Annotated in this window: 56 protein-coding genes, 5 tRNA genes and 3 rRNA genes (2 of these 64 running past the window's edge); 22 read left to right on the top strand and 42 right to left on the bottom strand. The window is 65.1% G+C overall.

All coding sequences use genetic code 11. The features are described from left to right. Both trmD and rplS read left to right on the top strand, forming a co-directional pair. A protein-coding gene (gene trmD, locus ASF81_RS13495; RefSeq protein ID WP_017505018.1) for a tRNA (guanosine(37)-N1)-methyltransferase TrmD crosses the window boundary here: on the top strand, window positions 1-395 show its 3' portion. 331 nt of this gene lie to the left of the window's left edge; 395 of the gene's 726 nt are visible here — the last part of the coding sequence; its start codon lies beyond the left edge, outside the window; its stop codon occupies window positions 393-395. A gap of 1 nt (window position 396) precedes the next feature. Further along, window positions 397-819 (top strand): 50S ribosomal protein L19, encoded by a 423-nt coding sequence (rplS, locus tag ASF81_RS13500; RefSeq protein WP_017505017.1) that lies wholly within the window; start codon window positions 397-399, stop codon window positions 817-819. 75 nt (window positions 820-894) lie between these two features. Here the strand turns inward: rplS and ASF81_RS13505 are convergent, their stop codons facing one another. From ASF81_RS13505 to trmB, 12 genes are all read right to left on the bottom strand, one after another. Next, window positions 895-1,380, bottom strand: coding sequence for a PA2169 family four-helix-bundle protein (locus ASF81_RS13505; protein ID WP_039247171.1), 486 nt, complete (start codon window positions 1,378-1,380; stop codon window positions 895-897). 73 nt (window positions 1,381-1,453) lie between these two features. Beyond that, the gene (locus ASF81_RS13510) at window positions 1,454-2,251 is read right to left on the bottom strand and encodes a tryptophan 2,3-dioxygenase (RefSeq protein ID WP_055809435.1); all 798 of its coding nucleotides are present in this window, start codon (window positions 2,249-2,251) and stop codon (window positions 1,454-1,456) included. Window positions 2,252-2,287: 36 nt separating this feature from the next. Beyond that, window positions 2,288-2,818, bottom strand: a complete 531-nt coding sequence (locus ASF81_RS13515) for a CHAP domain-containing protein (protein ID WP_055809437.1) — start codon at window positions 2,816-2,818, stop codon at window positions 2,288-2,290. 36 nt (window positions 2,819-2,854) lie between these two features. Continuing rightward, on the bottom strand, window positions 2,855-4,009 hold the full coding sequence (locus ASF81_RS13520; protein ID WP_055809440.1) for an acyltransferase: 1,155 nt from the start codon (window positions 4,007-4,009) through the stop codon (window positions 2,855-2,857). Between the two features lie 66 nt (window positions 4,010-4,075). Continuing rightward, window positions 4,076-5,554, bottom strand: a complete 1,479-nt coding sequence (locus tag ASF81_RS13525; protein WP_055809443.1) for a carotenoid oxygenase family protein — start codon at window positions 5,552-5,554, stop codon at window positions 4,076-4,078. Window positions 5,555-5,577: 23 nt separating this feature from the next. Next, window positions 5,578-6,015 carry a DUF2141 domain-containing protein gene (locus tag ASF81_RS13530; RefSeq protein ID WP_055809448.1) on the bottom strand — a complete coding sequence of 146 codons (438 nt, stop codon included), beginning with the start codon at window positions 6,013-6,015 and terminating at the stop codon, window positions 5,578-5,580. A 242-nt stretch (window positions 6,016-6,257) separates the two neighbouring features. Continuing rightward, window positions 6,258-9,290, bottom strand: a complete 3,033-nt coding sequence (gene infB, locus ASF81_RS13535; protein WP_055809451.1) for a translation initiation factor IF-2 — start codon at window positions 9,288-9,290, stop codon at window positions 6,258-6,260. A gap of 108 nt (window positions 9,291-9,398) precedes the next feature. After that, window positions 9,399-10,058: an RNA-binding protein gene (locus ASF81_RS13540; protein WP_039247141.1), complete on the bottom strand. Its 660-nt coding sequence runs from the start codon at window positions 10,056-10,058 to the stop codon at window positions 9,399-9,401. Window positions 10,059-10,076: 18 nt separating this feature from the next. Continuing rightward, window positions 10,077-11,810 carry a transcription termination factor NusA gene (nusA, locus tag ASF81_RS13545; RefSeq protein WP_055809455.1) on the bottom strand — a complete coding sequence of 578 codons (1,734 nt, stop codon included), beginning with the start codon at window positions 11,808-11,810 and terminating at the stop codon, window positions 10,077-10,079. Continuing rightward, complete coding sequence (gene rimP / locus ASF81_RS13550; RefSeq protein ID WP_055809459.1) at window positions 11,810-12,409, bottom strand: ribosome maturation factor RimP; 600 nt, start codon at window positions 12,407-12,409, stop codon at window positions 11,810-11,812. Before rimP ends, nusA begins: the two co-directional genes overlap by 1 nt. A 139-nt stretch (window positions 12,410-12,548) precedes the next feature. Beyond that, the gene (locus ASF81_RS13555) at window positions 12,549-13,043 is read right to left on the bottom strand and encodes a DUF1993 family protein (RefSeq protein WP_055809461.1); all 495 of its coding nucleotides are present in this window, start codon (window positions 13,041-13,043) and stop codon (window positions 12,549-12,551) included. A 35-nt stretch (window positions 13,044-13,078) separates the two neighbouring features. Then, complete coding sequence (gene trmB, locus ASF81_RS13560) at window positions 13,079-13,795, bottom strand: tRNA (guanosine(46)-N7)-methyltransferase TrmB (RefSeq protein ID WP_055809464.1); 717 nt, start codon at window positions 13,793-13,795, stop codon at window positions 13,079-13,081. 149 nt (window positions 13,796-13,944) lie between these two features. On the opposite strand from trmB, the gene ASF81_RS13565 reads away from it, so the two are divergent. The 4 genes from ASF81_RS13565 (at window position 13,945) to arfB (ending at window position 17,706) form a co-directional block, all read left to right on the top strand. Beyond that, on the top strand, window positions 13,945-15,423 hold the full coding sequence (locus ASF81_RS13565; protein WP_055809467.1) for an amidohydrolase: 1,479 nt from the start codon (window positions 13,945-13,947) through the stop codon (window positions 15,421-15,423). After that, entirely contained in the window at window positions 15,423-16,763 is a 1,341-nt protein-coding gene (locus ASF81_RS13570) for an amidohydrolase family protein (protein WP_055809470.1), read from the top strand. Before ASF81_RS13565 ends, ASF81_RS13570 begins: the two co-directional genes overlap by 1 nt. A gap of 83 nt (window positions 16,764-16,846) precedes the next feature. After that, on the top strand, window positions 16,847-17,305 hold the full coding sequence (locus ASF81_RS13575; protein ID WP_055809473.1) for a YaiI/YqxD family protein: 459 nt from the start codon (window positions 16,847-16,849) through the stop codon (window positions 17,303-17,305). Further along, on the top strand, window positions 17,302-17,706 hold the full coding sequence (arfB, locus tag ASF81_RS13580; RefSeq protein ID WP_055809476.1) for an alternative ribosome rescue aminoacyl-tRNA hydrolase ArfB: 405 nt from the start codon (window positions 17,302-17,304) through the stop codon (window positions 17,704-17,706). The genes ASF81_RS13575 and arfB overlap by 4 nt, the downstream gene beginning before the upstream one ends. Window positions 17,707-17,709: 3 nt before the next feature. Here the strand turns inward: arfB and ASF81_RS13585 are convergent, their stop codons facing one another. The 4 genes from ASF81_RS13585 to ASF81_RS13600 are packed head-to-tail and all read right to left on the bottom strand — an operon-like array spanning window position 17,710 to window position 21,307. After that, window positions 17,710-18,168, bottom strand: a complete 459-nt coding sequence (locus tag ASF81_RS13585; RefSeq protein WP_235559373.1) for a hypothetical protein — start codon at window positions 18,166-18,168, stop codon at window positions 17,710-17,712. Window positions 18,169-18,197: 29 nt separating this feature from the next. Further along, window positions 18,198-19,778 (bottom strand): 2-polyprenylphenol 6-hydroxylase, encoded by a 1,581-nt coding sequence (gene ubiB / locus ASF81_RS13590; protein ID WP_055809484.1) that lies wholly within the window; start codon window positions 19,776-19,778, stop codon window positions 18,198-18,200. Further along, complete coding sequence (locus ASF81_RS13595) at window positions 19,766-20,554, bottom strand: class I SAM-dependent methyltransferase (protein WP_055809488.1); 789 nt, start codon at window positions 20,552-20,554, stop codon at window positions 19,766-19,768. Before ASF81_RS13595 ends, ubiB begins: the two co-directional genes overlap by 13 nt. Window positions 20,555-20,605: 51 nt before the next feature. Further along, entirely contained in the window at window positions 20,606-21,307 is a 702-nt protein-coding gene (locus tag ASF81_RS13600) for a Crp/Fnr family transcriptional regulator (protein WP_055809492.1), read from the bottom strand. A 155-nt stretch (window positions 21,308-21,462) separates the two neighbouring features. On the opposite strand from ASF81_RS13600, the gene ASF81_RS13605 reads away from it, so the two are divergent. From ASF81_RS13605 to ASF81_RS13625, 6 genes are all read left to right on the top strand, one after another. Further along, a complete protein-coding gene (locus ASF81_RS13605; RefSeq protein WP_082503578.1) occupies window positions 21,463-21,768 on the top strand; it encodes a 4a-hydroxytetrahydrobiopterin dehydratase in 306 nt (101 codons plus the stop codon). Beyond that, window positions 21,765-22,562: an SDR family oxidoreductase gene (locus ASF81_RS13610; RefSeq protein WP_055809495.1), complete on the top strand. Its 798-nt coding sequence runs from the start codon at window positions 21,765-21,767 to the stop codon at window positions 22,560-22,562. Before ASF81_RS13605 ends, ASF81_RS13610 begins: the two co-directional genes overlap by 4 nt. Window positions 22,563-22,737: 175 nt before the next feature. Next, window positions 22,738-22,814, top strand: a tRNA-Arg gene (locus ASF81_RS13615). A 155-nt stretch (window positions 22,815-22,969) separates the two neighbouring features. After that, window positions 22,970-25,003, top strand: coding sequence for a TonB-dependent receptor (locus ASF81_RS13620; RefSeq protein WP_055809499.1), 2,034 nt, complete (start codon window positions 22,970-22,972; stop codon window positions 25,001-25,003). 90 nt (window positions 25,004-25,093) lie between these two features. Beyond that, window positions 25,094-25,255: a hypothetical protein gene (locus tag ASF81_RS15130; protein ID WP_156363283.1), complete on the top strand. Its 162-nt coding sequence runs from the start codon at window positions 25,094-25,096 to the stop codon at window positions 25,253-25,255. A gap of 141 nt (window positions 25,256-25,396) precedes the next feature. After that, entirely contained in the window at window positions 25,397-25,597 is a 201-nt protein-coding gene (locus ASF81_RS13625; RefSeq protein WP_055809504.1) for a helix-hairpin-helix domain-containing protein, read from the top strand. 173 nt (window positions 25,598-25,770) lie between these two features. Here ASF81_RS13625 and ASF81_RS13630 read toward each other — a convergent pair. From ASF81_RS13630 to ASF81_RS13680, 11 genes are all read right to left on the bottom strand, one after another. Continuing rightward, window positions 25,771-25,847 (bottom strand) — tRNA-Met (locus tag ASF81_RS13630). A 35-nt stretch (window positions 25,848-25,882) separates the two neighbouring features. Next, a tRNA-Met gene (locus ASF81_RS13635) sits at window positions 25,883-25,959 on the bottom strand. 88 nt (window positions 25,960-26,047) lie between these two features. Continuing rightward, a 5S ribosomal RNA gene (gene rrf / locus ASF81_RS13640) occupies window positions 26,048-26,162 on the bottom strand. An 87-nt stretch (window positions 26,163-26,249) separates the two neighbouring features. Further along, window positions 26,250-29,030, bottom strand: a 23S ribosomal RNA gene (locus ASF81_RS13645). A 199-nt stretch (window positions 29,031-29,229) separates the two neighbouring features. After that, a tRNA-Ala gene (locus ASF81_RS13650) sits at window positions 29,230-29,305 on the bottom strand. An 84-nt stretch (window positions 29,306-29,389) separates the two neighbouring features. Further along, window positions 29,390-29,466, bottom strand: a tRNA-Ile gene (locus ASF81_RS13655). A gap of 181 nt (window positions 29,467-29,647) precedes the next feature. Further along, window positions 29,648-31,108: ribosomal RNA gene (locus ASF81_RS13660) — 16S ribosomal RNA — on the bottom strand. The 16S, 23S and 5S rRNA genes sit together here with 4 tRNA genes alongside, the layout of an rRNA operon. 770 nt (window positions 31,109-31,878) lie before the next feature. Continuing rightward, window positions 31,879-32,079 (bottom strand): hypothetical protein, encoded by a 201-nt coding sequence (locus ASF81_RS13665; protein WP_055809508.1) that lies wholly within the window; start codon window positions 32,077-32,079, stop codon window positions 31,879-31,881. 54 nt (window positions 32,080-32,133) lie between these two features. Continuing rightward, window positions 32,134-32,424, bottom strand: a complete 291-nt coding sequence (locus ASF81_RS13670; protein WP_055809511.1) for a DUF167 family protein — start codon at window positions 32,422-32,424, stop codon at window positions 32,134-32,136. A gap of 76 nt (window positions 32,425-32,500) precedes the next feature. Next, a complete protein-coding gene (locus tag ASF81_RS13675) occupies window positions 32,501-33,430 on the bottom strand; it encodes an electron transfer flavoprotein subunit alpha/FixB family protein (RefSeq protein ID WP_055809514.1) in 930 nt (309 codons plus the stop codon). Window position 33,431: 1 nt separating this feature from the next. Then, complete coding sequence (locus ASF81_RS13680; protein ID WP_055809517.1) at window positions 33,432-34,196, bottom strand: electron transfer flavoprotein subunit beta/FixA family protein; 765 nt, start codon at window positions 34,194-34,196, stop codon at window positions 33,432-33,434. Between the two features lie 116 nt (window positions 34,197-34,312). Here ASF81_RS13680 and ASF81_RS13685 point away from each other — a divergent pair, with 116 nt between their 5' ends. After that, complete coding sequence (locus ASF81_RS13685) at window positions 34,313-34,657, top strand: hypothetical protein (protein WP_055755047.1); 345 nt, start codon at window positions 34,313-34,315, stop codon at window positions 34,655-34,657. A 10-nt stretch (window positions 34,658-34,667) separates the two neighbouring features. On the opposite strand, the gene ASF81_RS13690 is transcribed toward ASF81_RS13685, so the two are convergent. Both ASF81_RS13690 and ASF81_RS13695 read right to left on the bottom strand, forming a co-directional pair. Beyond that, entirely contained in the window at window positions 34,668-35,240 is a 573-nt protein-coding gene (locus ASF81_RS13690) for a cob(I)yrinic acid a,c-diamide adenosyltransferase (protein WP_039246607.1), read from the bottom strand. A 2-nt stretch (window positions 35,241-35,242) separates the two neighbouring features. Further along, on the bottom strand, window positions 35,243-35,446 hold the full coding sequence (locus ASF81_RS13695) for a twin transmembrane helix small protein (protein WP_055755048.1): 204 nt from the start codon (window positions 35,444-35,446) through the stop codon (window positions 35,243-35,245). Window positions 35,447-35,603: 157 nt separating this feature from the next. On the opposite strand from ASF81_RS13695, the gene ASF81_RS13700 reads away from it, so the two are divergent. After that, on the top strand, window positions 35,604-36,758 hold the full coding sequence (locus tag ASF81_RS13700) for a hypothetical protein (protein WP_055809518.1): 1,155 nt from the start codon (window positions 35,604-35,606) through the stop codon (window positions 36,756-36,758). A gap of 38 nt (window positions 36,759-36,796) precedes the next feature. Here the strand turns inward: ASF81_RS13700 and ASF81_RS15135 are convergent, their stop codons facing one another. The 6 genes from ASF81_RS15135 to ASF81_RS13725 all read right to left on the bottom strand — a co-directional run bounded on the left by ASF81_RS15135 (window position 36,797) and on the right by ASF81_RS13725 (window position 42,508). Then, window positions 36,797-37,747 carry a hypothetical protein gene (locus tag ASF81_RS15135; RefSeq protein ID WP_156363285.1) on the bottom strand — a complete coding sequence of 317 codons (951 nt, stop codon included), beginning with the start codon at window positions 37,745-37,747 and terminating at the stop codon, window positions 36,797-36,799. An 82-nt stretch (window positions 37,748-37,829) separates the two neighbouring features. Then, window positions 37,830-40,742 carry a DNA polymerase I gene (gene polA / locus ASF81_RS13705; RefSeq protein WP_055809521.1) on the bottom strand — a complete coding sequence of 971 codons (2,913 nt, stop codon included), beginning with the start codon at window positions 40,740-40,742 and terminating at the stop codon, window positions 37,830-37,832. A 37-nt stretch (window positions 40,743-40,779) separates the two neighbouring features. Then, the gene (locus ASF81_RS13710; RefSeq protein WP_055809524.1) at window positions 40,780-41,397 is read right to left on the bottom strand and encodes a DUF6655 family protein; all 618 of its coding nucleotides are present in this window, start codon (window positions 41,395-41,397) and stop codon (window positions 40,780-40,782) included. After that, complete coding sequence (locus ASF81_RS13715) at window positions 41,397-41,837, bottom strand: VOC family protein (protein ID WP_055809527.1); 441 nt, start codon at window positions 41,835-41,837, stop codon at window positions 41,397-41,399. Before ASF81_RS13715 ends, ASF81_RS13710 begins: the two co-directional genes overlap by 1 nt. A gap of 81 nt (window positions 41,838-41,918) precedes the next feature. Next, window positions 41,919-42,158: a zinc-finger domain-containing protein gene (locus ASF81_RS13720; RefSeq protein WP_017505425.1), complete on the bottom strand. Its 240-nt coding sequence runs from the start codon at window positions 42,156-42,158 to the stop codon at window positions 41,919-41,921. 56 nt (window positions 42,159-42,214) lie between these two features. After that, window positions 42,215-42,508 (bottom strand): hypothetical protein, encoded by a 294-nt coding sequence (locus ASF81_RS13725; protein WP_235559375.1) that lies wholly within the window; start codon window positions 42,506-42,508, stop codon window positions 42,215-42,217. A gap of 185 nt (window positions 42,509-42,693) precedes the next feature. Between ASF81_RS13725 and ASF81_RS13730 the strand changes: the two genes are divergently transcribed. Beyond that, a complete protein-coding gene (locus ASF81_RS13730; RefSeq protein ID WP_055809533.1) occupies window positions 42,694-43,668 on the top strand; it encodes an ABC transporter ATP-binding protein in 975 nt (324 codons plus the stop codon). Here the strand turns inward: ASF81_RS13730 and ASF81_RS13735 are convergent. The 3 genes from ASF81_RS13735 to ASF81_RS13745 all read right to left on the bottom strand — a co-directional run bounded on the left by ASF81_RS13735 (window position 43,665) and on the right by ASF81_RS13745 (window position 46,192). Continuing rightward, the gene (locus tag ASF81_RS13735; RefSeq protein ID WP_055809535.1) at window positions 43,665-44,546 is read right to left on the bottom strand and encodes an alpha/beta fold hydrolase; all 882 of its coding nucleotides are present in this window, start codon (window positions 44,544-44,546) and stop codon (window positions 43,665-43,667) included. The two genes, ASF81_RS13730 and ASF81_RS13735, sit on opposite strands and share 4 nt — an antisense overlap. A gap of 63 nt (window positions 44,547-44,609) precedes the next feature. Then, entirely contained in the window at window positions 44,610-45,119 is a 510-nt protein-coding gene (locus tag ASF81_RS13740) for an HAD-IIIA family hydrolase (protein WP_055809538.1), read from the bottom strand. After that, complete coding sequence (locus tag ASF81_RS13745) at window positions 45,116-46,192, bottom strand: AGE family epimerase/isomerase (RefSeq protein WP_055809541.1); 1,077 nt, start codon at window positions 46,190-46,192, stop codon at window positions 45,116-45,118. The genes ASF81_RS13740 and ASF81_RS13745 overlap by 4 nt, the downstream gene beginning before the upstream one ends. A gap of 175 nt (window positions 46,193-46,367) precedes the next feature. Here ASF81_RS13745 and ASF81_RS13750 point away from each other — a divergent pair, with 175 nt between their 5' ends. From ASF81_RS13750 to ASF81_RS13765, 4 genes are all read left to right on the top strand, one after another. After that, window positions 46,368-47,531: a DegT/DnrJ/EryC1/StrS aminotransferase family protein gene (locus ASF81_RS13750; RefSeq protein WP_055809545.1), complete on the top strand. Its 1,164-nt coding sequence runs from the start codon at window positions 46,368-46,370 to the stop codon at window positions 47,529-47,531. Window positions 47,532-47,535: 4 nt separating this feature from the next. Continuing rightward, window positions 47,536-48,468 (top strand): Gfo/Idh/MocA family protein, encoded by a 933-nt coding sequence (locus ASF81_RS13755; protein WP_055809548.1) that lies wholly within the window; start codon window positions 47,536-47,538, stop codon window positions 48,466-48,468. A 47-nt stretch (window positions 48,469-48,515) separates the two neighbouring features. Then, on the top strand, window positions 48,516-49,019 hold the full coding sequence (locus tag ASF81_RS13760) for a hypothetical protein (protein WP_055809551.1): 504 nt from the start codon (window positions 48,516-48,518) through the stop codon (window positions 49,017-49,019). Window positions 49,020-49,236: 217 nt separating this feature from the next. After that, window positions 49,237-50,034 carry an exodeoxyribonuclease III gene (locus ASF81_RS13765; RefSeq protein ID WP_055809554.1) on the top strand — a complete coding sequence of 266 codons (798 nt, stop codon included), beginning with the start codon at window positions 49,237-49,239 and terminating at the stop codon, window positions 50,032-50,034. A 3-nt stretch (window positions 50,035-50,037) separates the two neighbouring features. On the opposite strand, the gene ASF81_RS13770 is transcribed toward ASF81_RS13765, so the two are convergent. Further along, a complete protein-coding gene (locus ASF81_RS13770) occupies window positions 50,038-51,537 on the bottom strand; it encodes a PLP-dependent aminotransferase family protein (RefSeq protein ID WP_369814915.1) in 1,500 nt (499 codons plus the stop codon). 11 nt (window positions 51,538-51,548) lie between these two features. Here ASF81_RS13770 and ASF81_RS13775 point away from each other — a divergent pair, with 11 nt between their 5' ends. Next, window positions 51,549-52,148, top strand: coding sequence for a YitT family protein (locus tag ASF81_RS13775; RefSeq protein WP_055809560.1), 600 nt, complete (start codon window positions 51,549-51,551; stop codon window positions 52,146-52,148). A 4-nt stretch (window positions 52,149-52,152) separates the two neighbouring features. On the opposite strand, the gene ASF81_RS13780 is transcribed toward ASF81_RS13775, so the two are convergent. Together ASF81_RS13780 and ASF81_RS13785 are read right to left on the bottom strand one after the other, a co-directional pair. Continuing rightward, a complete protein-coding gene (locus tag ASF81_RS13780; protein WP_055809564.1) occupies window positions 52,153-52,839 on the bottom strand; it encodes a response regulator transcription factor in 687 nt (228 codons plus the stop codon). A 65-nt stretch (window positions 52,840-52,904) separates the two neighbouring features. Further along, complete coding sequence (locus ASF81_RS13785) at window positions 52,905-53,621, bottom strand: YggS family pyridoxal phosphate-dependent enzyme (protein ID WP_055809567.1); 717 nt, start codon at window positions 53,619-53,621, stop codon at window positions 52,905-52,907. On the opposite strand from ASF81_RS13785, the gene ASF81_RS13790 reads away from it, so the two are divergent. Continuing rightward, window positions 53,620-54,264 (top strand): thiamine phosphate synthase, encoded by a 645-nt coding sequence (locus ASF81_RS13790; protein WP_200932976.1) that lies wholly within the window; start codon window positions 53,620-53,622, stop codon window positions 54,262-54,264. The genes ASF81_RS13785 and ASF81_RS13790 overlap by 2 nt on opposite strands. Before the next feature lie 10 nt (window positions 54,265-54,274). Here ASF81_RS13790 and ASF81_RS13795 read toward each other — a convergent pair whose 3' ends face one another. Continuing rightward, complete coding sequence (locus ASF81_RS13795; protein WP_235559377.1) at window positions 54,275-54,694, bottom strand: NtrZ family periplasmic regulatory protein; 420 nt, start codon at window positions 54,692-54,694, stop codon at window positions 54,275-54,277. A gap of 324 nt (window positions 54,695-55,018) precedes the next feature. On the opposite strand from ASF81_RS13795, the gene ASF81_RS13800 reads away from it, so the two are divergent. Continuing rightward, window positions 55,019-55,045: the 5' portion of a DUF3576 domain-containing protein gene (locus ASF81_RS13800; RefSeq protein ID WP_017505409.1), read on the top strand. Its footprint extends 438 nt past the window's final position; the window shows 27 of its 465 coding nt (coding positions 1-27); it begins with the start codon at window positions 55,019-55,021; the stop codon falls past the right edge of the window.

A 55,045-nucleotide genomic window follows, 5' to 3' on the forward strand; every position in this document is an offset into this window, starting at 1 on the left:
TGTGCGGCCGTTTCGAGGGGGTGGATCAGCGGGTGCTGGACGCACGCGGGTTCGAGGAGGTCTCGGTCGGAGACGCGGTTCTCGCCGGCGGCGAGGCGGCGGCGATGGTCGCGATCGAGGCGTGCGTAAGACTGATCCCCGGCGTGCTCGGCTCAGGCGACAGCCTGTCGTCCGAAAGCTTCGAGGATGGGCTTTTGGAACACCCGCAGTACACGCGACCGCGGACGTTCGAGGGGCTTGAGATACCCGAGGTGCTGCTGTCGGGCGATCACAAGAAGATCGCGGGATGGCGTGAGGCGCAGCGGGCGACGACTACGCGGGAGCGGCGGCCGGACCTCTGGCAGGCGCATCTCGCCAACTCACAGCTAAAGGGCGCAAAGCCCGAGGAGAAATGACATGAACATCGTTCAACAGCTGGACGCCGAAGAAAAAGCCCGCGTCCTGGGCGAACGCAAAATCCCGGAATTCCAGCCCGGCGACACCCTGCGCGTCAACGTGAAGATCAAGGAAGGCGAGCGCGAGCGCGTTCAGGCCTTCGAAGGCGTCTGCATCGCCCGTGACGGCGGCGGCATCAGCGAAACCTTCACGGTCCGCAAGATCTCGTTCGGTGAAGGCGTCGAGCGCCGCTTCCCAATCCTGTCGCCGAACATCGAGTCGATCGAAGTGAAGCGCCGCGGCGTCGTGCGTCGCGCCAAGCTCTATTATCTGCGCGATCGTCGCGGCAAGTCAGCCCGTATCGCCGAGCGCCAGACGGTTCGTCCCGCCAAGGGCGTCGTCGTTCCGGAAACCGGTTCGGCCGCCAAGACCGAAGAAGCCTAGTTTCAGGCTAGATGATCAAATGACGAAGGCCCCGGCGGTGACGCCGGGGCCTTTTTCTATTCCGTCAGTCCGGGATTACTGCGGGAACAAGGGGTTGGCCGCGTCGCGCTGGCCTTCAAGGCTGTGTTTCAGAGCCTCCATCTGCTCATGCTCGGTCTTCACCGCCGCATAGGCCCGCCGGATCGTCTCGCGCGTGGTGGCGGAAATGCCCGTGTCTTCCAGCGCCTTTTCATATTTGTTGGCGATGAACCCCTCGCCCGAGTTGATCGAGCCGACGACGGAATCGTCGTTACGCAGCAGGGCGTGTTTCACATCCAGAAACGCGCGGTGCGCCTTGGCCAGAATCGATCCATCGGACTCCGGATCGCCGCCCAGACCGCGCACGGCGGCCGACAGGTCGTCGACGACCTGCTGGCGTTCGCTGCTGCGGCGCTCGAACAGGGTGCGGTAGTGCGGGTCTTGCGTCTGTTCGGCGGCTTCGCGATAGCCGTCTGCGCTGTCCAGCGTCGTTTCGATCAGGCCGTTCAGAACCTTGATGTCGTGGGCGTTGGGGTTACTCATCTCGTCCATTCCTTCCGCTGTTGCGGTCAAACGGCGAAATGGTCCGGCGCGGCGAAGGTTGCCGCCTGCGACATCAAAGTTTGGTGCGAAGCGACCACAGCTCGGGGAAGCAGCGCTTGGTCAGGGTCGAGGCCAGATAGGCGGCGCCTTCCGTTCCGCCCGTGCCGCGACGCCGACCGATGATGCGTTCGACCGTGACGACATGCTTGTGCCGCCAGGTCAGCAGGGCGTCGTCCAGATCGACCAGCTTCTCGGCCAACTGATAAAGGACCCACCACCGTTCCGTGTCGCGATAGACCTCCAGCCAGGCCGCCTCGACGGCTTCGGACGGCGCATAGGGCTGGGTCACGTCGCGGTTCAGCACCTCGGCGGGCACCGGCAGACCGGCCTTGGCCAGTTGAGCCAAGGCGTCATCATAAAGGCTGGGCGCGGCGATGGCGGCCTGAAGCGCGGCCAGGGCCTCGGGGCGGTCTTCGTGGAACTTCAGGAAGCTGGCGTCCTTGAGGCCAAGCATGGCCTCGAAACGTCGGAACTGGTCGCTCTGGAAGCCGGACGATGACCCCAACGACCCTCGGAACCGCAGATAGTCCGACGGCGTCATCGTCGACAGAATGTCCCAGCTGTGGGTCATCACCGCCTGGATGCGGCTAACTCGCGCCAGGCTCTTGTAGGCCGGGACCAAGTCGCCGGCGCGCACCATCGACTGAGCCAAGGCCGTCTCATGCAGGATCTGTTTGAGCCACAGTTCCTTGGTCTGGTGGATGACGACGAACAGCATTTCGTCATGCTGATCCGACAGCGGGTGCTGGGTCGAAAGCAGGTCGTCCAACGCCAGATAGCCGGCGTAGGTGATGTCGCTGGATTGGGTCATGCCCGCCTATCGCCCGCGATGGCGGGCGGTGCAAGCTTAGTGCTGGCCTTGGGCCGAGACGTTGGCGGCGATCTGACGGCCGGCGTCGAAGGCATCGCGGGCGCCCTTGTAGATGAAGCCGTACGTCGGATAGACCGTCGTGCCCAGGTCGTTGATCGGATTGTACCAGACCTTGACCTGCGACCAGTCGTTGGAGGGCGAGACGTCGACGACGGTGACGTTCTCTTCGACCTTGCCGCGGCTGCCGCCCCAGTTGGCGTGAGTCACGCGCACGACGCGGTCAGTCAGGATGTCGGAGACGACGGCGACGTGGCCCCGGCTCATGCGGCCCTCGGGGCGGAAGACCAGAACCGAGCCGGTTTCCGGGGCCTTGCCGGTGCGGAAGTTGGCGGCGGCTTGGCGCCACCAGGTCCAGGCGTCGCCGAAGATGTTGATGCCGGAGAACATGCGCGCAAAAGTCACGCACTGCCAGTAGGGCTCATCAGCCTTTGCGGTGGAGGGGACGGCGCCCAGCGCAAAAAAACCGAGGGTCGCCGCAACCGCGGCGGCTTTGAGCCGTTTTGACATGCTTGGGGTATCCCGACCCGCCTTTGGAAGCGCCCTTTAGGCCACGGGATCACGCCCTGTCGCAAGTTGTTTCGGCATATCGCCGTGCTTCATATTTCCTTCTGAAACCTTGTTGTGACGCTTGGCGCGCTTGTCGGCCATGTCTCTCAGAGCCTTACGCGCTGGGCGTTCAACGAGATGATAGGAGACAGCCGCAACAACAGGCAGAAGGGCCAGGATCGCCAACCACACGAAAATTTGAAGCTGCTTGTCGGGCGCATCGAACAGTTTGGCGGCCAGACCGACCGCCAGAAGCTTCCACGGCACGCAGACCATATAGACCGAATAGCTGATCTCGCCGAGGTAGACGGCGGGTTTGGAGGCCAGCCATCCGGCGCGCGCGTTGGGCAGCGACGCCAGTGACAGGATCAGGGCGCCGGCCAGCAGAACCGTGACGCCGTCCCATAGCCCGAGCGCGGCGCTGAGCACCATCAGGCCGAACGAGACGGCGGCGCACAGCCACGGCGCCTTCAACGGCGCGCGGCGATAAACGAGATAGAGGGCGCAGCCCAAGGCGAAGCACGGCACGATCCTGAGCGCGCCCCAGCGGATCGTCGCCTCGGTCAAGGCGAAGCCGGCCAGTTGCTCGAACGCGAAATAGAGGATGACGAGGAAGGCCGCAGCACCGACTACCGCCGCGATCGGCCGATGACGCAGGCGCCAGAAGACGAAGGCGAACAGCGGGAAGCAAAGATAAGCGAACCACTCCGCAGAAATGGACCAGGACGGATGGTTCCAGCCCGCGACCGGCGCCAGCCCCCAGGCGTGGACCATGAAGAGGTTGGCGGGCAGCGACGCCCAGCTCAGCACATTGGCGTCCACGCTCATGCCGGCGAAAAGGGCGGCGGCCGCCAGCAGTCCCACGCCGATCAGGGTGGCGATATGCAGCGGATAGACGCGCGCGATCCGCGCCCACAGGAAGCCGCGATACGAGAACCGCTTCTCGCCCGCCGCCGCCAGATAGACGTGGCTGAGGATGAAGCCGGACAGGACGAAAAACAGCTCGACCCCCAGATAGCCCTTGGCGACGAGGCCCGACTGACCCGCGCCCGCCAGGTTCTCCCAGAAGCTGTAGACGGCGACCCACATGGCGGCGCCGAAGCGCAGGGCGGTGATGGGGCGAAGATCGGCGGGCGTCTGGACGGGGGTCATGGTCTCACCTTGGCACGTCAGCCTTTTCGAACCGTGAAGGCCCGCAAAGGTTGTGCCCGGGCGGCCCTACCCTGCCCAGATGCCATGGAAGCCAGCCGGCAGGGCCACGTCCGCCTGCCAGGTCGCAACCGGGCCGTCCTCGATCCGCGCCACGTCGAAGACGTGCAGTTCCGTCCGCCCGTCCTTCAGATTGACCGACGGTCCGACCAGCCAGGCGTCCCGTTCCGCCGTCGCGCCGGGCTTGGGCACGAAGACCGCCTCCTCGACCACCTGATGCACGCCGAACTCGAAGGCGTGCGAGCGACCGCTGTCCCAGTCGTGGACCGCCAGTCCCGTCGGCAGGGGACGGCCGCGAGTCTCGCCGGAGGTATGGGCGGTCAGGCCGCGCTTCAGCCCCGCACGACGCGGATCGGCTTTCGGGAATTCACCCACGACAGCGCTGTAGGTCGTGTGGGCGTGTCCATCCGGGCGCAGGGTGATCAGAGCCATTTTCGCCGGATCGCCCGGAACGACCCCATACCCATCCACCAGAACCCGCGCGCCATCTACCGCGAAGCGCGGATCGCCGCTGGCGGCGACATCGAAGCGGATCGTGCCGTCGCGCTCAGCCCAGGCGTCACCCAAGTGGAAATGGAAGAAGCCCGGCAACTCATACAGGCGGCGCTTCGACAGGTCGTCCTTGTCCAGCACCAGGACCTGCGTCCCCATCTCGGGTCTCCAGGCCAGGCCTGCGGTCACCGGCATGGCGTGGGTCGCGAACATCCAGGGCTGGAGCACCAGGATCACGTGCCGGTCCGTGGCGGTGAAGTCGTGCATATAGCTGGCGCGCGGCAGAGGCACGACCTGGGCGTCGCTCAGGCTGCGATCCGGGCGCAGATGCCAGATGACGGCCTGACCGCCCGCCGACCCCACGTTCCAGATCGAGCCGTCGGGGGCGTAGCGCGGATGGGCCTGGAACGGCATGCCTTTCAAGTCATCGCGCAGGGTGACGAAGTTGCGGGTCGACAGGTCCGACGCCGACAGGGCAAGCGGCGATCCCCCTTCCCACAGCGCCCAGACCTGATCGCCGGCGACCATGACGGCGGTGTTGGCGGCATTGGCGTCGTCGTTCGAGCCGATGCGGGCGCGGCCGTCGCCTTTGGTGCCGAAGCCGGGCGTGACCACCGCTCCCAGTTCCGTTTCGGTGCGGCGCTTGGGCGTGTCGGCGAACCGCGCTTCCAGCGTCGCCTGACCGTCCTGGATGCGGAAGGCGCGCATCATGCCGTCGCCGTCGAACCAGTGGGTCGCCGACCCGCCCGGCCGCCGAAACTTGGCCGGTCCGTTGCGATACAGAGCGCCCTGCAACCCCGCCGGCGCCCGGCCGTGGACCAGGCGCATCGTCTGGCGCGCAATGTCGCCTTCGATGTCCTGGGTCGCCAGCGCCCAGTCGGCCTTCGTCGCGGCGACGGCGTCCAGAGCGGCGGCGGCGCGCACCATCTCGGGCGTAGCGACCGCGGCCGAGAGGGCGGCGGCGCCCATCAGGAAAGAACGGCGTGAGGGGGTCATGATCTAACTCCGGCTTTCGTCGCTTACTTCAGGTCGATCGACTGGGTCGTCGCGCCGGCGGCCGCGAACTTGGCCCGTTCCCACGAGGCTGGACCCATATTGCCGACCGCGTTGTTGGAAAAGGCGAAGGGCTCGACCGGCATGCCGAAGGGATTGGTGTTCATCTTGCCGTCGCCGTTCAGGTCGTGGAAGGCGCGCACCGCATAGTCGCCGTCGGGCAGACCGTCGAAGGTAACGCTGGTCTGGCCGGCGGCGGCGTCCAGCATGGCGACCTGGGCCGGCTGGCCCTCGCCGCCATAGTTGGCCTGGCTGTTGAAGACGGCCACCATGATCTGGCCTTGGGGCGCCGCGCCCGGGAAGGCGACGGTCAGGTCGGCGGCGAAGGCGGGCGCGGCCGGCGCCGCAACGGTAAGGGCGGCGGCGAGAGCGAGGACGGGAGCGATGGCGGCGACGGTCTTCATGACGGCGTGTCCTGTGTCGGTGAGAGGACCGACGACCGGCCCTCGATGATCGGACCGTGCCGTGGTCCCCTGCCCTTCACCACCGCGCTTGCGGCGATGAACGGCCGCCGTTCGCGAATGCACAGCCATGGGCGTTGGCGAAGCGCGAACGAACACTTCGAACGCATCGTGTCCGTGCCTCAAAAGAAAAGGCCCGGAACCTGAGTTCCGGGCCTTGGTCTCTTCGTGCTCGCGACGAGGAACTAGTCCAGCGCGCGCTTGATCTCTTCGACCGTGAAGCACTCGATGTAGTCGCCTTCCTTGATGTCCTGGAAGCCCTGGAACTGCATGCCACATTCCTGGCCGGCCGTGACCTCGTTGACCTCGTCCTTGAAACGCTTGAGCGTGTTGAGCGTGCCCAGCTCCAGCACCACGACGTCGTCGCGGATGATGCGGACGCGCGCGCCCTTGCGGACCACGCCTTCCGACACCCGGCAACCGGCGATCTTGCCGATCTTGGAGATGTCGAACACCTGAAGGACAGCAGCGTTGCCCAGGAAGGTTTCGCGTTGCAGCGGCGCCAGCATTCCGGACAGCACGCCTTTGATATCGTCCAGCAGGTCGTAGATGATCGAATAGTAGCGGATCTCGACCCCTTCGCGCTCGGCCAGATCGCGCGCCTGTTTCGAGGCGCGGACGTTGAAGCCGAGGATCGGCGCACCGGCCGACTTGGCTAGGTTGACGTCGCTCTCGGTGATGCCGCCGGCGCCGGAGTAGACCGTGCGGGCGCGCACCTCGTCGGTGCTCATCTTGTCCAGCGAACCCATGATGGCTTCGGCCGAACCCTGCACGTCCGCCTTGATGACGACCGGCAGTTCCGAGGCCTTCTTGGAGCCCAGCTTGGCCATCATGTCGACCAGCGACACCGAGCCGCCCGAGACCTGAGCCTTTTCGCGCTTCACCCGCTGACGGTATTCGGTCAGCTCGCGGGCGCGGGCTTCGGATTCCACCACGGCGAAGACGTCGCCCGGCGAGGGCGCCTCGTCCAGGCCGAGGATCTCGACCGGAACCGACGGACCGGCTTCGGTCAGCTGCTCGTTGCGTTCGTTCAGCAGGGCGCGAACCTTGCCCCACGATCCGCCGGCGACGACGATGTCGCCGCGCTTCAGCGTGCCGCGCTTGACCAGGACGGTGCCGACCGGACCGCGACCCTTGTCCAGCTTGGCCTCGATGACCACGCCCTCGGCCGAACGATCGGCGTTGGCGCGCAGGTCCATGACCTCGGCCTGGATCAGGATGGCTTCCAACAGGCCGTCGAGGTTCATCCGCTCCCTGGCCGAGACCTCGATGATCTGGGTCTCGCCGCCCAGGCTTTCGGCGATGACTTCGTACTGCAGCAGCTCGTTGACGACCTTCTGCGACGTCGCGCCGGGCTTATCCATCTTGTTGACCGCCACGATCAGCGGCGCGTTGGCCGCCTTGGCGTGTTGGATAGCTTCGATCGTCTGCGGCATGACGCCGTCGTCGGCGGCGACGACCAGGACCACGATGTCGGTCACATTGGCGCCGCGCGCCCGCATGGCCGAGAAGGCGGCGTGGCCCGGGGTGTCCAGGAAGGTAACCTTCTGATCGTCCGGCAGGCGAACCTGATAGGCGCCGATGTGCTGGGTGATGCCGCCGGCTTCGCCGCCGGCGACGTCGGTCGTGCGCAGGGCGTCGAGCAGCGAGGTCTTGCCGTGGTCGACGTGGCCCATGATGGCCACGACCGGCGCGCGGGTGTCGGAGGCGTCGGCGTCGTCGGCCTCGCCCAGGAAGCCGGTTTCGATGTCGGATTCCGAGACGCGCTTGACGGCCATGCCGAACTCTTCAGCCACCAGTTCAGCGGTGTCGGAATCGATCACGTCGTTGATCTTCATCATCAGGCCCTGCTTCATCAGGAACTTGATGATGTCGACGCCGCGCACGGCCATCCGGTTGGACAGCTCCTGCACGGTGATGACGTCGGGAATGACGACTTCACGCGGACGGTTGGGCGCATCGGTCGAGCCGCCCTTGCGCTTTTCCTTCTCACGTTCGCGAGCACGGCGGACCGAGGCCAGCGAGCGCATCCGCTCGGCGGCGTCGCCGTCGCCGACCACGGACTGGATGGTCATGCGGCCTTCGCGGCGCTTGGGCTCGCCGCGCGTGCGGCTGACGGCCTTGCCGGCGTCGGAGAAACGCTTCTCGCGATCGTCGTCACGACCGGCCGGACGACCGAAGCCGGCGCCGGGCGCTCGGGCCGGACGCAGAACATTGGCCTCCGCCGGCGGGGCGTTCGGGGTCGGACGACCGCCAGGGCCGGTGCGCGCGCCGCCGGGACGGGCGGCGCCCGGCGCCGGACGCGGATTCAGGGCCGAATAGCGGACGGGCTCGGCCGGCTTGGCGCCTTGCGGACGCTGACCGCCAGGTCCGGGACGGGCGCCCTGCGGACGGTCGCCTTGCGGCCGATCGCTCTGGGGGCGGTCCGAATAGGCGCGATCGCCGCCGCCCATCGCCTGCTCGCGGGCCGAACGGCCGCCGAAGGCCGGACGCTCGGGTGCGGCGCGTTGGGGATTGCCGGGCTTGGGCACACGTTGGCCGAAGTTGACCACCGGGCGGGCCGGAGCGGCCGGACGGGCGGGCGCAGCCGGGGCCGGAGTCGCGGGCGCCGGGGTGGGCGCGACAGGCGCAGGCGCGGCGGCCACGGGCGCGGCCGGCTTGGGGGCGGGCTTGGCCGGCGCGACAGGCGCAGCCGCCGTCAGCTTGGCGGCTTCGGCGCGTGCAGCTTCTGCGGCGGCCTTGGCGGCGGCGGCCTCGTCGCGAGCGGCCTGGGCGGCGCGTTCGGTGGCGGCGGCCTGTTCGCGGGCTGCGGCGTCTGCGGCGGCCTTGGCGGCGGCGGCTGCGTCAGCCTTGGCGGCGTTCGCTTGCGTGGCCAGGGCGATGGCGCGACGGCGGGCTTCCTGCTCCTCGGCCGACAGGGCGCCGCCGGCGGGTTGCGACGGACGCGGACCTTGCGGACGCGGCGCCTGAGCGGCCTGTTGAGGACGCGCGACATCGAAGCCCTGCGGACGTTGCGGTCCGCCGGCGCCGGCGCGGCGCTTGGTCTCGACCACCACCGTCTTGGATCGGCCATGGCTGAAGCTCTGCTTCACGGTGCCGGTCGGCACCGATCCCACAACGCGCGGCTTCAGGCTCAGCGGAGCGCGCGGCCCCGTCTGGGACGGCGTGCCGCCCGTGTTGCCCTGGCCTTGGTTGGTCTTGTCGTTTTCGTCGCTCATCCGGTCGCTTTACTCGGGGCGGAAAGGCCCGCCGTCCTCATCTAATACCCATGAACGACCGTGAGCCCGTCTCCGCCCTTGGAGACAGGCCCTCGGCCGCTAAAATCCTCAACTCGCCCCTGTAGGGGGTGCTCCCGCCGATCCGTCCTCGACACTGGAAACGTCCCAGTGAGGGGGGCGAAGCGGCCGAAATCCAGCCAATCGTTCGACCTCGATGGTCCACCGATCGGCGCGTCCGCCCGCAAGCAGGACGGCGTGTATCGCATTTTCCAGCCCAAGGGCCAAACTCAAATCGTCCGCCGTGAACGCGCCGCAGATCTTGGCGGTCTGATGACGGGCCAGGGCGAGGATCTTTCCGCGCCCGTCGGCCGAGCCGTCGGCGGCTTCCAGCACCCAGGCGGCCTTGCCTGCACGCAGGCTCGCCGCGGTTTTTTCGAAGCCGGATATAAGAACGCCTTCGCGCCGGGCAAGACCCAGCTGGTCGAGACAGCGCCTTGCCAGCAGCCGTTCGACGACATCGGCCAGGTCGGCCGGGGCGGTCAATTTGGTCTTGGCCGCGCGGGTGAAGCCGTTCTTCTTGACCGCCGCCTCGACAGAGGCGCGACTGGCTTCGACCCACAGGCCGCGTCCGGGCAGCTTCCTGCCCAAGTCGGGGACCACCTGGCCATCGGGCCCGGCGACGAAACGGATCAGGCGAGATTCGTCCATGACCTCGTGAGAGACGAGGTCCCGGCGTTCCCTATCGATCGTTGCGTCGCGCAAGCTCATATGTGGCCAGGTCTCCCATCACGCGTTCGACGGTTCGGCGTCGGACTCTTCGCCCTCGGCCGTGTCGTCTTCGGCGGGCGCGTCGCCGAACACCTGATCCGGATCGTATTCGCCCTCGGCGTAATCGCCCTCGTCTTCGTACTCTTCCGGCTCGGGCTGCGGCAGTTCCGAAGCATCGATCCAGCCGGCGGCGACGCGGGCCTGCAGGATCAGCAGCTCAGCGTCTTCTTGCGCCAGGTTGAAGCTTTCCAGCACGCCGGGGACCTTCACCCGCTCGCCGTTCTTGACCTCATAGCCGCCGCGGATTTCGTCGGTGGCCAGGTCGGCCAGATCCTCGACCGTCTTCACGCCGCCTTCGCCCAGGGCGACGGCGATCGGCAGGGTGACGCCCGGCACCTGAAGCACGCCGTCCTCGACGCCCAGTTCGACGCGCTTGGCGTCCAGCTCGGCGGCCTTCTTGTCCAGATATTCGCGGGCGCGGGCCTGAAGCTCTTCAGCGGTCTCTTCGTCGAAGCCTTCGATCTCGGACACTTCGTACGGATCGACGTAGGCCAGATCTTCGACCGTGGCGAAGCCTTCGGTAACCAGCAGCTGGGCGATGACTTCGTCGACGTCCAGGGCTTCCTGGAACAGTCCGGTGCGCTCGGCGAACTCGCGCTGACGACGCTCGGAGTCCTGAGCCTCGGTGATGATGTCGATCTGCCAGCCGGTCAGTTGCGAGGCCAGGCGGACGTTCTGGCCGCGACGGCCGATGGCCAGCGACAGCTGCTCGTCCGGCACGACCACTTCGACGCGACCGGCTTCTTCGTCCAGCACGACCTTGGAGACTTCGGCGGGGGCCAGGGCGTTGACGATGAATGTCGGCTCGTCCGGATTCCACTGGATGATGTCGATCTTCTCGCCCTGCAGTTCGGCGACGACCGCCTGAACGCGCGAGCCGCGCATGCCGACGCAGGCGCCGACGGGGTCGATGGAGCTGTCGTTCGACAGGACGGCCATCTTGGCGCGCGAGCCCGAGTCACGGGCGGCGGCGCGGATCTCGATCACGCCGTCATAGACTTCTGGCACTTCCTGGGCGAACAGCTTGGCCATGAAGCCGGGGTGGGCGCGCGACAGCATGACCTGCGGGCCCTTGGCCTCGGGGCGGACGTCGTAGATGTATGTGCGGATACGGTCGCCGATGTTGAACACTTCGCGCGGGATGGATTGATCGCGGCGCATGACGCCTTCGCCCCGACCCAGGTCGACGATGGTGTTGCCGTACTCGACGCGCTTGACCGTGCCGTTGACGATCTCGCCGACGCGATCCTTGAACTCTTCGTACTGGTTGGCGCGCTCGGCCTCGCGGACCTTACCGGTCACGACCTGGCGAGCCATCTGGGTCTGAACACGACCGAACTCGAACGGCGGCAGGTTCTCGACATATTCCTTGCCGACCACCGCCTCGGGATCACGCTTGGAGGCGTCCTTCAAGCGCACCATGGCGCTGTCGTTGAACTCTTCCAGCTCGTCTTCCGGCATCCAGTCGTCCTCGACGATGGTGACGTGACGGGTCAGCGACAGCTCGCCGGTCTTGTGGTCGATCTTGGCGCGGATGTCGTGGTGCGCGCCGTAGCGCGACTTGGCGCCCTTCTGGATCGCTTCTTCGATCGCCTCGATGACGATTTCGCGCTCGATGTTCTTCTCGCGGGCGACAGCCTCGGCGATCTGCAGCAGTTCGAGGCGGTTGGCGGAAATACCGGTGACGGCCATCAGGCGTTGTCCTCAGAAGGGGTCGTGGTGTCGGTTGTCAGGTCGGAGCCTTCCCCTTCGGGAAGGCCGTCGTCTTCGGGTTCGCCGCGTGCGGCGCGAATGGCGGCGCCCCGTTTCATCAGGGCGTCGGTCAGGACCAGCTTCGCGTCGCTCAGCCAGTCGAAGGGGATCAGGGCGGTGTCGTCCTCGCCGTCCAGGTCGATCAGGACGTTGCCGTCTTCATAGCCGGCCAGCACGCCCTTGAACCGCTTGCGGCCCTCGATCATCCGGTCGGTTTCCAGACGCGCCTCCTCGCCCTCGAACAGGTCGAAGTCGATGGGACGCGTCAGGGGCCGGTCGATGCCGGGCGACGACACCTCCAGCATATATTCGCCGGGGATGGGGTCGGCGGCGTCGAACACTTCCGACACCGCGCGGCTCAGCTTGGCGCATTGTTCGACCGAGATGTCGTGGTCGGACGGGCGCTCGGCCATGATCTGAAGGCGCTGGCGCTTGGAGCCGGTCATCAGGCGCACGCGCACGACATCCAGGCCCAACGACTCCGCGATGGGGTCGATCAGGTCCAGCAGCTGGCGATCCTGGGCGGTTCTTGCGCGCAAGCGACGAGTATCCAAAACAAAAGCGGCGGTCCGTCCGGGCCGCCGCTTGGAACGACGCCGTTGGACGCCGGTCTAACGATGTGAGCGCCATATAGGCCAACCGAAAGGGGTTGTCAGCCCCCCGCGATCAAGCCCGCCGTCAGCGCGGCCCCAGATAGTCGCGCTTGCCGATCTCGACACCCGCCGCGCGCAACAGGGCGTAGGTCATGGTGACGTGGAAAAAGAAGTTCGGCAGCGCAAACCCGGTCAGATAATCGACGCCGTTGAACTCGTGCTGCCCGCCGGGGAATTTCAGCACCACTTCGCGCGTCTCGGCGCCCTGGAAGGCGTCGCGGGGCACGCTTTTGATATAGGCGATGGACAGGGCGATAGTGGCCTTCAGCTCGGCGAACGACGCTTCGGTATCGTCGGTCTTCGGCCAGTCCTGTCCGACCAGCCGGGCGACGCAGGCCCGCGCCGAGAACGCCGCCGTGCGCACTTGGGCTGGGAACGGGTTCATGTCCGGGGCGAGACGCGCCTCCATCAGGGCCGCCTCATCGAACCCTTGGGCAAGCGCCTTGTCGAGCAAGGCCGACAGATTGTTCAGCGTGCGCACGAAGACGGGCGCCGAGGCGTCGTAGATCGAAAAGGCCATGGAGGTCAGGTCCGGTTGGAACGGCCCCTTAGCTGCTAATCGACGCGCCGATATTCAAGGAAGACCGGGGTGGTGTCGCCAAGCTTCTTTTCTTCGTAGCGGGTCACGACGTGATCGGCGGGTGGGACGAACCAGTCCTGATAGGCTGGACCTATTCGCTCCAGTCCCGGCGTGCGATTCAGCCGCTCCAGCGCCCATTCGGCGTAGTCCAGCCAATCGGTGACGAAGCGCAGGGTCCCGCCGGGCTTTAGGATGCGTGCGAAGGCCTGGGCCGTCTCGTCCTGCAGCAGGCGGCGCTTGTTGTGGCGCGCCTTGTGCCAGGGGTCGGGGAACAGGATCAGCACCCGGTCAACCGAGGCGTCCGGCAGGGCGTCGACCAGGTCGCGCGCGTCGTCGGCATGGATGCGGACGTTCTTCAGTCCGCCCTCTTCCACGTGACGCAGGGCCGAGGCGACCCCGTTCAGGAAGGGCTCGCAGCCGATCACCAGGGCGTCGGGCCGCGTCGCCGCCTGGGCGGCCATGTGCTCGCCGCCGCCGAAACCGATCTCCAGCCAGACCTCGGTCGCCTCGGGCATCATCGTCTTGGGGTCCAGCGGCCCGGCCTTGGGATCGGGCACGGCGATCTCGGGCAGCAGGGTCTCCATCAGCGCCGCTTGGCGGGGCTTGATGGGGCGGGCCTTGATGCGGCCGAACGATCGCAGCGGGCGGTCGAGATGCGGGTTTTCGTCCTCGGGACGGTCATCGGCGTTCATGCGTCTGCCGTTAGCCGTCGCCGGCCAAAGCGTCCAGAACTAGCGTCCAGAAGACGAACGCCGAAACCTTTTGACGGTCGCGGCCGAACGCCCTTCTATGCCCATCGTAAGCGGCGTCGGGGCTGACGCTTCGCGGGAGAGGGATTTCGATGATCGGACATCATCTGCGGGGCGTCAGCCTCGCGGCCATTACATGCGCCATGCTGGGCCTGTCGGCCTGCGCCACCACCGGCTCGACCCCTGATGATACGGCCGCGAAACCGTCAAAGGACCGGACCTTGGCCGCCGGTCTGGATCCCGCGACGACGCTGGATCCCTATCCCTCCACCTATCAGCCCCTGCCGCGCGAGAACTTCGCCGTGGTCGGCGCCACCGTCCTGACCGGCACGGATCGCAAGATCGAGAACGGCGTGGTCGTGGTCACGGACGGCAAGATCGCCGCCGTCGGCGACGCCTCGACCCCCGTCCCTTCCGGCTATCGCGTTGTCGAGGCGCGCGGCCGCTATGTCACCCCCGGCGTCATCGACGTGCACAGCCACCTGGGCGTCTATCCATCGCCCGGCGTCTCGGGCATGAGCGACGGCAACGAGGCGACCAGCCCGAACACCGCCCAGGTCTGGGCCGAACATTCGCTGTGGCCCCAGGACCCTGGTTTCAACACCGCCCGCGCCGGCGGCGTGACCACGCTTCACATCCTGCCCGGGTCGGCCAATCTGTTCGGCGGACGCGGCGTCACGATCCGCAACGTGCCCTCGATCACCATGCAAGGGCTGAAGTTCCCGGCTGCGCCCTATACGGTCAAGATGGCCTGCGGCGAGAACCCGTCGCGCGTCTATGGCGGGCGCAACCAGAGCCCGGCGACGGGCATGGGCAATATGGCCGGCTATCGCGCCGCCTTCATCGCCGCGCGCGACTACAAGGCCAAATGGGACAAGTGGCGCGAGGACGGCGAAGGCGCCGCCCCGACCCGCAACCTGCAGAACGAGACCCTGATGGGCGTTCTGGACGGGTCGATCCTGATCCAGAACCACTGCTACCGCGCCGACGAGATGGCGCTGATGATGGATATGGCCAAGGAGTTCGGCTACCGCATCACCACCTTCCACCACGCGACCGAGGCCTACAAGCTGGCGCCGCAACTGGCCGCCAACGGCATCTGCGCGGCCATGTGGACCGGCTGGTGGGGCTTCAAGATGGAGGCGCTGGACGCCATCGAGGAGAACGCCGCCCTGGTGGACGCCCAACAGGGATCGTGCGCCGTCATCCACTCCGACGACGCCGAGCTGACCCAGCGATTGAACCAGGAAGCCGCCGCCGCCCTGTCGGCCGGTCGCCGCGCCGGGCTGAATATTTCCGAAGAACACGCCATCGGCTGGATCACCTCCAACGCCGCCAAGGCCATCGGCATCGCCGACCAGACCGGGTCGCTGGAGCCCGGCAAACGCGCCGACGTGGTGATCTGGAGCGCCGATCCCTTCTCGATCTACGCCCGCGCCGATCAGGTCTTCATCGACGGCGCCCTGACCTTTGATCGCAGCAACCCCGCCTATCAGCCGACCAGCGACTTCGAACTGGGTCAGCCGGGCTATGGCCTGACCGCCGCCAACGTCACGGAAGGAGCCCGCTGATGCGCCTGTCTCACATCCTCGCGGGCGCCGTCGCGGCCCTGTCTCTCGCCGTCCCTGCGATGGCGCAGGAAACCGTCGCCATCGTCGGCGGGCGCATCCTGACCGGAAACTCCGTGATCGAAAACGGCACGGTCGTCATGCGCGACGGCAAGATCGTCTCGGTGGGCTCGGGCGGCGCGCCGTCCGGCGCCCGCGTCATCGACGCGGCGGGCAAGACCGTCGCGCCCGGTTTCGTCGCCGTGGATTCCGGCCTGGCCGGGACCGAAGTCGGCTCGGTCAGCGGCACCAATGAGCTGCGCAACAGCGCCAATACACTCAGCGCCGCCTTCGACATCTCCTACGGCCTGGACCCCTGGTCCTTCACCCTGCCGGTCGCGCGGCTGGGCGGCATCACCCGCGCCATCGTCGTGCCCCAGCATCCCGGCTCTTCCGGCGGCCATGTCCATGAGGACGAGACGGCCGGCGCCGGCGACGGCGGCTATCAGACGCCGGGCCTGTTCGCGGGTCAGGCGGCGATCATCAATCTGGGCCAGGGCTCAAACATCCTGGTCAAGCCGCGCGTGGCCATGGTCGCCCCCTTCGGCGAAGCGGGCGCCAATATCGCCGGCGGCGCGCGCGGGGCGCAGTTCGTCCTGTTCAAGGAGACGCTGTCGGAGGTTCGCCTCTATGCCCGCAACAAGTCGGCCTATGAGCGGGCAGGCCTGCGCGATCTCAGCCTGTCGCGCGCCGATCTTGAGGCTCTGATCCCCGTCGCCAACGGGACGATGCCGCTGATCGTGACCGTCCACCGCGCCTCGGACATTCAGCAGGTGCTGCGCCTGGCGCGCGAGGAAGGGATCAAACTGATCCTGGACGGCGCCGAGGAAGGCTGGCTGGTCGCCGGCGACATCGCCGCAGCCGGCGTGCCGGTGCTGCTGAACCCCATCTCCAACCTGCCCAGCGATTTCGAGATGCGGGCGGCGCGGGCGGAAAACGCAGCGGCTCTGAACGCGGCGGGCGTCGTCATCGCGATCAAGGGCAACGAGGGCTCGACCCACCGCGCACGCGAGGCCCGTTACAACGCGGGCAACGCCGTCTCGCACGGCTTGCCCTATAGCGCAGCCATCGCCGCCCTGACGGTCAATCCGGCCAGGATCTTCGGCATGGCCGGTCAGTTCGGCCAGATCGCGCCGGGCGCAGCGGGTGACGTGGTGGTTTGGTCTGGCGATCCGCTGGAGCCGCTCAGCCAGCCGTCGGCCGTCTTCGTCAATGGCGTCGAACAGCCCCTGACCAGCCGCCCGCTGATGCTGCGCGACCGCTATCGCCAGCAGACGCCGATGCCGCCGGCCTATCGCAACTGAGGACCGCTTTGGTCTGAACGGAAAGGGCGGGGCCGGACGGTCCCGCCCTTTTTCATTGGCCGCGTCCGCGCTAGGTCAGGCCCATGCCCACCGTGCTCTACATCGACGCCGACGCCTGCCCCGTGAAGGAAGAGGTGTATCGCGTCGCACGCCGCTATGGGCTGAAGACCTATGTCGTCTCCAACACCTGGATGCAGGTTCCGCGCGAGCCGCTGATCGAACAGGTGGTGGTGGACGCCGGCCCCGACATCGCCGACGACTGGATCGCTGAGCGGGCGGGCGTAGGCGACGTGGTCATCACCGCCGATATCCCCTTGGCGGACCGCTGTCTGAAGTCGGGCGCACAGGCGCTGAAGTCGAACGGCCAGCCCTTCACCCCGGACTCCATCGGCTCGGCCCTTGCCGGACGGATGGTGGGCGAGCATCTGCGGTCGATGGGCGTGGCCACATCCGGTCCGCCGCCGTTCTCGGCCGCTGACCGTTCGCGTTTCTTGCAGGCGTTGGATCAGGCGGTGGTCAAGGCGCGCAAGGCGGCGACATGACCACTGTCATCCCCGAGGACGAGCTGGAGTTTCACTTCTACCGCGCGGGCGGTCCTGGCGGGCAGAACGTCAACAAGGTGTCGACCGCCGTTCAGATGCGGTTCGATGTGAAGAACTCGCCGTCGCTGACCGATCCGGTCAAGGCGCGGCTGATGAAGCTGGCCGGCAGCCGGCTGACGCTGGAAGGCGTGATCCTGATCACCGCCGTGCGTCACCGCACCCAGGAGCGCAATCGCGCCGACGCCATCGACCGGCTTCAGGCCATGGTCGACGAGGCCTCGATCCGTCCCGTCTATCGCGTGCCGACCCGGCCGACCAAGGCGTCCAAGGAACGCCGCCTCAAGGCCAAGACGACCCGCGCCTCGATCAAGTCGGGGCGCGGCAAGCCTTCGCTGGACTGACGATCAGCTCTCGGCCGGGCGGAACAGCAGGGCGGCGATCTTGTCCTCGGCGTCGAAGCCGATCAGCCATTCGGTAACCTGATTGTCGAAGGTGACCTTGAACATTTGGGCCTCGCCTTCCTGTTTGACGTATTCGACCGTCTTGACGGCGCCGAAGCCCTTGAGCAGCGGGACCACCTGCGCCTCCTGCTGACGGATCTGGGTTCCAAGGCCGGTAGTGAAATCCGAATAGTCAAAACCGGTCCCCTGGGCGCTGGCGATCACGGCGCGCAGCGCCTCTTCCGAACGGGCGATGTCGGGAGCCTGGGCGGCGGACGCCGTTGCGGGCGCAGCGGCGGGGCGGGCTTGAGGCGCTGCGGCTTGAGCCGGGCGGTCGAAGCCGTTCGGCACGGCGCCGGCGGCGGCCTGAGCCAAGGCGGGCACGGGCGCCAGCAGCACGGCGGCGGCGATAGCGGTCTTCATCAAGGTCGGCTTCATAGCGAAAGCTCCGGTCAGGTCAGATAGGGCCAGAGCGAAAGGCCCAGGGCCGCCAGGGCCGCGATGACCGCGACCGTGACTGAAGCCGTCACCCAAGCCGGAGTTCCCGACTTTTCGATGACCACCGCCGCCGGGCGCGGCGGCTCCTGAACCAGGCGCGAGATGGCGCGGGCGGCGGCGATCATTTCGTTGATCGCGTCACGCGCCTGGGCCTGCGGTCCCAGCTCGCGGCGGATCCAGCGTTCGACCACCGGCTGGGCGGCCTTCCACAGATCGTGATCGGGTTGCAGCCGGCGCGCCACGCCCTCGACCGAGACCATGGTCTTTTGCAGCAGGATCAGTTCGGGCCGCAGCCGCATGTCGAACAGGGCGGTGATCTCGAACAACTGGCCCAGGAGCCGGCCCATCGACACCTGGCTGGCGGCACGGCCGATCACCGGCTCACCGACGGCGCGCAGGGCTTGGGCGAAGGTCTCGACCGAGTGGTGCGGCGGGACGTAGCCGGCCTCGAAATGCACGCGCGAAATCCGGTCGTAGTCGCGGCTGATGAAGCCCCACAGAATCTCGGCCAGATAGCGCCGCTCCGCCGGTCCCAATCGCCCGACGATGCCAAAGTCGATCGCCGTCAGATGAGCCGGCGCGCTGGCGAACAGATTGCCCTCGTGCAGGTCGGCGTGGAACACCCCATGGTCCAACGCCTGGACCAGGAAGGCACGCACGACATTGTCGGCCAGCTGATCCTTGTCCAGTCCCGGCAGGTCCAGCAGCGCCGGATCCGTCATGGGCACGCCTTGGGCCCACTCCAGCGTCAGCACGCGCTTGCCCACCCCGTCCCAGATCACGGCCGGCGCGGACATATATCCGTCCTTGGCCAACACCTCGGCCATCTCGCTGGCGGCGGCGGCCTCCAGCCGCATGTCCAGCTCCAGATCCAGCGAGTTGGCGATGGTCTCGACAAAGGCGGACGGCTCCAGCCGCCGCGCCATCGGCACGAGCCGCCAGACGAGCCGCGCGGCCAGCCGCATTGAATCCAGGCCATTGGCGACCCGCCGCTCGACCCCCGGCCGCAGCACCTTGACCGCGACGGCCCGCCCATCGGCCAGTGTCGCGCGGTGCGCCTGGGCCAGGGAGGCGGCGGCGACCGGCGGACTGAGGTCTATGAACAGGCTTTCGGCCGGACGACCCAGCGACTTCTCGATCTCGCGACGCGCCTCTTCCAGAGAGAACGGCGGCAGGGCGTCCTTCAACCGGCCAAGATCGCGCGCGAATTTCAGCCCGAAGATATCGGCGCGCGTCGCCAGGACCTGACCCAGTTTGATCGCCACGGGGCCCAGATGCTCGAACGCCTTGCCCAGCCTCTGGCCCGGCCGCCCCTGACGCCCGGCCCGACCTGAGAACAGTTGCACGAACCGGGCGAACGGCCGCGTCCAGGCCGGCAGCAGATGGGTCACCTCGCGCGGGATCAGGGCGTCATGACGCGCCAGGACCCACAGCCAGCCCAGTAGGCGCAGGAAGGACGCAACCGGGTTCTGGACCGCGACCGTCGCGGGCGGCGGCGGGGCCGTGCGATAGATCCGGCTGGTCAGATCGCCCACCCATGATGGATGGCGGCGATCCCGCCCGACAGATTGGTCACGGACACGCGGCAAAAGCCGGCGTCCTCGATCATGCCCTTGAACGTATCCTGATCGGGGAAGCGACGGATGCTCTCGACCAGATACTGATAGCTGTCGCGATCCTTGGCGACCCAGCCGCCGATGCGCGGAATGGCGTGGAAGGACCAGGCGTCGTAGACCTTGCGGATCGGCGTGGTCGTGGGGCGCGAAAACTCCAGGCACAGGAACCGACCGCCCGGCTTCAGCACCCGGCGCGCCTCGGCCAGAGCCTTGTCGATATGGGCTACGTTGCGGATGCCGAAACTGATCGAATAGGCATCGACCGAGGCGTCCGGCAGCGGCAGGTTCATGGCGTCGCCGACGCTCCACTGCATCTCCGGTTCGCCGCCCTTGTGGACGCCCGCCAGGATCATCTCGGCGTTGTAGTCCAGCACGATGACATTGGCGTCCTCGCCGCCGCGCCGCTCCTGGGCTGCGCGCGCCATCTTGGAATAGCGACGCGCCATGTCGCCGGTGCCGCCCGCAACATCCAGAATGGTCTCGCCGGGACGCGGGTTCAGCTTGGCGGCGGCGATGTCCTTCCAGATGCGGTGGACGCCCATGCTCATCAGGTCGTTCATCACGTCGTAGTTGGAGGCGACGGAATCGAAGACCCCGCGCACCATCTTCACCTTCTCGCGCGCATCCACGTCGCGAAAGCCGAAGGAAGAACGATCACCCGACGAATGCGGGCCGTGGGAGGAGGCGTCGGTCATAGTCGTCGTCTAGCGCGTCGCAGCGCCCCCGTCATCCAATGAGACACCCGATCAGGCCGCTTCGGGCTGCGGCAGTTTCAAATCCTTCATCACGTCGCGCATCAGGCCGTAACAGCCGCACGACGCCGCCTCCAGGCCGTCGCGATCCAGCACCTTGACCCAGCCACGTCCCCGCTGGATCAGGGACTTGCGCTCCAGCACCGTGCCGACCTCCGACACCGTGGCGCGACGCACGCCCAGCATACCGGCGATATCGGCCTGCGTCAGATCGATCCGGTCATCCTCGGCCCGGTCGTGAAGCATCAACAGCCAGCGGGCCAACCGTTCGTCCAGCCGGTGCTGGGCGTTGCAGGCGGCCGCCTGCTGCACCTGCGCCATCAAGCCTTCGGTGAAGCGCGACAGGGCTGAGCGCAGAGTCTCGCTGTCTTCCAGCGCCTCGCCGAACACCTCGGCCGAGCAATGGGCCGCGATCCCGTCGCGTTGCGAAATGGCCCGACTGGCGGCGCGGGCGTTGAACGGTCCGCAGGTCACGCCGATCAGGCCTTCACGCCCTACGGCGGCCGTCTCCACCATCTTGTCATCCGGCAGGATGGTCATCAGCGACACCACGCCCTTGATCGGAAACCACACCTGATCGACCGCCTCGCCGGCGTCATAGAGCATCTGGCCGCGTGTGATCTCGCGCTCTTTCAAATGCGGTTCGATCCGCTTGCGGTCGGCCGCATCCAGGGCGGCGATCCAGAGATTTTCCATCCTAACCCCGCTGGCGACCGATGACGCCGAAGAGCGACGATCGCTGCTCGATCAATGCACAAGCTTGACCATGGGTTCCCTGGACGGATCCGCGCGGCTTCGCCGCTTGCCGCCATCCATCAGGCGCCCTACGCCAAAGAAAAAGAGGAAACGCGATGACCAAGACACGGCTTGACGTAGCGGAAACGCTGAAGGATTTGCCCGCCTGGCGCGCGCATGACGGCGATCGCCCGGCCATCACGCGGACGCTGACGTTCGCGGATTTCAACGGCGCCTTCGGCTTCATGACCCGCGTCGCCCTGATGGCCGACAAGATGGACCACCATCCCGAATGGTCGAATGTCTACGACCGCGTCGAGATCCTGCTCACGACCCACGACGCCGATGGCGTGACGGACAAGGACGTGACCCTGGCCCGCTTCATTGACGACGCCGCGGCCGGCATGGGGGTGAAGTCGTGAGCGGCGCCGCGCGTCCCGGCCGCGTCGCCGGCAAGACGGCCCTGATCACCGGCGCGGCCGGCGGTCTGGGCGAAGCCATGGCCTTCATGCTGGCCCGCGAAGGCGCCCGCGTCGCCGTCACCGACATCGACGCCGCACGCGCTCAGGCCCTGGCGAGCCGGATCAATGCGGAAATTCTGGACGCCGCCTTCGCCTATGCCCACGACGTGGCCAGCGAGGCCGAATGGGAAGGTGTGATCGCCGCCGCCGTCGCCGATCTCGGCGGCCTGTCGGTGCTGGTTAACAACGCCGGCGTTGGCGGCCCCCTGGCCTTCGTCGAGCAGGACACGATCGAGAACTGGCAGCGTCAGTACGAGATCAATCTGCGCTCCATCATGCTGGGCGCCAAACACGCCATGCCGCATCTGCGCGCCTCGGCTCCGGCCTCGATCATCAATATCTCCTCGATCGCAGGGCTCGCGGCCGCCCCCGGCATGGGCGCCTACAACGCCACCAAGGCGGCGGTCTGGATGTACACCAAGACCCTGGCGCTTGAGGCCGCCAAGGCCGAATGGAACGTACGCTGCAACTCGGTCCATCCCGTCTTCATCAAGACGCCGATCCTGGATCCCTTCATCGCCATGGCCGGCGGGGACGAGGACAAGGCGCACGAGCGCCTCTCGCGTGGCATTCCCTTGAAGCGGATCGGCGAACCGGACGACGTCGCCTACTGCGTTCTCTATCTGGCGTCCGACGAATCCAAGTTCGTCACGGGGTCCGAGTTCAAGATCGACGGCGGCATGACGGCGCAGTAGGGCGCGAGCGCCCTACTGCATTCTTTTTGGGCCTATCGCGCATCGCGCTGCTTGAGGCCGGCGGCCTTCTTTGTCGGTGATTGATGGCGGCCATCCGGTCGTCATCCGCGCATTCGGGATTGAGGCCGCTTGCGCCATGCTGTAAGCGGCCTGTTCCGGCGTCGCGCCGGCCGACGCACCCGTAGCTCAGCTGGATAGAGTGCTGCCCTCCGAAGGCAGAGGTCACAGGTTCGAATCCTGTCGGGTGCGCCATTTTCCCCCTTCAAGATAGTCCACGACTCTTCTCCGGCCGGCGGCGCCCCTGGAGACACGCCCGACACAAAATCGTCGTCGGGTTCTTGATTGCGCAAAGCCTATGTGACGTTATCTCGTAACAAGTCACTTCCTCCCAGGCTGAGAGTTTTTCCATGCGTCCCTCAAGCGTCTCGCGATCCCTGCTCATGGCGGCCGCAGGCTCCACGATTCTGGCCGGCGCCGCCGCCGCGCAGTCCGCTCCGCAAGCCCCGGCGGAGTTGGGCGATATCATCGTCACGGGCGCGCCCTATGGCATCAGCCAGCGGGCCTCGGTAATCGCGACGGACGTCGTGGACGAACAGACCCTGGCCACGGCGCCGGCGGCCTCGCTCGGCGATATGCTGAGCGGGCGTCCGGGCATCCGTTCGACCGACTTCGCGCCCGGCGCCAGCCGACCCGTCATTCGCGGCCTTAGCGGGCCGCGCGTCCAGGTGCTGACCAACGGTATCGGCCTGATCGACGCGAGCTCTGTCTCGCCCGACCACGCCGTGGCCACCGATCCGGCCGAGGCCAATCGTATCGAGATCATCCGCGGGCCCGCGACGCTGGTCTATGGCGGCTCGGCCATCGGCGGCGTGGTCAATGTTCTGGACGATCGCATTCCCACCGAGATCCCCGAGGGCGGCGTGTCCGGCGTGGTCTCCACCCAGGCGTCCAGCGTGGACGACGGCCGCAGCGCCTTCGGACGCATGACCGTCGGCACTGGAAACTTCGCCTTCAACGTCGATGGGGTGAAGCGCAAGACCGACGACTACGACATCCCGGCCCCGGCCATTTCCGCCAGGCGCGCCGCCGCCGAAGGCCTTGCGCGCGAGGACACCGGAACCCAGCCCAACAGCTACACCGACCTGGAAGCTTGGGGCGTCGGCGGTTCCTACATCGGCGACAAGGGTTTCGCTGGCGTCTCCTACAAAAACACCGACAGCGAATACGGCACGGTCGCTGAGGAATCGGTCTTCATCAAGCTGAACCAGAAGCGGTGGGACGCGCGCGGCGAATACCGTTTCGACAGCGGGCCCTTTTCGGCCCTGCGCGGCTCCTACGGCCATGCCGACTACACCCACACCGAGTTCGAGGCCGTGGGCGAGCCGGGCACCATCTTCAACTCCGACGGCTGGGAAGGCCGTGCGGACCTTGTCCAGCGCGAACGCAACGGCTGGAACGGCGCCGTCGGCGTCCAGGCTCTGTCGCGTAACTTCGAAGCGATTGGCGAGGAGGCCTTCGTGCCCAGCGTCAAGATCGATGAACTGGGCCTCTATACGGTGCAGCGTCTGGACCTCGGCAACCATGGTTTCGAGGGTGGGCTGCGCTATGACCGGCGCGAACTCAGCGGCACGCCCATCGGCGGCGCCAGCGAAGTCACGCGCGAGTTCGACAACTGGTCGGCGTCCGCCGCCGCCTTCATCCGCCCGACCGCCGGCCTGTTCCTGGGCCTCAGCCTGGCCCACAACGAGCGTGCGCCCAGCGAGGTCGAACTGTTCGCCGATGGGGTCCACATCGCCACCGCCGCCTACGAGACCGGCGACCTGACGCTGCACTCCGAGAAGGTGACGACGCTGGAGGGCACCGCCCACTATGATCGCGGCCGGTTCACCGGCGATCTGCACGTTTATCACTCCTGGTATAACGGCTTCATCGACGAACGGCCGACGGGCGACCAGTTCTACTTCGAGGATGAGGACGAGTTCTTCCCCATCTATCGGTTCGTCCAGACCGACGCGAAGTTCTATGGCTTCGAGCTGGAAGGCGCCTATGCGCTTTGGCAGGACGGCGATCGCAAACTGTCGCTGGAAGGCGCGGCCGACTATGTCCACGCCCAGACGGACTTCGGCCCTGCCGCGCGGATCCCGCCCTACTCCGTCACCGGACGTCTGGCCTGGACATCGACCCGGTTCGACGCCAGCGCCGAGGTTCGCCACGTCGGAGAACAGGACCGGGTCGCCAACGCGTTCGAACTGCCGACCGACGACTACACCCTGGTCAACGCTTCGGTCGCGGTCCGCCCCTTCGCCCAGCAGAACGTCACTCTGTTCGCCGAGGCGCGGAACCTGACGGACGAGGAAGCCCGCGAACACGTGTCCTTCCTCAAGGACATCGCCCCTCTGCCGGGGCGCAACCTTCGGGTCGGCGTCGCCTACCGCTTCTGACGAAGATCGAGAGCCTTCGGCGCAGCCTTGGTTGCGCCGAAGGCTCACACGCGTCGGCGAACGCGAACCGCCTCCGTGCGTTGATCGCCCATGACCGACAAAGAACCCCGCAAAGTCCCGATTGGCTACGAAGACCGGCCCGACAAGCCGACACGCGGCGCCTTTCGCATCACGGCTCTCGCCATAGCGGCCGCAGCCGTCGTCTTCCTGACGCTGATCGCGGTCGTCGTCATTCGAAGCGGCGGGATCTAGGGGCTCAGGGCCTTCCGACCTGTATCGGGGGATGGCTTGCTGCACATCCTTCCCAAGCGCTTGAGCTTTTAGCCGGCGAAGTCGCCAGCCCGCGCAACCCCGCGGCCACCGGCCGCGAGGCTTTACTACGGACCGCGACAGATGATTGACTTGAACACCGCCACTGCGGGCGAACTCAATGGCGTCGAACTTTTGCGTGGCCATGGGTTTGAGATTGTCCGCTATCGTGAGGAACGCGGTCTGTTCACCAGCCTTCGCCAGCTCGACGAAGTGCCGGGTCTGGCCCAAAAAACGGATGGCGTCGAAGCGCACCTTTACGTCGAAGCTGCCGACGCCAGCTAGGCGATGTCTTTATCAAAGCGGCGGCCATAACCACGGTAGTGTGACCCTGCGAGAGATGCCGCGGTATGAACCCTTGGGATTGGATGGGCTGCCGATTTGTTTAAATCGCCAGGCAACCCCAACCCGACAGCATAAAGCCCCACGGCTTTTGGCGGTGGGGCTTTACGCTGTTTTGGGTGCGGGAGTAGGATTTGAACCTACGACCTTCAGGTTATGAGCCTGACGAGCTACCGGGCTGCTCCATCCCGCGGCAAACGGTAGTGTATCGTGAAGGAAGAACNGTTTTGGGTGCGGGAGTAGGATTTGAACCTACGACCTTCAGGTTATGAGCCTGACGAGCTACCGGGCTGCTCCATCCCGCGGCAAACGGTAGTGTATCGTGAAGGAAGAACGGTTTCGAGAAGGAYCGCGATTGCGGTGTTTGTTCATCATCGGCTGTCCGCCTGGTAGACCCGGCGGCGACCTACTCTCCCGCGCCTTGAGACGAAGTACCATTGGCTCTGGAGGGCTTAACGACCGAGTTCGGAATGGGATCGGGTGGGGAACCTCCGACATAGCCACCAGGTCAACCAGGGGGACAGCGGATGATGAGAAGACATTGTCTGAGATTGCTCTGGTCAAGGAGCAATCATCGAATGAGTTTTGCTGAGAAACGATCAAACCGATCGGATTATTAGTACCAGTAAGCTTCATGGGTCGCCCCACTTCCACACCTGGCCTATCAACGTGGTAGTCTTCCACGATCCTCAGCGAAGCCTTGTTTTGAGGTTAGTTTCCCGCTTAGATGCTTTCAGCGGTTATCTATTCCATACTTAGCTACCCTGCTGCACAGCTGGCGCCATGACAGGTACACCAGAGGTATGTCCATCCCGGTCCTCTCGTACTAGGGACAGATCCTCTCAAGCTTCGAACACCCACGGCAGATAGGGACCAAACTGTCTCACGACGTTCTGAACCCAGCTCACGTACCACTTTAAATGGCGAACAGCCATACCCTTGGGACCTGCTCCAGCCCCAGGATGTGATGAGCCGACATCGAGGTGCCAAACTTTGCCGTCGATATGGACTCTTGGGCAAAATCAGCCTGTTATCCCTAGAGTACCTTTTATCCGTTGAGCGATGGCCCTTCCACTCGGGACCACCGGATCACTATGGCCGACTTTCGTCTCTGCTCGACTTGTCAGTCTCGCAGTCAGGCGGGCTTATGCCATTGCACTCGACGACCGATTTCCGACCGGTCTGAGCCCACCATCGCGCGCCTCCGTTACACTTTAGGAGGCGACCGCCCCAGTCAAACTACCCACCACGCCATGTCCCGGGACCGGATAACGGCCCTCGGTTAGACGTCAACGACAGTAAGGGTGGTATTTCAAGGACGACTCCACCAGAGCTGGCGCCCCGGTTTCATAGTCTCCCACCTATCCTACACATACGGTCGCTAACGCCAAGGCGAAGCTATAGTAAAGGTTCATAGGGTCTTTCCGTCTGACCGCGGGAACCCCGCATCTTCACGGGGAATTCAATTTCACTGAGCCTATGCTGGAGACAGTGGGGAAGTCGTTACGCCATTCGTGCAGGTCGGAACTTACCCGACAAGGAATTTCGCTACCTTAGGACCGTTATAGTTACGGCCGCCGTTTACCTGGGCTTCAGTTCGACGCTTTCACATCTCCCTTTAACCTTCAGGCACCGGGCAGGCGTCAGACCCTATACGTCGCATTGCTGCTTCGCAGAGCCCTGTGTTTTTGCTAAACAGTCGCTACCCCCTGGCTTGTGCCACTCAGTCCTGCTTGCGCAAGGTGAGTCACGCTTATTCCGAAGTTACGCGTGCAATTTGCCGAGTTCCTTCAGCATAGTTCTCTCAAACGCCTTGGTATGCTCTACCTGACCACCTGTGTCGGTTTCGGGTACGGTCTCTGCTGGAGTTATTTCCTGGGACAACGCCCCCGCACACACAATCCAATAAGTGGGTACGAGTTAAGCCATCCGTCACTTCCAGCTGGTGCAGGAATATTTACCTGCTTCCCATCGACTACGCTTTTCAGCCTCGCCTTAGGGGCCGACTAACCCTGCGCAGATTAGCTTTACGCAGGAACCCTTGGTCTTTCGGCGAGAGTGTCTCTCACACTCTTATCGTTACTCATGTCAGCATTCTCACTTCCGATACCTCCAGCCAGGCTCACGCCTGACCTTCACCGGCCTACGGAACGCTCCGCTACCGCTTGCAGTAAACTGCAAACCCATATCTTCGGCGCACGGCTTGAGCCCCGTTACATTTTCCGCGCAGGATCGCTTGATCAGTGAGCTGTTACGCTTTCTTTAAAGGATGGCTGCTTCTAAGCCAACCTCCTGATTGTCAAAGCAATCCCACATCGTTTCCCACTTAGCCGTGACTTGGGGGCCTTAGATGATGGTTAGGGTTGTTTCCCTTTTCACGACGGACGTTAGCACCCGCCGTGTGTCTGCCCGATAGTTCTCTTGGGTATTCGGAGTTTGGTTAGTATTGGTACCGCTCGCGCAGCCCGCAACCATCCAGTGCTCTACCCCCCAAGGAATTCGTCGGACGCTCTACCTAAATAGATTTCGCGGAGAACCAGCTATGTCCAGGTTTGATTGGCCTTTCACCCCTATCCACAAGTCATCCCAGAATTTTTCAACATTCACGGGTTCGGTCCTCCAGTTGGTGTTACCCAACCTTCAACCTGCTCATGGATAGATCACCTGGTTTCGGGTCGTCATACGTCGAACTTAGCGCCCTATTCAGACTCGCTTTCGCTGCGCCTACACCTAACGGCTTAAGCTTGCTCGACACATGAAGTCGCTGACCCATTATACAAAAGGTACGCCGTCACCGCGCTTGGCGGCTCCGACTGCTTGTAGGCTTCCGATTTCAGGATCTGTTTCACTCCCCTTGTCGGGGTGCTTTTCACCTTTCCCTCACGGTACTTGTTCACTATCGGTCGTAGAGGAGTACTTAGGCTTGGAGGGTGGTCCCCCCATGTTCAGACAGGATTTCACGTGTCCCGCCCTACTCGAGTCTCTTGCTGTTTGATGACTACGGGGCTTTCACCCACTATGGCCGACCTTTCCAGATCGTTCGTCTTTATTTCACAAGAGCACTGGCCTGGTCCCGGTTCGCTCGCCACTACTACGGGAGTCTCGGTTGATGTCCTTTCCTCCGGGTACTGAGATGTTTCAGTTCCCCGGGTTCGCTTAATGAAGCCTATGTATTCAGCTCATTATACCTTTTAACAATCCGCCAATCGCTGCTTCCGAAGAAACAGAGTTGGAAGACTGTAAAGGTGGGTTTCCCCATTCGGAAATAACCGGATCAAAGGGTGCTAGCGCCTCCCCGGTTCTTATCGCAGCTTGCCACGTCCTTCATCGCCTCTCTACGCCAAGGCATCCGTCAGAAGCCCTTCAACGTTTGATCGTTTCTCAGCAAAACTCATGCTTGGTTTATTCCGCCCGACTGGAAAGATGCCGGGGGACCAAGCCTGATTTTTGTCAGACAATGTCTTCTTCTCGAACAAGACCTCAAAGCTCAGGGGAGCCGGTCACGTTCTTCCTTTACGATATCAATGCCAGCCGGCGGGCGCCGACGGGCAATTCTTGATGCGATCACAAGATCCTGGTGGAGCCAGACGGAGTCGAACCGACGACATCCTGCTTGCAAAGCAGGCGCTCTACCAACTGAGCTATGGCCCCATTCCATCAGGAACAGTGCGAAGCCCAGGAGAGCTGTCGGCGATGCCGTCTTGAGGCTGAGAACCCCCAGCGAACCAGAAGTCCTGGTAGGCCCGGGCAGACTCGAACTGCCGACCTTACGCTTATCAGGCGTACGCTCTAACCACCTGAGCTACGGGCCTATGGCAGCGACAGCCGGGTCATAAACACCCAGGCTCGCGATCGCGTCACCAACTCAACGACCCGTATGGCCGAGGCGTCGATGACGAAAGTGGAAAGAGAAACGGAGACGGCGGCGTTCCGCCGTTTATTGGAGCCTCAATAGACAGTCTCGTGAGAGACGGCCTGGAGAAGCATCCTTAGAAAGGAGGTGATCCAGCCGCAGGTTCCCCTACGGCTACCTTGTTACGACTTCACCCCAGTCGCTGACCCTACCGTGGTCGCCTGCCTCCTTGCGGTCAGCGCAGCGCCTTCGGGTAGAACCAACTCCCATGGTGTGACGGGCGGTGTGTACAAGGCCCGGGAACGTATTCACCGCGGCATGCTGATCCGCGATTACTAGCGATTCCAACTTCATGCCCTCGAGTTGCAGAGGACAATCCGAACTGAGACGACTTTTAAGGATTAACCCTCTGTAGTCGCCATTGTAGCACGTGTGTAGCCCACCCTGTAAGGGCCATGAGGACTTGACGTCATCCCCACCTTCCTCCGGCTTAGCACCGGCAGTCCCATTAGAGTTCCCAACTTAATGATGGCAACTAATGGCGAGGGTTGCGCTCGTTGCGGGACTTAACCCAACATCTCACGACACGAGCTGACGACAGCCATGCAGCACCTGTGTCCTAGTCCCCGAAGGGAAAGCCAGATCTCTCTGGCGGTCCAGGCATGTCAAAAGGTGGTAAGGTTCTGCGCGTTGCTTCGAATTAAACCACATGCTCCACCGCTTGTGCGGGCCCCCGTCAATTCCTTTGAGTTTTAATCTTGCGACCGTACTCCCCAGGCGGATTGCTTAATGCGTTAGCTGCGTCACCGAAATGCATGCATCCCGACAACTAGCAATCATCGTTTACGGCGTGGACTACCAGGGTATCTAATCCTGTTTGCTCCCCACGCTTTCGAGCCTCAGCGTCAGTAATGAGCCAGTGTGTCGCCTTCGCCACTGGTGTTCTTCCGAATATCTACGAATTTCACCTCTACACTCGGAGTTCCACACACCTCTCTCATACTCAAGACACCCAGTATCAAAGGCAATTCCGAGGTTGAGCCCCGGGATTTCACCCCTGACTTAAATGTCCGCCTACGCTCCCTTTACGCCCAGTAATTCCGAGCAACGCTAGCCCCCTTCGTATTACCGCGGCTGCTGGCACGAAGTTAGCCGGGGCTTCTTCTCCGGGTACCGTCATTATCGTCCCCGGTGAAAGAATTTTACAATCCTAAGACCTTCATCATTCACGCGGCATGGCTGCGTCAGGCTTTCGCCCATTGCGCAAGATTCCCCACTGCTGCCTCCCGTAGGAGTTTGGGCCGTGTCTCAGTCCCAATGTGGCTGATCATCCTCTCAGACCAGCTACTGATCGTCGCCTTGGTGAGCCTTTACCTCACCAACTAGCTAATCAGACGCGGGCCGCTCTAAAGGCGATAAATCTTTCCCCCGAAGGGCACATTCGGTATTAGCACAAGTTTCCCTGAGTTATTCCGAACCTAAAGGCACGTTCCCACGTGTTACTCACCCGTCCGCCACTAACTCCGAAGAGTTCGTTCGACTTGCATGTGTTAGGCCTGCCGCCAGCGTTCGCTCTGAGCCAGGATCAAACTCTCAGGTTGAGTTGACTTCTGACCTAAGCTTGAAGACCACCGAAGCGGTCTTGGCATTAGTTCTACGTATTTTATTGACGAGTTCCCACGTCATCGATCCGAAGACCGACGCATGGTATCTTTTCAAAAAGACCGCAGATAGTCAGTGTCGTATGATGACCTTCTAGGGTCATCGCAAGAACACCGCCGCCTGCGTTTCTCTTTCCAAATCAACAATGTCAAAGACCTGGAACCTCCGGAGAGGCCCGACCGTTTAGCGCCGTGTCGTCGGCGGAGGCGGCGATTTAGAGAACCGCAAACCCCGTGTCAACCGCTCTTTTCAGAGATCTTTCGGAGAGAAGAGCGAACCCTTCAGACCGCAAGAAACCACCGGAGGAAAGCGAGGCTTACCTCTGAAAACCCGTCGGCGATTCGATTGGAGCGCGGAACCTAGTGAAACCAACCGATGAAAGCAAGAAGTTTTTCGCTTCTTTCTTCCGTGNAGGCTTACCTCTGAAAACCCGTCGGCGATTCGATTGGAGCGCGGAACCTAGTGAAACCAACCGATGAAAGCAAGAAGTTTTTCGCTTCTTTCTTCCGTGAAACCGTGAGGACCTAAACCCCCGCGGCCCCGCCGGCCGGCCCGTTTCCGAGCGAGGCGGCTCTATACGGAGAGGCTGATTTGTCAGCAAGCGGATTCTGACAGTCCGGGGGAAGTTTCTCGCAGACTCATGATCGTCGATCAGGAATCGTAATCCTCCGGGCTATTTGAAGCCCATAAATACAGGCGTTTCGCCTTCTCAGGCCCCGCCGAGACGCGACATCAGTTCTGGATCCTGCTCGCAGGCCGCGACCTCATCATCGAAGGCGCGTTGGGCATCCGCTTCTTCGTTAAAAGTCGCCGGCTCGGACAGCCGCAGGCTCGAGACCGCATAGACATCGCTCTTCTGCTCGAGCGTGACGCCGCTGCGGGCGTGGAGGATGCGGGCGTCCATCGTCATTGGGCTAGTCTCCTGTTCCGATGCAGAACGCACCAATAGGCTGGATGGCTCTCCTCAATCGCCAGAAAGACCGTCGACGAGGCGCAAGCGCAGCTCTTCGTCATCCAGGCCCTGCACAACGATCATCTTCAAACGTGACTGTGCACCGCGTCCGACGCTGACCGACGACTTCGGGACGCCAAGGCTTTTGGCCAGGAGCCGGATCAGGGCGTCGTTGGCTTCTCCCTCGATCGGGCGGGCGCGGACGCGCGCCTTGAGCACGGGTCGACCCTCGGCGTCGCTCGTCCACCCATCAATGCGGTCGGCTGCAGCGCCGGGCTGCAGCCTTACAGGCAAGTTCGCCATGCGGTCCTTTGCGGGCAAGAAAAAGGGCGCGGCTCCGATCGGCGCCGCGCCCTCTTCAGATCGATTCGACGTGGGCCTAGCCCAAGGCGGCCATCAGTTCCGGCACCACCGTCTTGTAGTCGCCGACCAGACCATAGTCCGCGACCTGGAAGATCGGGGCGTCTGCGTCCTTGTTGATGGCGACGATGGTCTTGGAGTCCTTCATCCCGGCAAGGTGCTGGATGGCGCCCGAGATGCCGATGGCGATGTAGAGCGCCGGGGCGACCACCTTGCCGGTCTGACCGACCTGATAGTCGTTGGGCGCATAGCCGGCGTCGACCGCCGCGCGCGAAGCGCCGATGGCGGCGCCCAGCTTGTCGGCGAGCGGCTCCATCACGGCATGGAATTCGTCCGCCGAGCCCAGGGCGCGACCGCCCGAGACGATGATCTTGGCGGCGCCCAGTTCGGGCCGGTCCGACTTGACAATCTCCTCGGACACGAAGGCCGTCTTGGGCGCATCGGCGCCGGCGACGCTCTCGACCGCAGCCGAACCGCCTTCGGCGGCGGCGGCGAAGGCGGTCGGGCGCACCGTGATCACCTTCTTGGCGTCGGCCGACTGGATCGTCTCCAGCGCATTGCCGGCATAGATGGGGCGCACGAAGGTATCGGCCGACACAACCTCGATGATGTCCGAGATCGGCGCGACGTCCAGCTTGGCGGCCAGACGCGGGGCGAAGTTCTTTCCGTCCGTGGTCGCCGGCGTCAGGATGGCGTCGTAGCCCCCGGCCAGCGGCAGGACGGTCGCCTCGACCGCTTCGGCGAGCATTTTGCCCACACCGGCGCTCTCGGCCAGCAGCACCTTGCGGACGCCCGCGATCTTGGCGGCGCTGTCGGCGGCGGCCTGCGCTCCCTGCCCCAGGACCAGGACGTCCACATCGGACGACAGGCCCAGCGCGGCGGTCACGGTTTTATGCGTGGTATCGCGAACGGTCGAACCGTCGTGATCGGCGATGACGAGGACAGCCATTTTACAGCGCTCCCGCAGACTTGAGCTTGGAAACCAGTTCGGCCGCATCGGCCACCTTGACGCCGGCCGACCGCTTGGGCGGCTCGGTGACCTTGATGACCTTCAGGCGGTCGGCGACATCGACGCCGTAGTCGGTGACCGCCTTCATGGCGATCTCCTTCTTCTTCGCCTTCATGATGTTCGGCAGGGAGGCATAGCGCGGCGTGTTCAGCCGCAGGTCCACCGTGACCACCGCCGGCAGTTCGGCAGCAATCGTCTGCAGGCCGCCGTCAACCTCGCGCGTGACCGTGGCCTTGCCGGCATCGATCACCAGCTTGCCGGCGAAGGTCGCCTGGGGCCAGTCCAGCAGGGCGGCCAGCATCTGGCCCACCGCATTGTTGTCGCCGTCGATCGACTGTTTGCCCATCAGGACCAGGTCGGGCTTTTCTTCCTCGACCACCGCCTTCAGCAGCTTGGCGACCGCCAGCGGCTCCAGGTCCGTGTCCGACTGAATCAGCAGACCGCGATCCGCGCCCATGGCCAGCGCCGTGCGGATGGTTTCCTGGGCCTGGGTGACGCCGATGGAGACCACGACGATCTCCGTCGCGGTGCCGGCGGCATGGTGTTCCTTGCCTTCCTTCAGACGAACCGCCTCTTCGACGGCGATCTCGTCGAAGGGATTCATGCTCATCTTGACGTTGGCCAGATCGACGCCCGACTGATCCGCCTTGACGCGGGCCTTGACGTTATAGTCGATCACCCGTTTGACGGGGACGAGTACCTTCATGGGTCTATCCGTGAAATCGCCTGAATGTGTGGGCAGGACATGGAGCGGTCGCGAAGGCCTGTCAACGTAACGCGGGGTCAAGCTGTGGCTGCGATCCCTATCCAACGGACCACGAGATGAAGCGTTTCCTGACCTTTCCCCGCCTGGCGATGATCTTCTTCGGCCTGTTCGGCATCACCGTCGTCGGGATTTTCGCCTTGCAGGACTATTGGGTCGCGCCCGGCAAACGCTGCGAGGCGGCGGGCAAATGGTACGATATGGAAAGCCGCATCTGCGCCCAGCCCATCTCGATCGCCCAGATCACCGGCCGCCCCAATGGCGTGTCGCGCGCCGAGGCTTCGGCCGAGAAGAACCGGGAGCTGGTTCGCATCGAACAGGATCTCGCCGCCCAGAGCCGCGCCCGAGCCGCAGAGGCCGAGCGTCAGAAAGCCGCACTGGCGGCGGCGCGTCCCGCCGCCTGACCGGTTTCGCCTAGCGGGTCGCGCCGGGCTTCCATTTGATGTCGCTGGCGCCGTTGGCGTTGGCGCGTCGAGCCGCGACAAACAGATGGTCGGACAGGCGGTTCAGATATTTGACCGCCTCGACGTTCACGGCCTCGCCGTTTTCGATCAGACGCACCGCCTCGCGTTCGGCCCGTCGGCAGACGGTGCGCGCGACATGCAGATGGGCCGACAAGGGCGCACCGCCCGGCAGGATGAAGCTGTCGAGCGCCTTCAGGCTCTCGTTCATCCAGTCGATTTCCTGCTCAAGGCGCGCAACCTGGCTCTCGACGATGCGCAAAGCCTCCCAGGCCGGCGGCGGGTCTAGAGGCGTGGCCAGATCGGCGCCCAGATCGAACAGCTCATTCTGGATCCGGCCCAGCATGGCGTCGATCCGGTCGTTCTGGCCGCTGTTCAGCCGGGCGACCCCGATCACCGCGTTCAGCTCATCCACCGCGCCATAGGCCTCGACCCGGGCATCGCTCTTGGACACCGGCGCGCCGGACGCCAGCCGCGTGCGACCGTCGTCGCCCGTGCGGGTGTAGATCTTGTTCAGCGTCACCATGATCAGGCTCCCTGCGTCGCCTTCCACATCATGCCGACGACAAGCAGGATGACGGCCACCGCCTGAAGCCCGACGCGCAGACGCATCAGCTTGTTGGAATGGCTGCGCGCATAGTCCCCGCCTCGGAACAGTGAATAGAGGCCGAAGCCCAAGGTGATCGTCACGGCCAGGATCGCGAGAATGATCAAAATGTCGAAAATCTGCATGCCACCGTTCTAGACCCGGATCGCCGTCACGCGCCAGCGCAGCGCTCAAAGCCATTGTCCGGCGCGCAGGATCGAACGGCAGAAATTCGCCGACCGCAGATATTTTACTTCTCGAGCTAAGCCATTTGGTGACGATTGTTGGCGTAACGTCAGCGCCATGACTGATCGCGCCGTCCGCAACCTGGAGCACCTCAAGAGCTCGGCCTCCACAGCCCGCGTGCTGAATCTGCTGCGCGTGTGGGAGGAGAACGGCGACAGCGCGCCCGACGGCGCCGTGCGCAATCCCGACTGGGCGGCGCGTCCGATATTCCGTACGGCGGCGCTGAACCGCGCCCTGATCATCAAACATCGTCTGCGGCGCAATGAGACCGATCTGTTCACCGGCCGACGCCAGGTCGCGACTAAGGTCGTCATCCCCATCGACGATGCCGACTTGAAGACCGGCGGCCGATACGTATTCGTCAATCAGATCGGCTTCGAGCGGATGATGATGGAAGCGTTCGGCGTTGCGCCCAACCATCCCGACATCGAGACCCTGCGCCTGATCGACAGACTGCCGTCGCTGGACCCCTTTTTGCTGCGCGAGCAGTTGCGGCGCGGCGGCCTGGACCCCTCGCCCTGCTACTTCTCGATCAGCGACAGTGATCTTCAGCGCATGCTGGCCTTCGTTCGCAGCGAGATCGAGCCGCTGGTGACGCTCAGCCTGGGCGCGGACACGATCGCAGTGAACTCGGATTCGGCCGGGCGGATGGCGTCAAAGATCCTGTCGAACACGCCCGGCGATCAGCTGGACGCCCTGCGACTGACGCTGCGCCTGGCGCCCGAACAGTATCAGGAGGGCGTCTTCTGCTGGAAAGGCTTCCTCTATTACAAGTGGACGCTCGCCGCCCTGCTGGGCGAAGTCGCCGGGGTCGCCGAGGCCGTGCGCACCATCAAGCCGGTCGGCAAGGTCGATCGCGCCGCCAAGGAATATCTGGCGCGCAGCCGCGATGTCCTGCGCGGCCGCATCATCAAGACGTGCGACGAGGTCAGTCGCACTCTGCGCGTCTATGACGACGCCTACGCCAAACTGACCCAGGAAGGCCGCCCGATCGCCTTCCGCGACTTCTTGCTGGACGCTCCCTCCATGTTCGCCAAGCTGGGTGACCAGCTAGGCGCCGTCCAGCATATCGTCAGCTACTGGCGCTTCCGCTTCGGCCCGTCGGCCTCTCCGGTGAACGTCGAGGAGCTGATGGACATCTTCATGGACTTCGAAACCGGCCTGCTCGGCCGCGGCGAACTTCCCGACGATATCGGCATGATCGCGGCGTAGCGTACGTTACGACAACGGGCTGGCCTGCGTTCACACCGCTAGTCGTTTATGACCGCTTGATCGGAAGCAGCTTTCATAGCTCGTGCGGACGATGCCAATGCCGACGCTTGGTTGCCGATTTGGATGCGGGTGAGGTCGGATTGGTAAAGCCCGTCCAGATATGCCCTGTCCCAACTCGTCAAACCCGATGGCGCACCTTCGGGATTTGAAAACAGATTGAGGATTGTTGCAAAGCCTCGGGTTTGTCCTGCCGGGTCGATCTGAGCAAAGGCCACCATAGACAGATAGTCGCTCAGTTGACCGACGGAGGCGCTTTGCACCTGATCAACATCTAAGATAATGAGTATATGATAAAGAAAATCAGATATTGATGCACGTAGGCGGGTGGGGCTTGTTACGCGAACACTTGGCGCATAGGCCAAAACATCATTACCATCCAATCCCATCGCAAGCGTGTTGTAGTATCCAGGTAACCTAACGGCGAGTTCGCCTGTTTCGGCATTGCCTGGGTAACTGACTTGCCACCAGCGCACAGGACGGTCAGTTTTGATAAAAGCATCGAGCCTTGCCCGGCCTTGATCAGTGCCGCTGCCGCCTGTGTGGAACGCCCTGAACGACTGCGACACAAGTGCTCCAGCCAGTTTCGATGGCTGATCTGATGCTGTGATCTTGATATTTGGACGACAACCCGGCGCCCCAACCTGGAGGCCCAGGCCGAGAGCCGTATCGCCGAGACGATCGGCAATTTCCTGAGCCACATCGGCGCGCAGATTGATGACCCCAATACAAACGCCATCCCGCCAACGCGCCAAACCTCGTGCGCCAGCAGGGTCGGCTACGGCGCCAACATATTGTTCGGCTGCATCCTCGAATCTCTGGGCGTTGACGATGACGTCTTCAACTTGAACAGGGCCGCTCGCATTCGAAGGCTGTATCGCCTGACCTCCGCCAGCCAGTAAAACCGTTGCGAATAAAAGCCCAACAGACATATCTCAGCCCCGCAGACTACGAACCTCAGATTGTTCTTAACCTAACCTGCAAGCGTTTGCAATTTTACTGCTTACGTAACCATCAGTGCGCGGCGTCCCAGTTCGACGCCGCGCGGGCATCCACTACGAGGGGTACGGTCAGGGCCACGGCTGGGTCCGACGCGTTTTCCATCACGCGTTTGATGACGGCGATGGCGCGGTCGGCCTCGGCTTCCGGCGCCTCGAACACTAGTTCGTCGTGGACCTGAAGCAGCATGCGCGTAGCAAGACCGGCTTCGGTCAGGGCGGCGGGCATGCGGATCATGGCGCGGCGGATGATGTCGGCGGCCGCGCCCTGGATTGGGGCGTTGATGGCGGCGCGCTCGCCGAACTGGCGCTCGGCGCCGGACTTGGAGTGGATGGCCGGGATGTGGATGCGGCGGCCGAAGACGGTCGAGACGAAGCCGGTCTGGCGGACCTCGGCTTTGGTCTTGTCCATATAGGCGCGGATGCCTGGGAAACGTTCGAAATAGGTCTTGATATAGGCTCCGGCCTCGCCCTGATCGATGCCCAGCTGGTTGGCCAGGCCGAAGGCCGAGATGCCGTAGACGATGCCGAAGTTGATGGCCTTGGCGCGGCGGCGCGTTTCGGACGGCATGCCCTCGACGGGAACGCCGAACATCTCGCTCGCTGTGGCGGCGTGAATGTCCAGCCCGGCCTTGAATGCGCGCTTAAGCTCGGGGATGTCGCCGATATGGGCCAGCAGGCGCAGTTCGATCTGGCTGTAGTCGGCGCTGATCAGGACATTGCCGGGCGCGGCGATAAAGGCCTGACGGATCTCGCGGCCGGTCTCGGTGCGGATCGGGATGTTCTGAAGATTAGGGTCGCTGGACGCCAGACGGCCGGTGGTGGCGGCGGCCAGCTGATAGCTGGTGTGGACGCGGTCGGTCTTGGGATCGGCGGCGGCGGTCAGGGCGTCGGTGTAGGTGCCCTTCAGCTTGGACAGCTGGCGCCAGTCCAAGATCGCGCGCGGCAGATCGTGGCTGAGCGCCAGTTCCTCCAGCACGCTGGCGTCGGTGCCCCACTGGCCCGAGGCGGTCTTCTTGCCGCCCGGCAGGTTCAGTTCGCCGAACAAAATCTCGCCGATCTGGCGCGGCGAGCCGATGTTGAAGGGGCGTCCGGCGATCTCATGGGCCTGGGCCTCCAGCTCGGCCATGCGCAGGCCGAACTCGCTGGACAGCCGCTTCAGCCGGTCGGGATCGATGCGAACCCCATTCAACTCCATGTCCGCCAGCACCGTCGGCATGCCGCGCTCGAGCGTCTCATAGACGGTGGACAGGCCCTCCCGCGCCAGCCGGGGCTTGAGGATTCGCCATAGCCTCAGCGTCACGTCCGCATCCTCGGCCGCATATTCCGACGCGGGTTTCAAAGCCACATGCTTGAAGGATTTCTGGCTCTTGCCGGCACCCGCCACGCTCTTGAACGGGATCGGCTCGTGGCCCAGGTGCAGGCGCGCCAGCTCGTCCATGCCGTGCCCGTGCAGTCCGCCCTCCAGCACATAGGAGATCAGCATGGTGTCGTCATAAGGCGCGACGCGGATGCCTCGACGCGCCATGACGGCGATGTCGTATTTGGCGTTCTGAAGCACCTTCAGGACCGACGGGTCTTCCAGCAACGTCTTCAGCTTGGCCAGGGTCGTGGGCTTGTCCAGCTGATGGATCGGCTCGGGCGCCTCTCCCGCTTCACCAAAGAGACCGCCCTCGCCGGCCTGCAGCTCGTGCTCGTGCGTCAGGGGGATGTAGCAGGCCTCGTTCGGCCCCACCGCCAACGACACGCCGCACAGTCCCGCATGGGTCGCCGACAGCGTATCGGTCTCGGTGTCGAAGCCGACGACGCCGACCTCGGTCGCGCGCGCGATCCAGCGATCCAGCGCCACTTCGGTCTGGACGCATTCGTAGGCCGCGTGATCGAATGTCTGGACCTCGACCGGGCCTTCGACGACCTGGCCGTAGCGAGGGGTCGAGACCGGCGCGCTCAGGTTCGGCGCACGCTTGGGCGCAAAGGCCGAGACGTCGCTGGGCCCGGCCTTGCCGTCGCCGACGCGGCGCTGCAGCGAGCGGAACTCCATCGTCTCCAAAAAGGCCGACAGGATCGCGGGATCGGGGTCGCGCACGGCGAAATTATCGATCGCCTCGGGCGCCGGCGCATCGCAGGTCAGGCGCACCAGCTCGCGCGATAGACGGATCTGGTCGGCGAAGTCGATCAGGGTCTGGCGGCGTTTGGGCTGTTTGATCTCACCGGCATTGGCCAGCAAGGTGTCCAGATCGCCGTATTGGTCCAGCAGCTGCGCCGCCGTCTTCGGCCCGATGCCTGGCGCGCCGGGGACGTTGTCCACGCTGTCGCCGATCAAGGCCTGCAGATCGACCATCTTCTCCGGGCCGACGCCGAACTTTTCGAACACCTCAGGCTCGGCCAGACGCCGGTCCTTCATCGGATCCCACATCACGACGCCGCCACCGATCAGCTGCATCAGATCCTTGTCGGACGAGACGATCACCGCCTCGCCGCCCACATCGCGCGCCTTGCAGGCGTAGGTCGCGATCAGGTCGTCGGCCTCATAGCCGGGCAGCTCGACGCAATGGACTCCGAACGCCGCCGTCGCCTCGCGCACCAGCGGAAACTGCGGGACCAGATCCTCGGGCGGCGGGGGGCGATGGGCCTTGTACTGATCGTACAGGGTGTTGCGGAACGTCTTTTCCGAATGGTCGAAGATGGCCACCAGGTGCGTCGGGCCATCGGCGCCCTTCATGTCCTTCAGCAGCTTCCACAACATGTTGCAGTAGCCCTGGACCGCGCCGACCGGCAGGCCGTCGGATTTGCGCGTCAGAGGCGGCAGGGCGTGATAGGCGCGAAAGATGTAGGCCGAAGCGTCGATCATCCACAGCCGCAGCGCAGGGCCGTCCTGCGTCATCGGGCGTTCGGTTTCTGGATTTTCGGGCGCAGTCGTCTCGGTCATGGCGGGAACATAGGGCTCCTACGCCCCCGCGTCAGCGTCAGAATTCGGTCCAGCTCGATCCCGGATCGCGTTGACCCGGCTGGGCCTGCTGCTGGCCCCAAGACACGACCATGAAGGCCTTGTGGCTGCGGATGCGATAGGTGCCAATCATCGGCACCACGGCACCCAGCGGCGCACCGGTCTTGGCTTCGTAGAGGAAGCCGGAAAATTCGGCGACCCCGACCCGGTCCCGGTGGCTGTAGACCGACAGTTCCGGCAGGGAGACGACGTTGAAGGTCTCGTTGATCGGGATCCGCATCTCCGGAATGCCGAAGACGCGCCGCATCTGTTCCAGCGACAGGGCGCCGGCGCGGATCTCGAACACGGCGTTCGCCTCGTCCTTGTTGCGGGCCAGGCTGAAACCGGCGTCCGAGATCGCCCCCCGGATCGCGCTGACGGCGTAGCGTGTGCCCTCGCCCTGGAAATAGGCGTCGTCGATGAAGACCGAAGCGCCCGTCGGCAGCGGCAGGACCAGCCCCTCGACCGCCCGGTCCGAGGCGCGCGCCAAGAGCAGCTGCTCCGTCGCCGTGCGGCCGGTGTTGCTTTCGGTGGTCGAGGCGCAGGCCGACAGCACGACCGCCGCAACCGTCAGCAGAGCCGCCGTCCGGACCGTCATCACCAGGCGCCGACGTTCGGCATGGAGGCCCAGGGCTCGGCCGGCGCCAGCGGCGCGCCTTCCTGAAGCAGTTCGATGGAGATGCCGTCGGGCGAGCAGACGAAGGCCATGTTGCCGTCGCGCGGCGGACGGTTGATCGTCACCCCGCCGTCCATCAGCTTCTGGCAGGCGGCGTAGATGTCATCGACCTTATAGGCCAGGTGACCGAAGTTGCGCCCGCCCTGATACTCTTCCGGATCCCAGTTGAAGGTCAGCTCGACCTCGGGGCTGCGTTCCGCCGCCGACTGCTCCAGATTCTTGGGCGCGGCGAGAAACACGAGCGTGAACCGGCCCGCCTCGTTCTCGATGCGGCGCACCTCCTGCAGACCCAGAAGGTCGCAATAGAAGTGCAGCGAGGCGTCGATGTCCTTTACCCGGACCATGGTGTGCAGATAGCGCAAGGCTCGTCTCCGTCCGAACAGCGTGTCAGCCGTCTATAGACCCAACCGCCGCAACACCGCGACTGAACTGAGGTTACGGTCTCAGTGGGCCTCGGGCGCGCGAGCCGCGGGGCTCAGATATTCGTTCTCGTCGTGCGCCTGGGCCGACAGGACGAAACGCCGGTCGCAATAGCCGCACTCGATGAAGTCGTCCTCGCCCATGTCCATATAGACCAGCGGATGACCCAGGGCCCCGCCGCCGCCGTCGCAGGCCACGCGTTTGGTCGAGACGACGATCTCTTCGGGCGGCGGGATGATGGCGTCGGAATGGCGGGGAGGCATGGTCCGGTCCGGGTCTGAAAGGCTTGCGGGCTTCCTAGGCGGACCGGCCCCGAAGGTCAAACCTCGCTGGGCGCCGCCGGGCGACGGCCCAGAAGACGGTTCAGCATCGCCTTGCGCTTCTTGAACAAGGTCAGACCCAGACAGGCCGCGCCGACCCACAGACCGATCTCGCCGATCAGCAGCAGGGCGGCGCCGGCGATGGCGGCATGCGTCATCTCGATCTGATCAGTCTTGCCCGCCAGCAGCGCCAGTCCTCCACTGGTATAGCCAATGGCGCAGACCGCCATGGCGACGAAGCCGATCAGGCGGGTACGGGTCAGAGGCGTCTTGACTTTTTGAACGGGGGTCACGTCGAGCTCCATCAAGTTCGGTTGTCTTTATGACAAGCAAGCTAGACACATAGAGAGGGGAGGTCAAGCATCATTGACACATAGACAGGCTTGCTTGTCGCACGCTGTGGGCAAGAAAGGTTGGCGATTGCGATCGTGCGCCTTACCTATGCCGCTCGCCGTCCCGCCCGAGTGAATAGCAGATCATGTCAGAGACCCCCGCCCTGCCCGACAACGCCATCGAGGTGCGGGGACTGAAGAAGACCTATGCTGGGTCCAAGAAGGCCGCCCCCAAGACGGCACTGCGCGGCGTTGATCTGGTCATTCCGCGCGGCTCCGTCTTTGGCCTGCTGGGCCCGAACGGCGCCGGCAAGTCGACCCTGATCAACATCCTGGCTGGGGTGGTGAAGAAGTCCGAGGGCTCGGTGACCATTTGGGGCCGCGACATCGACAAGGAACCGCGCGACGCCGCCGCCGCCCTGGGCGTCGTGCCGCAGGAGATCGTCGCCGACGTCTTCTTCACCCCGCGCGAATCGCTGGAGGTGCAGGCGGGCTTTTACGGCGTGCCAAAGGACGAGCGACGGTCCGACGAACTGCTGGCCGCGCTGGGCCTGTCGGACAAGGCCAACGCCTATGTCCGCGCCTTGTCCGGCGGCATGAAGCGCCGTCTGATGGTGGCCAAGGCCTTGGTCCACAATCCGCCCATCCTGATCCTGGACGAGCCGACGGCCGGCGTGGACGTCGAACTGCGTCGCCAGCTGTGGGCCTATGTCCGCCGCATCAACGAGGAGGGGGTGACGATCGTCCTGACCACCCACTATCTCGAAGAGGCCCAGGAGCTTTGCGACACCATCGCCATCGTCAACCGGGGCGAGGTGGTGGCCTGCGAGCCGACGCCGCAGCTTCTACGCCGTCTGGACAGCCGCAATGTCGTCGTGACCCCGGAAACGCCCCAGGCGACGCCGCCGGTGCTGGCCGGTTTCGAGGTGACACCTCGTCCGGGCGGCGCCTTCGCGGTCGCCTATAAGAAGGGGCAGTCATCGGTCGAGCAGGTCATCAACGCCGTGCGCGCCGCCGGCGTCACCATCGCCGACATCACCACCGAAGATCCGGACCTGGAGGACGTCTTCCTGGCCCTGACCTACGGCGATGCGTCACGGGTCGACCCGACCAGGGACTAATCGACCTCGGCCAGGAACTCGAAGATCGCCGCCTTGGCCTCGGCCTCGTCCAACATGGGCGCGTGGCCGATGCCGGGAACCTCGACATAGGCCATGGTTGGAGCCGCCCTCTTCATCCGCGCGGCGATGTCGGCGCTCAGCAGATCCGAGGCAGCGCCCCGCACCAGCAGCGTCGGCTTCTTCTTCGCCAGCCGCCGGAACATCGGCCACAGGTTCGGGAGCAGCGCTTTGGCCCCCGCCGCTCGGATCGGCACGGCGATGTCGGGATCGTAGTCCAGCGCGATCTCACCGTCCGACTGCTGGCGGAAAATGCGCCGGGCGAAGGCGTCCCAGTCCGCATCCGTATAGTGCGGAAACGCCACCGCATTGATCCGCTTTGCATAGGCCGCCGCATCGGCCCAAGAGCCGATCTCGACGGGCTGACCGCTGTAGGCGGCGATCCGCGCCAGACCTTCCGGCGCCACCTCCGGCCCGATGTCGTTCAGGATGGCTGCGACCACCGCCTTTGGCCGCATCGCCGTCAGCGCCATGGTGATCAACCCGCCCATCGAGGTGCCAACGAAGACCGCGCGGTCGATCCCGGCATGCTCCATCAGGGCCAGTACGTCGCGCGCATAGACATCGAGCATATAGGTCATAGGGTCGGGCGCACGGTCTGACAGGCCGCGCCCGCGCACATCCACCGCCAGCACCCGCCGCCCGCTCTGGGCTAGCAGCGGTGCGATGGCTTCGAAATCGGCGCTGTTGCGGGTCAGACCATGGATGGCGATCACCGGCGGCCGCGCGACGCCGGGACCGGGCGCATAGTCCCGCGCAAAGAGCGTGAGACCATCCGGCGAGGTCCAGCGGCGTTCAGCGAATGGATAGGGCGCGCTCATTGGCGATCTCCTCCGATTTTGGATCAGAGTAATTCACCAGGCGAGGAAATGCGACGCCTGGTCTTAGAGACCCACCACATCGCGCACGAAAGCGTCCAAGTCCCCGCCTTCGAAGCGATAGCCCTGCACCCCGGCGCGCTCTCCGGCCTGCAGATCGCGCGTCTGATCGCCGATGATGAAGGACTGCGTCGGATCCAGATCGTGCTCGGCGATGGCGCGCAGCAACATGCCCGGATTGGGTTTGCGGTCGGGATGATCGGGATGGCGATAGCGCGCCTCGATCGCTTCGGGATGGAAGGGCGCGGAATAGATGGCGTCGATGATCGCGCCCTCTTCGGCCAGTCGCGCGACCAGCAGATCGTTGAAGGCGTTCATCGTCTCTTCGCTGAACAGGCCCCGCGCCACGCCCGACTGGTTCGTCACGATCACGGTGCGATAGCCGGCCTGATTCATCCGCCGCACCGCCGCCGCCGCGCCCGGAATCAGCTTCAGATCCTCGGGCCGATGCGGATAACCGCTGTCCTCGATCAGCACCCCGTCCCGATCCAGAAAGGCGGCGGGCCGGCCGGTCATGCGTCGCTCCGAAGCAATTCCGAAAAGGCGGTCATGAGGTGATAGAGGCTGGACGCCGGGGCCGCCGCATCGTGCGAGCGGCCTTGGGCGTCGTAGCTGTCCACCCATAGGCCCGGCACGGCGGTTGCCAGATGGGTGTCGAACACGGCGACGATCAAAGCTGAAACGCCCGCGTCGCCAAAACTCAATCCTGTGCGAATGGCCTCGGTCTGAGCCCACAGGCGCCGTCCGCCATCCAGCGTCTCTCCCGCCGGGCCGATCTCGCGGATGGCGAATCCGTCGCGATAACCCTGCGCTGCCGCCCGACGATGCAGCGCCGTGGCCAGATCAGAACCGTCCCCGCCTTGTTTCAACAGCCAGGCCCATTCTTCGAGGTGGCCCGGCTCGATCACATGACCCATTGCTGGATCGGCGGACCAATCCTCGGTGAAATATTCGCGGATCGCGCCGTCGATCAGGAAGCGGTGTTTGCACAGGTCCAGCGACACCCGCGCCGCCACCTCGAACGCCGGATCAGGCGCAATCGCCTGCCAGGCCAGCATCGCCTCCAGCATATGCATGTGGGGATTTTGACGCCGCGGCAGGCGTGGCGGCAGGGCCTCCTCCCATCCTCCATGCGAAGACGCCATCAACCGATCGATCGCAGCCAGAGTCTCAAGCGCCAGAGGCCGCGCTCGCGTATCACCAAGGACGCGATGCGCCGCCGCGAGCGCGAAAAGGACGAAGGCCAGGTCGTAGAGATCGGGCGTCTCATCGACCACCATGCCGTCGTCATCGGTCGCCGAGACCCAAAGGCCGTCGTCACGTCGGCGATCGGCTATCAGTTGATCCAGCCCGGCCTTGGCCACCGCCTGGCCCTGCGCCCATCCCAAGGCGGCCGCTTCGCAGAACACATAGACCTGGCGCGCCTGAACCCGCGTGCGACGACGAAGACCGGTCACCGGCCGGCCGTCGAAATCCAGCTGCTCGAAGAATCGCCCCTGCGCGTCCACCCCCCGCTCGGCCCAAAGCGGCAGGGCTTGGTCGAACAGCCAGTTCGAAACCCTGGTCCGGGCGGCGGAAAGCGTCGTCATGGCGCTGGCTTACGGCGCAAGCCGACGGGCGCCAAGACCTGTGTGCGGTAGCAAAGGGCAACGCGATGTGACGCCGCGCGATTTGGCCCGCGCGCCCGATCTTGCTAGGACGACCCGACATTCGCGGCCCGCCTGTCCGGCCGCCGCCACCGATCCCCCGTGGAGAGCGTCCCCCATGATCCCCTTCATCGACCTTCAGGCCCAGCGCCAGCGCCTTGGCGGCAAGATCGAGGCCGCCGTTCAGGAGGCCGTCGTCGGCGGCGCCTGGGTCATGGGTCCGCAGGTCCGCCAGTTCGAGGCCGACCTCGCCGCCTTCGGTCAGGCCAAGCACGCCTTGGGCTGCGGCAACGGCACCGACGCTCTGATCCTGCCGTTGATCGCCTGGGGCGTCCGCACCGGCGACGCCGTCTTCTGCCCCAGCTTCACCTTCACGGCCACGGCCGAGGTCGTGCCGTGGCTGGGCGCGTCGCCCGTGTTCGTGGACGTCGACGCCCACACCTACAATATGGACCCGGCCAAGCTTGAGGCGGCCATCGAAGCGGTCAAGGCCGAAGGTCGCCTGACGCCCAAGGTGGTCATCGCCGTCGATCTGTTCGGTCAGCCCGCCGACTATCCCGCAATCCGCGCCATCTGCGACCGTCATGGGCTGAAGCTGATCTCGGACTCGGCGCAAGGTTTCGGCTGCAGCCTGAACGGCGATCATCCGCTGAAGTGGGCCGATGTCACCACGACCAGCTTCTTCCCGGCCAAGCCCTTGGGCTGCTACGGCGACGGCGGGGCGGTGCTGACCGACGACGACGATCTGGCTCAGGAAATGGATTCCCTTCGCGTGCACGGCAAGGTCGTCGCCAAGGACCTGGAGGCCGGCGCCGCCGCCTTCGCCCACGACCCCAAATATCTGGCCATGCGCATCGGCATGAACAGCCGGCTGGACACCATCCAGGCCGCCATCCTGATCGAGAAGCTGAAGGTCTTCGGTCAGGAGATCGAGTGGCGCAACCGGATCGCCGCCCGCTACAACGAACGCCTCGCACCCCATGTCTCGGCCGTGCCCCACGTCATCGACGGCGGCGTCTCCATCTGGGCGCAGTACACGATCGAGCATGAGGACCGCGACGGGCTGGCCGCGCACCTGAAGGATCAGGGCGTGCCCACCGCCGTCTATTATCCGGTGCCCATGCACATGCAGCCGGCCTATCAGCGCTTCCCTCAGGGTGCGGGCGGCCTGCCCGTCACCGAACGGCTGAGGGACCGGGTCCTCAGCCTGCCGATGCACGCCGATCTGGACGAGGCGACCCAGGACAAGGTCGTCGCCGCCGTCGCCAGCTACAAGGGCTAAGCCTATGCCGAACACCCCCGCCCTCAAGATCGGCGTCGCCGGCGTCGGCGTCATGGGCCGCAACCATGCGCGCGTCGCCTCCGAGATGCGCGAGTTCGACCTGACCACCGTCTTCGATCCCGATGCGGTGACGGCCGAGGGCGTCGCCGCCGCCTATGGCGCATCGCCCGTCACGACGGCCCAGGCCTTCGTCGACGCCGGCTTGGACGCCGCCATCGTCGCCACGCCCAACCGGTTCCACGCCGAGATTGGCGTCGCCCTGCTGGAAAAGGGCGTCCACGTCCTGGTCGAAAAGCCGATCGCCGCCAGCGTCGCCGACGCCCAGCGCATGATCGATGCAGCCAAGGCCAATGACCGCGTTCTGATGGTCGGTCAGGTCGAGCGTTTCAATCCCGCAGTCGAAACCGTCAAGCGCGCCGTTACCGACGACGACATCATCTCGATCCAGATCACTCGCGTCGGTCCCTTCCCGCCCCGCATGGGCGAGGTCGGCGTGGTCATCGACCTGGCGGTGCACGACATCGACATCATCCGCCACCTGACGGGCTCGGAGATCGTCGAGGTCCAGCCGCAACTGGCCCGCACCCGCGCCGATCGGGAGGACACGGCCTTGCTCCAGTTTCGCCTGGACAGCGGGGTGATCGCCCATATCACCACCAACTGGGTCACCCCCTACAAGACCCGCACGCTGCAGGTCGCGACCAAGACCAAATTCATCGTCGCCGATCTGATCACTCGCCAAGTCACCGAATATTTCGGCCAGCAGCCGGACGGCTCCTATTCGACCCGCATGCTGAACAGCTGGCCGGCCGAACCGCTTAAAAAAGAGCTGGAGGCCTTCGCCCGCGCCATCACGACCGGCGAAACGCCGGCGGTCACCGGCGAAGACGGCCTGCGCAATCTCGAGGTCGCGCTGCGCTGCCTCGGAGAGCACTGATCGGATCAGGCCCCGTTCTCGCCGCAAAACCTGAGGAAGAGAAACGTATGCGCCGTATCACCGCCACCGCTCTCGCCCTGATCGCCGTTGGTTCGGCGGCGGCGCCCGCCCATGCGGACACCCGCTACCTGGCCTATAATGCGTCGGACCGGATCACCCAGGCGCTGACCAAGGGCGTCACCTTGCAGGTGCGGCGCGGTCTGTTCGGCGCGGTGCAGGTCGAGCGTCTGTTCTCCACCACCGCACGCGGCACGGCAGGTTTCACGCGCGGCGGACCAGACGCTGCGCGACGCGTTCTGCCGCAGGGCGCCGAGGAGAACGACATCTACGCCATCGATCAGGACGGCGACGGCCGTGGCCTGTCGCGCGCCTTGTGTCCCGGCGCCGACGAGGTCTGGTTGATCATGGGTCGCGTGCGTGCGCCCCGCCCCCTGACCATGCAGGCCGTGGGCCGGTGGTCGGACGGCGCCTATCGGCACTGCGTGACGCTCAGTTACGACTGGCGCGGTGAGTGGGCGACGACGCCGCAGGCGCAAACGCCGCGAGACTGATCCGCGTCCTGACTGTTTCATAATCAGCACGCGCAAGCGGACAATTGTGACGATTTGACTTTTATAATCGTCAGTGACACTTTGGGCACACGAACGGCGGCGGCCGTTCTACCGCCCTGGAATATCCCCCTCCCCGGCGGCGAGAGAGACGAACCTCCCATAGCCCGGCCCGTCGCGGCCGGGCTTTTTTTACGACGCGCGCCTGCTAGACGGGGGCATGACCCTTCGCCTCGCCACCTGGAACATCAACTCCGTCCGCCTGCGCATCGACCAGGTCGCCCGTTTCGTCGCCGAACGCGCGCCCGATGTCCTGATGCTGCAGGAGATCAAGTGCACCACGGATCAGTTCCCGCGCGGCGCCTTCGAGGACATGGGCATGCCCCACCTTCGCGTGGCGGGCCAGAAGGGCTGGCACGGCGTCGCCATCGCCAGCCGCCTGCCGCTTGAGGACAGCGACACCTTCCAGGTGTGCAAACTGGGTCATGCGCGCTGCGTGTCGGCCCGCGTGTCCGGCATCGACGTGCAGAACTTCTACATCCCGGCCGGCGGCGACGTTCCCGACCGGGAGCTGAACCCCAAGTTCGATCACAAGATGGACTTCTATGAACAGCTGACTGCGATCGTGGCCAAGCAGGACAAGTCTCGCCCCCTGGTCATGGCCGGCGACTTCAACATTGCACCGGGAGAGGGCGATGTTTGGAACCACCGCTACATGTCCAAGATCGTCAGCCACACGCCGATCGAGGTCGAGACTCTGAACCGGCTTCAGGAGACGGGTGGTTTCGCCGACGTACTTCGTGACCGCTTCCCCGAGCCCCAGAAACTGGCCAGCTGGTGGAGCTATCGCGCCGCCGACTTCCGCAAATCGAATCGCGGTCTGCGCCTGGACCACATCTGGACCTCGCCCGGCCTGACCCCCGCCGTGGTCAGGGACACCGCCCGCATTCACGACGACGTCCGCGAGTGGGAGCGTCCGAGCGACCATGCGCCGGTCACGGTCGATCTGGACGTCTGATCCTCAATAGACGGCGACCGGCTTGACCGACGCCGGCGCCTTTCGACCCCGGCCGACCTTTCTGGCGGCGCGCCCCAGCCGGACCACCGCCTCGTCCAGCTGATCTTCCGGCAAGGTATAGGGCAGGCGCAGCCGGCGTTCGAAGGCGCCGTCGACGCCGAATCGCGGACCGGCGGCGAGGCGCAGGCCTTCGGCCTCGGACGCGATCGTGAGGGCGGAACTGATCGGCCCGGGCAGGCGCGCCCACAGGGACAATCCCCCAGCCGGGCGGGGACAGACCCAGTCAGGCAGTTTTTCAGCGAGCCGCGTCCGCAGATGATCCCGCCGGGCGCGCAGGAGAGGCCGGCGCGCCGCCAGGGCCTTGCCGCCATCGTTCAAAAGTTCGACCGCCGCCAGCTGCTCCAGGATCGGAACACCCAGATCGAAGCTGGCGCGACTTTGGGCCAGGCGCTGGATCACCGCCCGGTCCGCGCGGATCCAACCGATCCGCAAACCACCCCAGACGCTTTTGGACATCGAACCCAGCCTGACCATCCGCGGCGCATCGACGGCCGAGGCGCTGAGCGCCGGCGGTCCGCTCAAGGTCAGTTCGACCAGGGTCTCGTCCAGCACCAGCAGGGTCTCCGACCCCTTCAGCCCCGCCAGCAAGCGCGTCCGGTCCGCCGCCCGCATCATACGGCCGGTCGGATTGTTGTGGTCCAGCACCAGATAGGCCATGGCCGCGTTGCTGCTGCGGCAGGCCGCAATCAACCCCTCGACATCCCATCCCTCCTCGCCCTCGCCGTCCGGTAAGGCGACGGGTACGGCGCTACCGCCCGCCGCCAGGATGGCGTCAATCGCCTGCGGATAGGTGGGATGGTCGAACACCACCGGGGCGCCGGGCCGCGTCGTCAGGCGCAGCAGATGGACCAAGCCGTTGTGCGCGCCGTGCGTGATCAGAATCTGCCCCGAAGAGGTCGCCAGGCCGCGCCGCCGATAGCCGGCCGCTACCGCTTCGCGCAGTTGCTCCAGCCCCGCCGTCTCATAACCATGTCCCGGCAGGTTCGCCGGCAACCGCTCCAGCGCCCGCACATAGGCCGCGTGCACATTGGGATCGGCAGGCAGGACGGCGGCGGTCATGTCGATCACGCCGGACCTGTCCGTTTGCGTCGCCTCGTGACGCGGCGCCGGTCCGGCCGGCAGGCTTGTACGTGCGGCGGCGCCCTGCCCGCCGGTGAGAAACCCGTCATCCCGCAAGCGTCCGCAGGCGGCCGAGACGGTCGTTCGGCTCAAGCCCAGTGCCTGGGCAAGTTCCCGTTCGCCGGGCAACCGCGCCGCCAAGGGCAATCGGCCATCCAGAATCAGCAGTCGTATCGCCCCTGCGAGCTGCCGGTAGGCTGCGCCTGCACCCTGCGACCGCCAAGCGCCCAGGTGGCGTGTCAGAGAAACAAGACCGATCGACCGCGACGACATGGGGCCAGAATGGCATAACTGGCCCTGTTTTCGATAGCCAGTTTGGCGCATCAGATCGATTTATGACCCGTCGCCTGATCCAGCTCTTCGCCGGCCTTTTTCTCTACGGCCTGTCCATCGCCCTGATCGTCCGCGCCGATCTCGGGTTGGATCCATGGGACGTGCTGAACCAAGGGGTGTTCGAGCGGTTCGCGAAGCACGCCGGGATCAACTTCGGTATAGTGGTCAATCTGATCGGTATGGCCGTGCTGCTGCTGTGGATTCCTCTGCGCCAGAAGCCTGGCATCGGCACTGTGGCCAATGTGTTGGTCATCGGCACGGTCGCCAATTTCGGTCTGGACTGGATCCCGTCCGACCTGGGCCTACCGCTCCGGGCCGGCCTGCTCATCGCAGGCATCGTCCTGAACGGCGTGGCCAGTGGCGCCTATATCGGCGCAGGCCTCGGTCCCGGCCCTCGCGACGGTCTGATGACCGGCATCGTCGCGCGCACCGGCTGGCCCGTCAAATGGGTGCGGACGGCCATCGAACTAGCCGTTATCGCCGTCGGCTGGCTGTTGGGCGGCTCGGTCGGGGTGGGCACGGTGCTCTACGCCCTGGCCATCGGCCCGCTGGTCCACGTCTTCCTGCCGCTGTTCACAGTCCGCCCGAAGACGGCCGACTGAGCTGTTAAGGCTGCAGCCGGTATCCGCCCGCGTCGGTCAGCAGCAGACGCGCATGGCCCGGTTCCGGTTCGATCTTCTGGCGCAGGCGATAGATATGGGTTTCCAGCGTATGAGTCGTGACCCCGGCGTTGTAGCCCCAGACCTCGGTCAGCAACTCTTCGCGCGACACCGGCTTGGCCCCGGCGCGATAGAGGTATTTGAGGATATTGGTTTCCTTCTCGGTCAACCGCACCTTCTTGCCCTTGGCGTCCATCAGTACCTTGGCGGCGGGCCGGAACTCGTAGGGGCCGATGGTGAAGACGGCGTCCTCGGACTGTTCATGGCTGCGCAGATGGGCGCGGATGCGCGCCAGCAGCACGGCGAACCGGAAGGGCTTGGTGACATAGTCGTTGGCTCCGGCATCCAGGCCCAGGATGGCGTCGGCGTCCGCCGATTGCGCCGTCAGCATGATCACCGGCGTCGAAACCCCGTCCTTGCGCAACAGGCGACAGGCCTCGCGGCCATCCATGTCGGGCAGATCGACGTCCAGCAGGATCAGATCGGCGCGGATCTCGCGCCCAATCCGGACGCCATCGGTCGCGGTCGCGGCCTGCTGGGTCTTGAACTCCTCATGCAGGTTCAGCTGCTCGGCCAGGGCCTCGCGCAGGTCGTCGTCGTCGTCGATGATCAGAATGGTCTTGGGCGTAGGCATGGGACAGACAATGGCGAGGCTTGGCCCCCGCGCCAAGGCTTGGGGGTGCGAATATTCACATCGGGTTACGAGTTAGAGGGCGTTTCGGGTCGATTTCGTTCCCCGAACAAGGCCGTTCCGACCCTGACGTGCGTCGCGCCGCACCGGATGGCGGTCTCATAGTCGCCGCTCATACCCATCGACAGGACCGACAAACCGTTTCGTTCGGCCATGGCCCGCAGCATCTGAAAATGCGGCTCTGCGTCCTGATCCGCCGGGGGAATGCACATCAGACCGTCGAGCGTCAGCCCATAGGTGTCGCGCGCAGCCGCAATCAGGGCGTCGGCGGCATCGGGCAGGACCCCGGCCTTCTGGGGCTCCGCGCCGGTGTTGACCTGGACCAGGACGCGCGGCGATCGGCCGCGCTTTTCGCCCGCCTGCGCCAGGGCCCGCGCCAGCTTCTCGCGGTCCAGGGTTTCGATCACGTCGAACAGAGCGACCGCATCCTCGGCCTTGTTGGTCTGCAACGGGCCGATCAGCCGCAACTCCAGGCCCGGCAAGGCTCCGCGACGGTCCGCCCACCGGCCCTGAGCCTCCTGGACCCGGTTCTCGCCGAAGATCCGCTGACCCGTCGCCAGGATGGCGTCGATGGCCTCGGGGGCTTGCGTCTTGGAGACGGCGGTCAGGATCACGTCCGCTGGATCCCGACCGGCCGCATGGCAGGCGGCGTCGATGCGCGCCCGCACCTCGGCGACCCTTTCGGCGATGGACGGGGCGGAAAAAGCGGAGGAAGAAGAGGTCATGATCCTGCCGGCCGGTTACAGCGACGATGCGCGCGCGCTCTGGAACGCCGCGACCGCTCTAAACCGCGCCGCCGCCGCTGTCAGCCCGGCCGCCGCAGCGTTGCCGCCGATGCTGTTCTTCACCGACCCGGATCGCACGCTCCGACCGTGGGAGACGGCGGCGCGCCTGCCCGCCGGCTCGGCGGTGATCTATCGCGCCTTTGGCGCCTCCGACGCCGTCGACACAGGGCATCGGCTTCGGGAAGCGACGGCCGATCGGCGCGTGAAACTGCTGGTCGGACTAGACCCCGATCTGGCCGAGGCGATCGACGCCGACGGGCTCCACCTCCCTGAAAGTGCGGTGGAGCAGGCCGTGCGCATTCGCTCGGACCGACCCGACTGGATTTTGACAGCGGCTTGGCACGGCCTATCCCCGCCGCCCGAAGACCTGAACGCCCTGATCCTGTCGCCGGTGTTTCCGGCGGGCGGTGCGTCCGCTGGCAAACCTGCATTGGGCGTCACTGCATTCGAACAGCATGTGAAAGCCGCCCGCCTGCCGGTCTATGCGCTGGGCGGCGTCACGCCAGACAACGCCGCAACGCTCGCACGCACGCGCGCATGCGGCCTGTCGGCGGTAAGTGCGATCCAGTCAGCGTTTCGCTGACCGGTCGAAATCAGAACTTGAAGATGGTTTCCAGACGGACGCGGGGCTGGGCCCGGCCGTTGGTTTCGGGCGCGCGGGCCGGATCGGCTTCCGGCGTGCTGACGGCGGCTGCGGCGCCGACACGCAGACGGTCGTTCAGGCGGTAATAGGCGCCGGCCTCGACGTCACCCCAGTCGGTCTCGCGACCCACGGGTTGGTTCAGGTTGAAATCCAGACCCCAGCGACCACGGTCGTTCAGGCGCAGGCCTCGACGCTGCGGTGCCGGCGCATTGCGCTGCGCCGCCTGGGCCTCCGAAAGGGAAACGGTGGATGTGCTTTGGGCAAGCGCCGACGTCGACGCGGCCATCGCCGCCGTCGCCATCATCACAGCCAGGAAACCACCGAACCGCATACCAAATCCTTCGAACCCCGCCATGAGGCGGCGTTTCAACCCTGAACCGACCTTATATGGTCGTGAGCCCCGCGATTAGACACCGGGTGTCTGCGCGGTCAACGCAATGAGCCGGCGATAACAAGGTTCCCGCGCATTGTTGTCGGCGTATGTGTCTCAGGCGTCACGGGATTCGGGCGGATTCCGGCGAAATCTCACATGCCCTTCACAAAACACCGCGACGCGCGAGGCGACGGGAACCGACTTCGCCTTGTCATCGCCCCTTTTCGCCGTGTTATAGAGCCTGGCAGTCGGCATTTTTCATGCCGTGCGCGCGTGCGGGCGAGGGCTCTCACGTCCCTGAGTTTACGGAGACTTCTCTTGATGAGCCTCAACAAGGCCTTGGTTCGG

The sequence above is a fragment of the Brevundimonas sp. Leaf168 genome (assembly GCF_001423685.1).
Lineage (GTDB): Bacteria > Pseudomonadota > Alphaproteobacteria > Caulobacterales > Caulobacteraceae > Brevundimonas > Brevundimonas vesicularis_C.

Bases quoted from the DNA above. Each gene is read 5' to 3' on its own strand.
- ASF81_RS13595 (WP_055809488.1), bottom strand. From the start codon at position 20,554: ATGACCGACGCCTCCTCCCACGGCCCGCATTCGTCGGGTGATCGTTCT.
- ASF81_RS13585 (WP_235559373.1), bottom strand. From the start codon at position 18,168: ATGAAGACCGCTATCGCCGCCGCCGTGCTGCTGGCGCCCGTGCCCGCC.
- ASF81_RS13710 (WP_055809524.1), bottom strand. From the start codon at position 41,397: ATGACGGTCCGGACGGCGGCTCTGCTGACGGTTGCGGCGGTCGTGCTG.
- ASF81_RS13670 (WP_055809511.1), bottom strand. From the start codon at position 32,424: ATGGCGAACTTGCCTGTAAGGCTGCAGCCCGGCGCTGCAGCCGACCGC.
- ASF81_RS13510 (WP_055809435.1), bottom strand. From the start codon at position 2,251: ATGACCCAATCCAGCGACATCACCTACGCCGGCTATCTGGCGTTGGAC.
- ASF81_RS13700 (WP_055809518.1), top strand. From the start codon at position 35,604: ATGACTGATCGCGCCGTCCGCAACCTGGAGCACCTCAAGAGCTCGGCC.
- ASF81_RS13515 (WP_055809437.1), bottom strand. From the start codon at position 2,818: ATGTCAAAACGGCTCAAAGCCGCCGCGGTTGCGGCGACCCTCGGTTTT.
- ASF81_RS13750 (WP_055809545.1), top strand. From the start codon at position 46,368: ATGATCCCCTTCATCGACCTTCAGGCCCAGCGCCAGCGCCTTGGCGGC.
- ASF81_RS13790 (WP_200932976.1), top strand. From the start codon at position 53,620: ATGATCCTGCCGGCCGGTTACAGCGACGATGCGCGCGCGCTCTGGAAC.
- ASF81_RS13695 (WP_055755048.1), bottom strand. From the start codon at position 35,446: ATGCAGATTTTCGACATTTTGATCATTCTCGCGATCCTGGCCGTGACG.
- ASF81_RS13665 (WP_055809508.1), bottom strand. From the start codon at position 32,079: ATGACGATGGACGCCCGCATCCTCCACGCCCGCAGCGGCGTCACGCTC.
- ASF81_RS13675 (WP_055809514.1), bottom strand. From the start codon at position 33,430: ATGGCTGTCCTCGTCATCGCCGATCACGACGGTTCGACCGTTCGCGAT.
- ASF81_RS13735 (WP_055809535.1), bottom strand. From the start codon at position 44,546: ATGAGCGCGCCCTATCCATTCGCTGAACGCCGCTGGACCTCGCCGGAT.
- ASF81_RS13765 (WP_055809554.1), top strand. From the start codon at position 49,237: ATGACCCTTCGCCTCGCCACCTGGAACATCAACTCCGTCCGCCTGCGC.
- ASF81_RS13680 (WP_055809517.1), bottom strand. From the start codon at position 34,196: ATGAAGGTACTCGTCCCCGTCAAACGGGTGATCGACTATAACGTCAAG.
- ASF81_RS13730 (WP_055809533.1), top strand. From the start codon at position 42,694: ATGTCAGAGACCCCCGCCCTGCCCGACAACGCCATCGAGGTGCGGGGA.
- ASF81_RS13540 (WP_039247141.1), bottom strand. From the start codon at position 10,058: ATGAGCTTGCGCGACGCAACGATCGATAGGGAACGCCGGGACCTCGTC.
- ASF81_RS13780 (WP_055809564.1), bottom strand. From the start codon at position 52,839: ATGCCTACGCCCAAGACCATTCTGATCATCGACGACGACGACGACCTG.
- ASF81_RS13565 (WP_055809467.1), top strand. From the start codon at position 13,945: ATGATCGGACATCATCTGCGGGGCGTCAGCCTCGCGGCCATTACATGC.
- ASF81_RS13720 (WP_017505425.1), bottom strand. From the start codon at position 42,158: ATGCCTCCCCGCCATTCCGACGCCATCATCCCGCCGCCCGAAGAGATC.
- ASF81_RS13775 (WP_055809560.1), top strand. From the start codon at position 51,549: ATGACCCGTCGCCTGATCCAGCTCTTCGCCGGCCTTTTTCTCTACGGC.
- ASF81_RS13525 (WP_055809443.1), bottom strand. From the start codon at position 5,554: ATGACCCCCTCACGCCGTTCTTTCCTGATGGGCGCCGCCGCCCTCTCG.
- ASF81_RS13600 (WP_055809492.1), bottom strand. From the start codon at position 21,307: ATGGAAAATCTCTGGATCGCCGCCCTGGATGCGGCCGACCGCAAGCGG.
- ASF81_RS15135 (WP_156363285.1), bottom strand. From the start codon at position 37,747: ATGTCTGTTGGGCTTTTATTCGCAACGGTTTTACTGGCTGGCGGAGGT.
- ASF81_RS13520 (WP_055809440.1), bottom strand. From the start codon at position 4,009: ATGACCCCCGTCCAGACGCCCGCCGATCTTCGCCCCATCACCGCCCTG.
- infB (WP_055809451.1), bottom strand. From the start codon at position 9,290: ATGAGCGACGAAAACGACAAGACCAACCAAGGCCAGGGCAACACGGGC.
- ASF81_RS13505 (WP_039247171.1), bottom strand. From the start codon at position 1,380: ATGAGTAACCCCAACGCCCACGACATCAAGGTTCTGAACGGCCTGATC.
- ASF81_RS13755 (WP_055809548.1), top strand. From the start codon at position 47,536: ATGCCGAACACCCCCGCCCTCAAGATCGGCGTCGCCGGCGTCGGCGTC.
- ASF81_RS13575 (WP_055809473.1), top strand. From the start codon at position 16,847: ATGCCCACCGTGCTCTACATCGACGCCGACGCCTGCCCCGTGAAGGAA.
- ASF81_RS13770 (WP_369814915.1), bottom strand. From the start codon at position 51,537: ATGCGCCAAACTGGCTATCGAAAACAGGGCCAGTTATGCCATTCTGGC.
- ASF81_RS15130 (WP_156363283.1), top strand. From the start codon at position 25,094: ATGACCGACAAAGAACCCCGCAAAGTCCCGATTGGCTACGAAGACCGG.
- ASF81_RS13685 (WP_055755047.1), top strand. From the start codon at position 34,313: ATGAAGCGTTTCCTGACCTTTCCCCGCCTGGCGATGATCTTCTTCGGC.
- ASF81_RS13785 (WP_055809567.1), bottom strand. From the start codon at position 53,621: ATGACCTCTTCTTCCTCCGCTTTTTCCGCCCCGTCCATCGCCGAAAGG.
- arfB (WP_055809476.1), top strand. From the start codon at position 17,302: ATGACCACTGTCATCCCCGAGGACGAGCTGGAGTTTCACTTCTACCGC.
- ASF81_RS13760 (WP_055809551.1), top strand. From the start codon at position 48,516: ATGCGCCGTATCACCGCCACCGCTCTCGCCCTGATCGCCGTTGGTTCG.
- rplS (WP_017505017.1), top strand. From the start codon at position 397: ATGAACATCGTTCAACAGCTGGACGCCGAAGAAAAAGCCCGCGTCCTG.
- ASF81_RS13605 (WP_082503578.1), top strand. From the start codon at position 21,463: ATGACCAAGACACGGCTTGACGTAGCGGAAACGCTGAAGGATTTGCCC.
- ASF81_RS13690 (WP_039246607.1), bottom strand. From the start codon at position 35,240: ATGGTGACGCTGAACAAGATCTACACCCGCACGGGCGACGACGGTCGC.
- trmB (WP_055809464.1), bottom strand. From the start codon at position 13,795: ATGAACGCCGATGACCGTCCCGAGGACGAAAACCCGCATCTCGACCGC.
- nusA (WP_055809455.1), bottom strand. From the start codon at position 11,810: ATGGCCGTCACCGGTATTTCCGCCAACCGCCTCGAACTGCTGCAGATC.
- ASF81_RS13570 (WP_055809470.1), top strand. From the start codon at position 15,423: ATGCGCCTGTCTCACATCCTCGCGGGCGCCGTCGCGGCCCTGTCTCTC.
- ASF81_RS13625 (WP_055809504.1), top strand. From the start codon at position 25,397: ATGATTGACTTGAACACCGCCACTGCGGGCGAACTCAATGGCGTCGAA.
- ASF81_RS13620 (WP_055809499.1), top strand. From the start codon at position 22,970: ATGCGTCCCTCAAGCGTCTCGCGATCCCTGCTCATGGCGGCCGCAGGC.
- polA (WP_055809521.1), bottom strand. From the start codon at position 40,742: ATGACCGAGACGACTGCGCCCGAAAATCCAGAAACCGAACGCCCGATG.
- ASF81_RS13530 (WP_055809448.1), bottom strand. From the start codon at position 6,015: ATGAAGACCGTCGCCGCCATCGCTCCCGTCCTCGCTCTCGCCGCCGCC.
- ASF81_RS13555 (WP_055809461.1), bottom strand. From the start codon at position 13,043: ATGGCCTTTTCGATCTACGACGCCTCGGCGCCCGTCTTCGTGCGCACG.
- ASF81_RS13740 (WP_055809538.1), bottom strand. From the start codon at position 45,119: ATGACCGGCCGGCCCGCCGCCTTTCTGGATCGGGACGGGGTGCTGATC.
- ASF81_RS13745 (WP_055809541.1), bottom strand. From the start codon at position 46,192: ATGACGACGCTTTCCGCCGCCCGGACCAGGGTTTCGAACTGGCTGTTC.